This is a genomic window from Halorientalis brevis (genome assembly GCF_042678165.1).
GTDB lineage: Archaea > Halobacteriota > Halobacteria > Halobacteriales > Haloarculaceae > Halorientalis > Halorientalis brevis.
In genome coordinates this window covers 640,648-682,077 of sequence record NZ_JBHUDJ010000002.1, presented here as the reverse complement: position 1 = coordinate 682,077, position 41,430 = coordinate 640,648, and the positions used below count along the sequence as shown (strand labels likewise).

Here is a 41,430-nt window from a genome sequence, read left to right as displayed (position 1 = left end):
CGACATGTTTCGGTCGGAACCAGCTGTTGCCGAGTTCGATGGGCCTTTCACCCCTATACGTAGATCACGAGAGGGTATTGTAGGACACCAACTCTAACAGGCTTCCACGTGCCTTTCGGCACGCTTCACCTTGTCCACGCATAGATCACTCGGTTTCGGGTCGTACCCGTTTGACTCCCCGCGCTTGAACACGGCGGCCCTCGTCGTGAGACTGCGGCCATGTCGGTTTCCCTGTGCCTTCCCCGATAATCGGGTTAGACTCGCCAAACAAGTACACTCCCTGGTTCGTTTTTCAAAACGTACGACGGAACATCGGCTTCCCGTAACTCCTACTGGAAGGTCGCCCTTCGGTCGTTTGTCACGGGACCTTGTATGCCCCGTCGCTCCATCACCAACTGATTTCAAGCCCTATTGCACCTCCCTTCTGAGGGTGCTTTTCAGCGTTCGCTCACGCTACTTGTTCACTATCGGTCTCAGGTAGTATTTAGTCTTAGCAGTCGATGCCTGCCGTATTCACGAGGGATTTCCAACCCCCGATACTCTGGAACTGACGCACACCGTACTGGCCTTCATTACGGGGTTGTCACCCTGTTTCACGCTCCATTCCAGGAGACTTCATGAAGACGATCCGGTGATGAGAGTCAGCCCGAACACCACATTGCCCGAAGGCTTCGGTTTGGACTGTATCGCGTTCACTCGCGGTTACTAACGACATCACATTCGTTTTCTTTTCCTGTCCCTACTGAGATGTTTCAATTCGGGACGTTCCCCATTGCGCAAGGCAATTGCGAAGAGGATTCCTATTCGGAGATCCGTGGTTCTTAGCCTCCGTGCGGCTTCCCACGGCTTATCGCAGCTTGGCACGTCCTTCGTCGGCACCTGAGCCGAGCTATCCACCAGCTGGCATAGTAGCCAATCTGATAGGTGACCCGGACTAGGTCCGGGTCGAATAGTGACTCGGAATGATTCCGAGTCGCGTCATAAGACTCGATAAACTGCACACGAGTCCAGTGGACGCCTGGATCGCACGTACACACAGTCTCATCTGCGCCGCCCGGTGGTAGCCGGTGCGTGCATCAACCCTTCCCACCCGCGTTCACACGGGGTGGTGCATCGGTCGTCCGTACCCATTCGCAACGCCGTATCCCACTTAAGGGACACGGTTCGGAGCGGGCACGGGGTATGGACCCACTGGGATTTGAACCCAGGGCTTCCTCCTTGCAAAGGAGGTGCTCTGCCGCTGAGCTATGGGCCCGTACGGTTCCGCCGACAATGTTAGCCCTGGCAGTTCATAGGTGCTCGGTCGGCGCGAGTGCGTCGAGTAGTGAAGTCACCAGTGCCTGTCCGAAGACAGGACTTGAAAGTGGGCTGGGGCGAACCCCAGTCCCGTACGTTAGGAGGTGATCCAGCCGCAGATTCCCCTACGGCTACCTTGTTACGACTTAAGCCCCCTTGCGAAGCCCAGATTCGACCAGCGCATGCTGGCCTCATCCGGACCTCACTCGGGTGCTTTGACGGGCGGTGTGTGCAAGGAGCAGGGACGTATTCACCGCGCGCTTCTGACACGCGATTACTACCGAATCCAGCTTCATGCGGACGAGTTTCAGTCCGCAATCCGAACTACGACCAGGTTTCGGAGATTAGCGCCCCCTCTCGGGGTGGCTTCCCACTGTCCTGGCCATTGTAGCCCGCGTGTTGCCCAGCACATTCGGGGCATACTGACCTACCGTTGCCCGTTCCTTCCTCCGCTTTAGCAGCGGCAGTCTCCCTAGTGTACCCAGCCACGACAAGCGTGCTGCTGGCAACTAGGGATGCGGGTCTCGCTCGTTGCCTGACTTAACAGGACGCCTCACGGTACGAGCTGACGGCGGCCATGCACCTCCTCTCAGTAGGTCAGGTAAGGTCATCAACCTGACCGTCACTCCTACTGTCGGTGCTGGTGAGATGTCCGGCGTTGAGTCCAATTAAACCGCAGGCTCCTCCGGTTGTAGTGCTCCCCCGCCAATTCCTTTAAGTTTCATCCTTGCGGACGTACTTCCCAGGCGGCTCGCTTCTCGGCTTCCCTACGGCACAGCGCAGGCTCGTAGCCTGCGCCACACCTAGCGAGCATCGTTTACGGCTAGGACTACCCGGGTATCTAATCCGGTTCGAGACCCTAGCTTTCGTTCCTCACCGTCGGGTCCGTTTTTCCAAGGTGCTTTCGCCATCGGTGGTCCGTCCAGGATTACGGGATTTCACTCCTACCCCGGACGTACCCCTTGGATCTCCCGGCCCCAAGCCACTCAGTTTTCGCCGGACGCCTGCCCGTTAAGCGGGCAGATTTCCCGACGAACTTGAGTGGCCGGCTACGAACGCTTTAGGCCCAATAATAGCGGCCATCACTCGTGCTGCCGGTATTACCGCGGCGGCTGGCACCGGTCTTGCCCAGCACTTGTTCCTGTACCACCTTACGGTACAGAAAAGCGAGGACTGTATGCCCTCGCACTCGGAGTCCCCCTATCGCACTGTCGTGCAGTGTAAAGGTTTCGCGCCTGCTGCGCCCCGTAGGGCCCGGTATCTTGTCTCAGATACCGTCTCCGGGTTCTTGCTCTCACAACCCGTACCGATTATCGGCACGGTGGGCCATTACCCCACCGTCTACCTAATCGGCCGCAGCCACATCCTATGGCGCCGGAGCGTTTCCAGCTCCCTGCATTCCAGCATGGGAGCTGTATTCGCGATTAGCCTCAGTTTCCCGAGGTTATCACGATCCATAGGGCAGTTTGGCCACGTGTTACTGAGCTATCTGCCACGGGTCTAAACCCGTGCGACTAGCATGGCTAAATCGGACTCCGATAGCAATGGCCTCCGGCAGGATCAACCGGAATGGTCCCTGGCACAAGGCCAGGGGGGCTGGCGGGAAAACTCTCGTAAGAGAGTATTCCGCTATCGAAGGTTCACGTAGTTCGACGACACACGGACCGACCGAGTGTCACCGAACTGCCAGGGCTAACATCAGATCCCATCTATACGGCGGACCGCAGGGGTGGAATCCTCATTTACTACGGATCCAAACATAGACCACGACAGGGTATAAACCCATCGAAGTCCATCGATCCGTCGGCCGGGCGATCTCGGCCCCGACCGGGCCGCGTCTGCAATCATTCCGAGCGCCCTTAACCACTTAAGGGCGTCGGATCGGTCGTGGCCGGAAATCGACATCCGGCGGGACCGTGCGTATTCATTCGGAAGCCCACGTTAGTACATAAGGGCACCGATGCAGACTGCCGCACGGCAGGTCGCTCCCACCGCGCCGCGTTCGTATTTCTACGGATGGGGGTGATTTACTTAAGAGCGTCGAACCACGGCCACATCGTGAGGAAATTTCATGGTTGAGGCTCACGCGCGATCGCGTTACTGATAGATTTTGTATGTGAGTGTTTTCTGGTAAGTTGGCATCAGAGCGAGCTCGCGAGAGTGCAATGATATCGCGTGGGAGGAGACCGACGAGTCATTCCGCGCGTCTCACGTGCGGTCGGGTCGGGTGCTGTCCACGCACGTGACGCTTCGGGTCGACAGTGGTTATACTGTCGGTTGGCACCGAGAGAGACCAAGACGAATCCAGCGACGGAACAATGGCAGTCGCGATGTCAGCAGACCGAGCTCGCAGCTGCTACGTGGTCGTTGTGTATCTGTACACGCCCACACGCGTGAGTGCGCAAAAGAATCGCCAATCGGAGCGGCTTATATGTCTTCTAAGTGTTCGACACCTTGTTTCTCGACGTTCCCTTTGGTGATCTCGTTCGGCATCCAGTCGGGCTTGTCGTCGGGCGCTTCCTCTTCCCAGGCCCACGCTTCGTAGATGTGGACCTTGTGGGTGCCCTTCTCTCGAAGTCGGATCGTTGTTCTGTCAGCCGCGGACTCGCTGCCTGCAGGATCGAGCCGTCGGGCTGCCTTGAGTGCCGCCTGCCGGGGTGTGCCACCGGAGAAGACACTCGACTCCTCACCACTGTCGTCTCGAAGCGCAAAGTTGCGCTTATCTTCGTCACGTGCCATGGTTTTGGCCTCTCCGTGTCAAATCAGCACATGACCCACCATAAATATACCCCCCAATACTGCCGCCGTCTGGCGGTACATTTTTATACAAGAACGTAAACCGGTCGACAGTTCAGTCGAGATACAGGTATTAGAGCGTGATATTTCGCTCGCCCGCGGGCTGCGGAGTGCCTGTCACCGGTAGAATCATGCGGAAGCAACGACGTGGTGAGTATCGGGACCGGCAGTCGCACGGTAAGCTTAAGTATATCCTACGGCGAACCACGACGTACGATAACGCGATGGTGCGAAAAAAGAAGTTGAGTCCCAGTGGCGCCAAAGACGAGGATGGCGAATACCACAACGTCCACATCAACTTGCACGAGGACGAACTGGCCGTCGCGGGCATGGAAATCGGTGATGAAGTGTTCGTACGGGTCCGTGACAACAAGATCATTATTCAGAAAGCGGACCCGGAGGACGTAGAGCACGAGTTCTAACGTGCCCAGGTACACGAATTCTTTGCGGAGCCGCCCCGTTCAGGAGCTGATGCCGTGACCGTCTACGATCTCGCGAAACCGCTGTTGTTCCAACTCCCACCGGAGACGGCACACGGGCTCGGCCACGGGATGCTCGCGCTCGTCGACGGAACCCCCATAGAGCAGCTACTGGCCCACAGGTACGTCGTCGACGACGAGCGACTCCGCGTCGACGCGTTCGGGCAGTCGTTTCGCAACCCTGTCGGCGTCGCCGCCGGGTTCGACAAGAACGCCGAAGCGCCGGGAGCGCTCGCCGCCCTCGGCTTCGGTCACGTCGAGGTCGGCGGCGTCACCGCAGAGCCACAGGCCGGCAACCCGCGGCCGCGGATGTTTCGACTCCCCGAGGACGGCGGCGTCATCAACCGGATGGGATTGAACAACGACGGTGCGGCCGCGGTCGGTCGGCGACTGGCCGCCGCGGACGTGGACGTGCCGGTCGGCGTCAACATCGCCAAGACCGAACACGTCGACAGTGCGGACGCCCCGGCCGACTATCGAGAGACCTACGAGCGGGTCGCCGAGGGCGGCGACTTCTTCGTCGTCAACGTCTCCTGCCCGAACTCCGAGGGGTTCCGCGAACTCCAGAACCGCGACTCGATGGAAGCGATTCTCGGGGCGCTGGTCGACGCGGGTGCAGCGCCACTTCTGGTGAAGCTCTCGCCGGACCTGCCCGAGCCGGCGGTCGAGGACGCGCTGGAGTTGGTCGACGAACTGGATCTCGACGGCGTCGTCGCGACGAACACGACGACCGACAGACCGGCGTCGCTCCGCAGCCCGAACCGCGTCGAGAAAGGGGGCCTCTCCGGGAAGCCCGTCGAGCATCGGGCGACGAAGATGGTCCGGTTCGTCGCGGAGCGAACGGACGTCCCCGTCGTCGGCGTCGGCGGCGTCTCGACCGCCGAGGACGCCTACCGGAAGATACGGGCGGGCGCGAGCGTCGTGCAACTCTACACCGGCCTGATCTATCGTGGCCCGTCTATCGCACGCGACATCAACCGCGGCCTGCTCGAGTTGCTTGAGCGGGACGGGTTCGACTCGGTCACGGACGCCGTCGGCGTAGACCTCGACTGACGGTGCGACCACCGCCAGCCCACCAGCCGTTCACGGCTGCCGACGAAACCAGTTGTACGACACTACTAATTTAGAGTGGTTTTATTTTTCTGCCGACAGGAAGGGCAGTCGCACATGGCCCTCCACTCTCGTCGGGAGTTCGTTGCGTTGTTCGGTACGGCGGCTGCGACCGGTGTCGCGGGATGTTCCCGACAGGAAACCGATCAACACCCGGAGACCGGACAGCCGACTGAACACGCGACAACTGGGCAAACGACAGCACCGACCGAGCCTGCCGCCGACGCGATGACGACGGACTCGGCGTCGACAACCTCGGCCGAGCAGCCACCGACGGTCGCCAGCGTTCCCATCGGTGAGACGATCGAGTACAGGGACGCACGACTGACGGTAGCGAACCCTCGCGTCCGTCGCTGTGTGATGGCGCGGACCGGCCCCAGTCGCTTCCTTGGCGTACACGACGGCCAGTACGTCGTCGTCGACGTGACGGTCGACGGGACGCTCGACGCGGACCGGTGGACCTTCGGACTGCGGGGGAGTGCCGGCGGAAGTTTCGTCTCGACAGACGAGTCGCACTTCCTCGTCGAGTCCATGCTCGAAGACGACTCCCTCCGAATGGACCCGTCGACGTGGACCGAGCGGCCGGTCGCCGTGCCGTTCCCGGCGCGGTATCTCCCAGCCGCGAGCGTCCAGTGGCGACACGACGACGGTGAGACAGTCGAAACCCGTGGCGAGTGGGAACTCGACACCGAAACTCGGCGGGCGCTCACGCACGCGCCACAGTTCACGCTGAAACGGTACGAGGTACAACGGACGGACGGTGGCGTCCGCCTCGACGTCGTCGTTGAAAACGTGGGCGTCAGTGATGGTCGGTTCCTCGCACGCGCACTCCCGGGTCCGAACATCGCCGACGTGAGCGCCGTCATCGAACTCGACGTCCCCGCCGGCGAAACTGCACGGTACCGTGACGTTCCGTCTCTCTTCGAGCAGTGGCTCGACTCCGTCGAGATCGGCAACGTCACACTCGAGTATCCGGAGCGTGGCCAACGGACGCGCGTCCACCGGGAACTGCCGGAATCGACCGGAACTAGGACCAGCAAGGAGTGACAGCGGCCGTTTTCCCGAACTTTCGTCCCGTTCCGATCAAAAAGCCGCTCGCCGTTCCGAGGTCAGATCACTGCAGCGCGTCCAGTCGGAACTCGAACGCCGCCACCAGCCCACCTTTTTCGGCGTCGGGTCGCGCTCCTCGCGACCACTCCTTGAAAAAGCTGGACCAAAAAATCCACTCGGTCCCGGAGGTCACTCGCGGGTCTACGTCTACGACTGCAGCGCGTCCAGTCGGAACTCGAACGCCGCAACCGGCAGCTCCAGATCGTGTTCGACGATGATTTCGGGATGGACCTCGCCGATGACGCCCACGTCCTCGCCGTCGAGGACGACGCTCGCGGTTCGGCCGGGGATGAACGTGGGGTGTTCCGTCGACGGCGTCTCGAGGTCCTTGTCGAAGGCGTCGGCGATCGCCTGCAGGCGGGCCTTCGCGTCCTCGTAGGACGCCCCGTCGTGACACAGCGCCGCGGCGACGGTGCGGTGTTCGGCGACGTTCGTGTTCTCGGACTCGTCGACCTCGACCGCGAGGCCGATCTCCGCTAAGTCCTGCGGGTACGCGCGGTGCGTGTTGTTCTCCAGGACCATCATGATCGAGGGGAGCGCCCACGAGCGAACCATCGTGAAGTCCTCGCTGTAGGGCTCCTGAATGGTGACGGCCTCGCCGCCGCCGACGACGTCACTCCCTTGTTCGACGCCCATTCGCTCGTAGTTCTGCTCCTCGTCGATGAGGTAGAAGTTCAGCAGGTCCTCGAAGCCGAGGCCGACGAGCGTCTCGCGTGCAGCGCGTTCCAGTCGGGAGCGTTCGTGGCGACCGCCGACCGTCGACACGTCGGGATAGCGGGGTTCGAGTTCGTTGAACCCGTACGCGCGCCCGACGTCGTCGATGAGGTCGACTGGGTGGAGCACGTCCGTCCGGTAGGGCGGCACCTCGACCTCGTAGGACACCGTGTCGTCGGTCTCTTCGGTCGTCGCGTCCATCCCGGCGCGTTCGACGAGGTCGACGACGTCCGTCGGGTCGAGATCGACGCCGAGCATCGTCTCGATGTCGTCGTGGGTGACGGTCTTGGTCTTCGTCTCAAAGTCCGGGCGCACGAGATCGCGGTCCTCGTAGACGACGCGGACCTCCTCGACTTTCCCGCCGCGGGCCTCCAGCGAGTAGCAGACGATGTTCAGCATCTTGTCGATCGTCCACTGGTCGGTGCCGGTCATCTCGATGAACAGGTCCCGGGAATCCTCCGAGACCTCGGTCCGGCGACCGTTGACGACCGGTGGGAACGAGAACAGGCCGATCTCGTCGTAGATCGCCGGGAACGAGTCGTAGTCCTCGACGAGGTCGGCGTACTCCTGGCCGATGTGGTGGTCGGTCAGGACCTCCGCGAGCGTCAACTCGGCGTCGCCCTCTAGCGGGACCATCGTGTCACCCTCCGGGTCGATCCCGGTGTAGGTCACCGACTTCCGGGAGTCCTCGTCGCCGAGGTCCTCACCTTTCAGCATCGTCAGGTCGTGGACGCCGATGGCGCCCTTCGCGCGCTGACGACCCATCGTCGCGTGGAGTTTCTCCTGGACCTGGATCAGGGATTCGAGGGCCTCCTCGTCCATGTCCAGCCCGCGAACGATGGCGCCCGTCACGTAGGGGCGCTCGTCGGGCACGTCCTCGACGTGGATGGACCACTCGGCGCTGTTGGTGTTCGGGACGTAGACGCCCCGGTCGTCGCCGTACTGATACCTGAGAGAGCGGGCGACCCCCTCGACGGAGAGCCGGTCGAGTCGGTCGGGGGCGAACTCGAGCTCAAACTCGCCGTCCTCGGTCTCGCCTTCGAATTCCAGTCCGAGGCCGAACAGGTCGTCTTTCAGCTGTTCGTCGTCTTTCTCGTCGTGGCCGGTGAGCCGGCGGAGTTCGTCGGGATCTACCTCTACTGTAGGCATCAGTAAATCACCTCCTCGCTTCGCAGGTAGTCAAGGTCCAGCAACGTGCCGTGCACGTCGCGGATGTCCTCGGCGCCGGTGACGAGCATCATGAGTCGCTCCAGGGCCAGCCCCCAGGCCATCACGTCGCAGTCGACGCCGAGCGGTTCGAGCATCTCCGGCCGGAAGATCCCGGAGTTGCCGATCTCGATCATCTCGCCCGTCTCGGGGTGGCGACCGAACAGCTCGAAGCTCGGTTCCGTGTAGGGGTTGTAGTGGGGCTTGAACTCGACGTCGGTGATGCCGAACTGCTCGTAGAACTCGGTGAACGTCCCCATCAGGTCGCGCACGGAGAGGTCCTCGGCCATCACCCAGCCCTCGATCTGGAAGAACTCCAGCAGGTGCGTCGCGTCGAGCGTGTCGTTCCGGTAGGCCTTCTCGATCGAGAAGAAGCGCTGGGGCGGTTCGAGGTCGCCCATCGCCTCCCCGGAGAGGTGCCGGGCGGTGAGCGACGTGGTGTGTCCCCTGAGCGCCAGCGCCTTCGCGAAGTCCAGGTCCCACGGCGAGTGGTAGCCTTCGCCGTCGTCGCCGACGCCCTCGCGGTGGGCGGACTCGACGCGCTCGACGAGGTCTTCTGGCAGATCGTCGATCTTCGCCGGGTTGTCCAAGGCGAAGCGGTCCCAGTGATTTCGAGCAGGGTGGTCCTGGGGCATGAACAGGCAGTCGTTGATCCAGAAGTCGGCGTCGACGGTCGGCCCCTGCATCTCCTGGAAGCCCATCCCCACGAGGACGTCTTTGACGCGCTCGGACATCTGCCGGAGGACGTGGGTCTTCCCGGGCGTCAGCTCCTCGGCGTCGGCCTCGACGTTGTACTCGGCGAACTCGACGTCCTCCCACTCCCCGCTCGTGATGAGATCGGACGTGACCTGGCCGACGGTCTCTGCGACCTCGACGCCGGCCATGAGTTCGGTGACGCCCGCGTCGGTCAGAAGCACCGACCGGATCGTCGTCTCGGACCGCTCGACGAGCCCGCGCTTCTCTAAGTCTTCGAGCGCGAGGTCGCTCTGGTAGGCGACGCTCCCCTCCGCGATGGCCTCCAGGGTGGCCGCTTCCGAATCGCTCTCGGGGTCGGCGTCGGGATCGGCTGTGATCTCGCCGCTGTCGATGCTGCCGTAGCCCTTCCGGGCGTAGTTCGAGAGCGCGATGTCGACGGCCGGCCCCTCAAGCCCGGCCTCGCCGATGACCTGGCCGAGCTGGACGGCGTCCTCGTCGGCGCCGAGCGAGACGGCGGCCTCGTACAGGCGGAGTTCGGGCAGACCTTCCTCGACGTACTCCTCGGCTTCCTCGGTCATCGAGACGTCGTCGCTCGTGCGTTCGACGATTTCGACGAGGCCCTCGTCTTCGAGTTCGAAGGCCGCGCCGGTGACGGCGGCGGGATCCAGGTCCGTCTCCTCGGCGATACGCTCGATTGTCTGTTCCTCGTCTGCACTCGCGGTGTTCAACACCGCGACCTGTGCTTCGGGTAGCTTCATGCGTAGTGGTCGTTGTTCAGTAGGGCGCGGGTCGGTCAGTTAACGGTTCTCATAAGGACAGCTGTAAGCCAGTTTCGTCTGTCGCCGACATGCGTCGGCGACGAACGAGGCACCTTACAGGTGTCCGCACAACGTGCGCGGCCGGTTTCATCCCCTTCAGAAGTTATCCGTCGGGAAGTCCACTGCCCTCAGCGCGCGCCGAAAAAGAAGCCGAACCCCCCGGACTGCGGTGGCTGACGGACGGTGCGCCGGCAGTGGGGTTCGGATGCCATGTGCGACCGATTGTGATAGGCCAGTAAAAACGTACCGCTGTCGACCAACGGCCGCTGTCAGCACAAAACAGCTATCAGCACCGACACTGACGTATCGAAACGTGACAACCGAACGCGACGACGACGGCGCGGACCGCGATCGAACCAGGTGGCTCGACGCGATTCCGGGCTCAGGCTTCGAGTTGCCCGGCACGGGCGTGCTCGAGGACCTCGGTGCGGAACTCCGACGAGGAATCGAGGGAATGACGCCGAGCGCCGACGGCATCGAAGCGATCCTCGACGGCGTGTCGATTCCGGACGTTGGCGACATAGACGTCGACGCAGTCGTCCGCCCCGGCGAGACGATCGACGACGAGCAGGTCGACGGCGTCGTCGAGACCGGCGAGCACGCGGTCGAGATCGCCGTCGAACACGGCGAGGACGCCGCGACGGTGCTGGTCGATACCGGTGGCGAAGTGATCGAAATCGGCGTCGAAAACGGCGGCGAGGCGGCGGAGGCGACGGCCGAGTTGCTGGCCGCAGCGCTCGACGGGCTGTAGACGGACAGCGGCGTTCAGTTCCCGCCGGCCCGCTCGCCCGCCACGTCGAACTCGAAGTCGAGTTCGTCCAGTTTCTCGGCCCACTCCTCGCGTTTCTCCTGGTGATCTGCGAGGAATTCCTTCATGAGTTCGGCGGCCTGCTCCTTGCAGCCGCCACAGAGGCGTTCGCCACCGACGCACTCGTCGTAGACCTCCTTGGCGAACTCGTCGTCGTCACCGGAGAGGAGGTACGCGTACAGTTCGTACACGGGGCACTCGTCTGCCTTCCCGCCGAGTTCGCGCTGTTCTTCGGCTGTCTCGCGCCCGCCGGTCGTCGCCGATCGAACCTTGTCGTACCCGTCCTCGGGGTCGTCAAGCAAACTGATGTGGCTCGCCGGCACCGACGAGGACATCTTCCCGCCGGTCAGGCCGGTCATGAACCGGTGGTAGATCGACGATGGCGGAATGAAGCCGTACCCGCCGTGGTCGGCTTCGACCTCGCGAGCGAGTTCTTCGGCCGCCTCGTGGTCCATCTCGAAGGCGTCGATGTGGCTCTCGTACCGGCGCTTCTCGCCGTCGATGGCCTCGACGAGCGCGTCGAACGCCTCGTCGGTCGCGTGTCGCGCGAAGAAACGAACCCGCGGCCGGAGCGGTTCCTTCCCGGCGTTCCGTAGCTTTTCCACCGCACTCTGGCGTGCCTCCGTCGCGCTCGTCTCGTAGTCGGCCAGCCAGTCGCCGGCTTCCCCACAGCGCGGCATCGCTTCGTCCTCGGCGTACTCCTCGCGGTGGTCGTAGGCGACGGCGACGAGTTCGCGTTCGGCGTCGGTCAACTCGAAGCTCGCGAACGCGTCGGTGACCTTGAAGAATCGCATCCGCTCTGCGAGGTCCCGGGCGAACCGCATGTGCGGATCCTGGTCCGGCCCGACCGGGATCACCGTGGGCTTGGGCTCGTCCAGTTGCGGGTAGAGGATGTCCGCCATCTGGGTGGTGACGCTCTGCATGTGCGAGATGTCCGTCTCGCCGTCGAAGCCGTAGATGGCCTGGAACTCCGAGAAGTTCGCTTCGATCCCCAGTTCGAAGGCGAGATCCTGGACCTCGCGGTTGGTGGACTGGCGGTAGAGCGTCCCCTCCTCGGGGTCGAATCCCAGGGCCAGGAGGCTCAGAACGTAGCTCCGGGCGTGCTCGTCGATCTCCTCCCAGGAGAGGCCGCGCGCGCTGTGGGCCTCGAGGTCGGCGATGAGGCCGTAGGCGTCGCCGCCCTGCTGCTGGTGCCAGATGATCTCGTCGAACACCATCTTGTGGCCGATGTGGGGGTCGCCCGTGGGCATGAACCCCGACAGCACCGCCCACGGCTCGTCGTTGCGCATGGCCGCTGCGATGGGTCGGTAGTCGCGGTGGCCGAAGATGACGCCCCGGCGCATCAGGTAGTGGGGGTTGGGCACCTCGTCGAGCACCGCGTCGAACTCCTCGATGCCGAACTGCTCGAACAGTTTGCGGTAGTCCGAGACCGTCGAAGAGCCCCACGGGTCGAGGGCGACGTCGTCGGCGCCCTCGGTGTCCGTCCCGCCATCGGGCAGCGCGCGGTCGGCTCCCCGCTGCGGTGCAGACCCGTCCGCTGCCGGCGGTGTTCGGTCGTTCGAAATCGGTTCCGTCTCCGAATCAGTGTCGTGTTCGCGTGTCATCTGTAATGTCGTGAGTCGCCGTGTCCGTTCGTGCAATCATCAAAAAGCGGAGTGAGCAACGCGAGTCGCGCCCGCGGCGTCAGGGGCACGCGGTCAGGATCGCGAGACTGTCCACTTCCCATGCCGGTCGCCAGCGCCACCGCCCGAAATCGGCGGAAGTGGACATCTTACGATAGCGTAATCGTCAGCAGGCGTTTAACCGTTTCCCATCCGGCTCACGGCGTGAGCCGTCCCGCTTCGAGCCAGGAGATGTGGCCGTCCCCTCCGGTCAGCGCGAACACCATTCGTTTGCGGACGCCGCCCGACAGCCGCACGTCTAGCGCCAGGTCCCGCGGTGCGAAGGCGTGTTCGTCCGGCAGCACTCGCACCAGCAACTCGGAGTGGGTCAGGTTCGCGACCGATTCGACATCGGCGTACGTCCGGAAGTCCGCCCCGAACTTGTAGCCTGTCTTGGGCACGACGCCGCGCTCCCGGAGGGCGGCGTACACCCGGAGGCGGCGGTCGAACCGGTCGCCCTCGACCTCGCGACCGCACTGCAGGACCGCTTGTTCCCCGCCGTCGATGTCGAGGACGCCGTGCCGGACGAGGTATGCGGCCTCGACCAGCGAGAGCTGGAGCGTGTCGATGCTCCCCTCCTCGCCGTCGCCGGAGAGCGGTTGGCCGTAGAACCCGTGCTGAAAGAGATCCGCGGGCGGGTCCCAGAGGAGAACCCGGTCGTCGAGCAGATCCCCGGTGACACCGGCCGGCGGTTCGTAGTTCGTCGTCCCGCTCACGTCCGGCCGATCCGTGTCGAGGTAGGTGATCTCGCTCTCCTCGTCGACGACCGCGAGGACGACGTCGCCCAGGTCGTCGGCCGAAACGGTCGCGCGCTCGCTGACCACTCGGACTCGATACGCCACCTCGTCGTCCCACGGTCCCTTGCCGCGGGGGTACACGACGAGGTCCGCCCCCGCCGGGTCGTCGACCCAGTCCTCACGGGCGGGCGACAGGTAGAAGCCCCGGTCGCGGAGGTCCTTGTACACCAGAAAGTGCAGGTCGGGACAGGTCGCCGACGCCAGGAACGCTCGGAAGTCCATGTCGTCGACTGAGTCGAGATCGCCGCGGAAGAGGAGGTGTGCGGCCTCGACGGGTGCGAGGACGATGTCCTCGCCGTCCGTGCGGCCGTACCCGCGGGCGTCGTAGAACTGCTCGCGGGCCTGGCGGCCCGCCCGAACCACGCCCTCGGAAAGCGTCGCGTGCATGCGTCCCTGTCGCCTGCCCGGCGATAAATCCCCTGCGGTCGCGCTGCTCACGCCCGTCTCTCAGCGTCACACCCCGTGTCGAGACAGCGCTCACCACTCCCCGTCTCGAACCGGGGCAGCCCGCAGTCACACTCACCGACGACCGTCCCCGCGGGAATCCCCCAACCGGTGTCGCAGTCGGGATAGTTCTCACAGCCTGCCAGCAGGCCGCCGCGGCGAAGGATTCTGAGATCCCCGTCACAGCGCGGGCAGTCCCACTCGCGGTCGAACGCGTCCGTGACGGCCTCGTCCAGCGACTCGCACTCCCGGTCGAGGCACACCTCGAACGCGCGCCCGCGGACGACGCGCAGCCGCGGGAGTCCACACGCGCACTCGCTGTCGAGAACAGTCGCGTCCCGCGGAATCCCGTGGCGCTCGTCGCATCCCACACACCGCACGGTACCATCGGCCCGGATCAGTCGGCCGTCACAGACCGGACAGTCACCGACCGGAACGCCCGCGGCGGAGGTCGGATAGCTGGCGCTGCCGTACTCCTCGTGGGTCTCCACGCAGAGTCGCTGGTCGCCGTCGGTCGCCGTCAGCGTACCGTCGCGGAGCGACACCGAGTCGGCGCGGGTGAGCCAGGCCACGGGCTGATACCCGTCGGCGTCGTGGACCAGAACGGTGTTGTCCGGTTTGCAGACGACGAGTACCTCGCCGCGTTGCTCCCGTTCGCGCGATCCCTCGAAAGTCGTCGTGCACTCACCGGCCAGGACGCAAGTTCCGTCGTGCATAGCCTTGGCTGGGCTGGTGTTGGTATATAAACGTCAGGTCGCGGGCCAGCGAGGCAGCGACAGAGATGCACCGAAACGGAACCGACAGTGGCGCAGTCGCAGAGCGTAATGGCGGGTGGGAATCGGAGGGCTGGGGTGGACGAATGGCAAAAGGGCGTGAAGTGGTTGGATGGTTTGGGGAGGGGAGTGGTGGGGGGACCGCACGGGTGGACAGAGAACCCACCTGTCCGGGAGCAGGTGCTCAGTCGCTGTTGTAGTCGCGACCGACCACGAGGGCCACGACGTTGGCGACGACCAGCGCGGTGAAGGGGGCGAGGTGCTCGCCGGCGACGCCCGAGAACAGCATCGGGAACAGCGCCATGGGGAGCAACACGGCGCTCCAGAACCCGAGGAACTGCACGGGCGCAACGAGCCGGGTGAGGGACTGCTCGGAGACGACACTCCAGTCGCGGGCGGCGGATCGGTCCTGGTGAGGGGATTGCGTGGACATGGTGGGCCTCTCTGCACTCGTCGCTTGGACTGACAACCCCATATAAGGGGTCGAAGCTTCGGACGAATTCAGTTCGTTTCGATGGATTTGGCACCGACTTCGAACCTTTTAGCGGTAAATTGGCTGTATTTTACGTACCAGGAGACGTTTCACAACCGCCCCAGGTTCGTTTAGACGTTTCACGATCCGATCTGAGAGAGTTTGATGGATCAAAAGAACCGAGTTGCGATAGCCCAGGTTGGCCGCCCGATCTCACTCGACGCGGACGGTCCGCGAGTCCGAGACCGGCAACAGCGGCAACTCGGGGAAGAACACTTCGGCCGTGTAGGTCAACTCCTCGGCGTCGCCACCGAACACACCCACCGGCAGCGTCGCGGTGCCGACGTACGAGTCCGTCGCCGTCATCTCGTGGTCGTTGACCGTAATGCGGACGCCCGCGCGGGCACCGTCGCCGACGTTCGTGACCGTCACCTCGCACATCTCGTTGGCCCCGCGGGCGATGCGCTCGGGGAACTCGCCCCAGTCGAACTCGAGATCGGGGAGCGAGCGTGCACTCCCGACGACCTGCTTCGCGACGCCGTCGGAGAGGCCCGCCGCGACGACGCCCTCCACGCCCGCCTCGCGCACGTCGGCGACCGAACTCAGCCCTTCCTTGGCCAGCCGACTCGCTCGCCCGGAGCCGACGCCGTCGAGCGCGGTCAGTTCGACCGCGTCCGCGCTGACGCCGTGTTCGATGCGGGCCTCGACGCGACTGGCGAGGTTCGCCGCGGGCGCACCGGCCAGGTGGTCGAGAAACGACCGGAGGGCGGCCAACAAGCGAAGGGAGTTCTGGCGGATGACCCACGCGTCGCTCCGGAGTTCGGCCGGCGTCGTCGAGTTCATGCTCGACTGCAGGATGGCAAGCACCTTTCGAGGACCGGGGTCGAGGTCCTGCCCGAACTGCCCTAACACTGCTCGAACCGCGTCGCGCTCGTCCCGGCGGGCGCTGGCGCTGTCGAACTCGCCGGCGGTCGCCACTGCTTTGAGAACGTCGTCGCTGCTCAGGGAGGTCGCACTGTCGTCGTCACTGGCGCGCTCTGCCAGCGTCGCGAACTCCCGGGCGGTATCGAGTCGGAGGTAGAACTTCGAGGCGAGGCGGCCGAGGCGCGTCGGCGAGAGGCGAAGGTCGTCGTCCATGTCGACGAACCCGCGGTCGACGAGGCTCTCCAGGGTGTCGCTGACCCGTTCGCGCAACTGCCCCTCGGACTCGTACTCGTCGGGGGCGGACCGGGCGCGGACGGCGTAGAACGTCGTCTCGATCCAGTCGAGCACGTCGTCGAGATCGCGGACGGTTCCGAGGACGATCTCGGCGTTGAGGTGCGCGTCCAGGTCCTCCGCCAGGCGGGACTCGATCTCTTTGCCGTCGCGCAACAGCTGGCGGTACTTGTCGGCGTCGGCGCGGTCGCAGACGACCCAGGCGTACCCGCGGTCGTCGTAGCCGGGCCGCCCCGCTCGGCCGAGCATCTGGAGCACGTCCAGCGGACTCATGTCGACCTCGCCCTCCAGCGGGTCGTGGAGCTTGGTGTCGCGGATGACGACGCATCGCGCCGGGAGATTGACCCCCCACGCCAGCGTCGAGGTCGAGAACAGCAGGCCGAGGGTTCCCTCGCGGAACCACTTCTCGACGAGTTCCTTGTCGCCTTTCGAGAGGCCGGCGTGGTGGAAGCCGACGCCGTCCAGCACTGACTGGCGGAGCGTCTCGTTGTTGACCTCCTGGGCCTCCTGGTGGAAGTCGTAGTCGCCGCGGGCGCCCATCGGGACGTCCCGCTCGGCGATCTCGTCGCGGGCTTTCTTCGCTGCCTGGACGGTGTCCTGCCGAGACGAGACGAACACCAAGCCCTGGCCCTCCTCGCGAAGGTGTGGTTCGACGAGGTCCATCGCTCGGTAGAGTCGGCGGTACTTGTCGGCGAAGGCGTTCTCGCCGTGGGTGTAGGTCTTGACGCCGGCCTCCAGCGGCACTGGGCGGTAGTCCTCGCCGAAGGCGAACGTCGTGTCGGGCGTGGCGTCGAGCCAGTCGGCGACGTCGTCGATGTTCGGCATCGTCGCCGAGAGGGCGACGACGCGGGGGTCACACAGCCGGCGGAGCCGCGAGATAGTGACTTCCAGCACCGACCCGCGCTTGTCCGAATCCAGCAGGTGCACCTCGTCGATGATGCAGGTGTCGACGTCGGTGATGAAGCCGTAGCGGGGCGAATCGTGTTTTCTGGTCGCGGAGTCGGCCTTCTCGGGCGTCATCACGAGGATGTCGGCGCGCTCGGCGCGGCGCGGGTTGAGGTCGCGCTCGCCGGTGACGACGTACACCGAGTAGCCCAGTTCCTCGAAGCGCTCCCATTCGCTTTCCTTCTCGTTGGTGAGCGCGCGCAGCGGTGCGAGAAAGAGGGCGGTTCCGTCGTCGTCGATGGCGCGACAGATGGCGGCTTCCGCGAGCGCGGTCTTCCCGCTCGCGGTCGGCGCGCTGACGACGACGTTCTCCTCGCGCTCTACGATGGCGGGGAGCGCCTCCGACTGCATGCGGTTGAACGAATCGAAGGGGAACGCGTCCGCGTAGCCCGGAAGGACCTCCCGTACCGCGACCTGCGGCTCGTACTCCGTGCGACCTGGCACGAAGGAACCAGCGAGGGCTGGGAGTATAGGCGTTTCCGTAGCGAGCGAGGTGCGACCGCAGGGAGGCCTCGATAGCGAGCGGCGAAGCCGCGAGCAGGGCGAGGTGCGACCAACGGGAGCACCTCGGAAAGGTGAACGGTGAGCGGATGCGAGCCGTGAGTGAGGCGGACGTGAAACGCGTGCGGGGGACGGTGCTCGCGACGCGTGTCGGTCCAGTGGAACCGCACGTTTTTCACCCGACAGCCCCCACTATCCGGCAATGAGTCGCGCCCGTAAGCCCGACTGGCTGAAGATGCGACCCCCGTCGGGCGAGCGTTTCACGGACATCAAAGAGACCCTGCGGGACCACGACCTCCACACGGTCTGTGAGGAGGCCAACTGCCCGAATCTGGGGGAGTGCTGGTCGGGCAGGGACGGCCCCGGTACGGCGACGTTCATGCTCATGGGCGACCGCTGCTCGCGGGGCTGTAACTTCTGTGACGTGCAAACCGGCGGGATGGAACCCCTGGATCCAGAGGAACCCGCGAACGTCGCCGACGCCGTCGCGGAAATCGGCCTGGACTACGTCGTGCTGACCAGCGTGGACCGCGACGACCTGCCCGACCAGGGCGCGGGCCACTTCGCCGAGACGATCAGACAAATCAAGGACCGCAACCCCGGCATCCTCGTCGAGGTCCTCATCCCCGATTTCCAGGGCGATCCCGACCTCGTCCGGAAGATCGTCGACGCCGAGCCGGACGTCATCGCCCACAACGTCGAGACCGTCGAACGCCTCCAGTGGCCGGTGCGCGATCGGCGGGCGGGGTACGAGCAATCCCTCTCTGTGCTCAGGCAGGTCCACCGCGAGTCGGACATCTACACCAAGACCAGCCTGATGCTCGGCGTCGGCGAGTACGACCACGAGATCTACCAGACGTTACGGGACCTCCGGGCAGTGGGCGTCGACGTGGTGACGCTGGGCCAGTACCTCCAGCCCTCCCGGTCGCATCTGGAAGTCAGCGACTACGTCCACCCCGACGCGTTCGATACCTGGCAGCGCGTCGCCGAGGAGGAGTTAGACTTTCTCTACTGTGCGTCGGGGCCGATGGTGCGCTCGTCGTACCGCGCCGGCGAGCTGTTCGTCGAGTCGGTCCTCCGAGACGGCACGTCCGTCGAGGCAGCGCGGGAGACGGCGCGGGCAAGCGAATGAGCAGGTGCGGTCCCGTCAGTCGCTCCCCAGGAGTCTGTCGGCAGGGGCCAGCACCAGCGCCGGTCCGTTAGTCGACTCCGGACAGCGGTCGGCGCGTCGGACGGGAACAGTGCCCAGACTACGCAACTGTTCGGTCGAGAGCCCATCGACGTGTTCCAGCAGGAGAGCGACCGTGTATTCTCGGGTCTCGCCGCTCGCGAGGCGCGGGTCGTCGGCCGGACTGACCATCGACCCGCCGTCGACGATGGACGCCGACGCTCGGCCGACGGGTCCCGATCCCGACGGCCCGGTGTACAGACAGGCGTCGTACGCTGGTAACCGTGCCGTGCGACCGAACTCGAACTCGTTTCGAACCGTGACCGTGCCGACAGAGACCAGTCGCTCTTTCTCGGCGTGGTCGCTCACGGCGTACCACCGCTCGTCGGTGGTCGAGAGGTTCACGGACGACGCGGTGTCGAGCGTGACCGAAGGTCGCGGGCCACCGAGGTCGTACGCGTACGTGCCACCGCTGACCGCCAAGAGCGCCAGGACGAGCGACACCGAGACGCGGCGGTCGATGGAGCCAACGGCTTGCAACCGCCACCGCGCCGCGAGCAGTGCTGGCATCCCGACCGCGGCGGCGACGACCATGCCTTGCCAACCCAGCGGGCGCAGCAGGACGGCCGACAGGACGAACGCGTAGATGGTCGCCCCAGCAGTGGACAGCGTCGTATCGACGCCCCGAAGCGCAACTGCGTTTCCCGCGAGGACGAACGCGACAGCAGTCCCAGCGAGTACCCCGACCGGTATCACGGTCGAGAGATGGTCGGGAACGGCGAACACGAGTAACGCTCCGAGGACGGCTCCCTGAGCCGCGCCGAGAATCGACGACAGCGGGATATACTCCCACACAGAGCTCGTCGTGCTGTCACGGAACTGCGAGCGGTCCGCGGTTCGCCTCGGTGCGACCACAGCGGTGAGCGCGAGCGTTGCGAAGTACAGCAAGACCTGGACCGCGATCAGTAAATTGGCGAATCCCGTCAGAAACACGAGCGGTTCCAGCGTTCCGAGCGGGATCCCGACCGCCAGCATCAGGACCAGCGCCGTCAGCGCAGCGCCGAACTGCATGACGACCAGCACTGCGTCGGCGACCGGCGGTCGTTGCTGCGCCGTCGACATGTGCGAGCGAAGAGTCTGACCGCCGGAATAAGCCTTGTGTAGTTGTCACGATGGAGGAGCGCGCGCGAGCGACCGGCCCCTGAATCACGTTAGCCGCCAACACGCCACACGGAGAACATTCGTCCAGATTCTTCGATCATACCGGGACGTTCTTGGCCGTTCTTCGAGAATTTTTAACCCACCCATACAATCGGCGAGGCAAGATTAGCAGCGAGCGAAAGGTATTTGGGAAAACAATATTACCGAGGCAAGAGACGTTGTAGTATGCCTCGGAGGTTTTTCGTGTGAGTACCCTACAACGAGACCCGGGCGAGCGGGTCGAAATCTTGGACGAGGACGGACAGGTACGGGACGGTGCGACGGTCCCGGACCTCTCCGACGAGCAACTCGTCGAGATGTATCGAGAGATACGACTGGCGCGACACTTCGACCGACGGGCGGTGTCGCTACAGCGCCAGGGGCGGATGGGGACGTACCCGCCGCTCTCGGGACAGGAAGCCTCGCAGATCGGGAGCGCCCACGCGCTGGACGACGAGGACTGGCTGTTCCCGAGCTACCGCGAGGCCGGCGCGGCGCTCATCCGCGGGATGACGTTGAAGCGAATCCTCCTGTACTGGATGGGCCACGAGGTCGGGAATCTCGTTCCGGAGGACGTCAACATGTTCACGATGGCGGTGCCCATCGCGACGCAGATTCCCCACGCCACGGGGGCGGCCTGGGCCTCGAAACTGAAGGGCGAAGAGAAGGCCTTCCTCTGTTACTTCGGCGACGGTGCGACCAGCGAGGGCGACTTCCACGAGGGACTGAACTTCGCCGGCGTGTTCGACACGCCCACCGTCTTCTTCTGTAACAACAACCAGTGGGCGATTTCGGTCCCGCGGGAGCACCAGACGGCGAGCGACACGATCGCGCAGAAAGCCCACGCCTACGGCTTCGAGGGCGTCCAGGTCGACGGCATGGACCCGCTGGCCGTCTACAAGGTGACCAGAGAGGCCGTCGAGAAGGCCAAGAACCCCCCAGAAGACGAGCCGCGGCCGACGCTCATCGAGGCCGTCCAGTACCGCTTCGGCGCGCACACGACGGCCGACGATCCCTCGGTCTACCGGGACGACGACGAGGTCGAGGAGTGGAAGCGCAAAGACCCCATTCCGCGGCTGGAGACGTTCCTGAAAGACCGGGGTATCCTCGACGAGGAGCGGATCGACGCCATCGAACGGGAGAACAGCGACCGGGTGGCCGAGGCGATCGACGCCGCCGAGTCGGTCGAACGGCCCGACCCCGAGGAGATGTTCGCACACGTGTACGCAGACATGCCCAAACGCTTACAGCAACAGCTGGAGTACTTCGAGCGCATCAGAGACACGCATGGCGACGACGCACTGCTGGAGTGAGACCGGGAGGAGACAATGAGCCAAACGACAGACACCAGTACGCAGGATTTGACGCTCGTCCAGGCGGTTCGGGACGGGCTGTACGGCGAGATGGAACGCGACGAGGACGTGCTCGTGATGGGCGAAGACGTCGGCCGCAACGGCGGCGTCTTCCGCGCGACGCAGGGCCTCTACGAGGAGTTCGGGGAGGATCGGGTCATCGACACACCGCTGGCGGAGTCGGGCATCGTCGGCACCGCCGTGGGCATGGCCGCCTACGGTCTCCGCCCGGTCCCCGAGATCCAGTTCATGGGGTTCATCTACCCCGCGTTCGACCAGATCATCAGTCACGCCGCGCGCCTGCGCACCCGAAGCCGGGGCCGGTTCACCTGCCCGCTCGTCGTCCGGGCGCCCTACGGCGGGGGCATCCGCGCGCCGGAACACCACTCCGAGTCCAAGGAGGCCTTCTTCGTCCACGAGGCCGGCCTCAAGGTCGTCATTCCCTCGACGCCGTACGACACGAAAGGACTGCTCGCGAGTGCGATCCGTGACCCCGACCCGGTGATCTTCCTCGAACCGAAGCTCATCTACCGGGCCTTTCGCGAGCCGGTCCCCGACGAATCCTACACGGTACCGCTCGGCGAGGCCGCCGTCCGCCGCGAGGGGTCCGACGTCTCGGTGTTTACCTGGGGCGCGATGACCCGGCCGACGCTGGAAGCCGCCGAGCAGTTGGCCGAGGAGGGCATCGACGCGGAGGTCGTCGACCTCCGGACGCTCTCGCCGCTGGACGAGGACGCCATCGTCGAGTCGTTCAAGAAGACCGGCCGCGCGGCCGTCGTCCACGAGGCGCCCAAGACGGGCGGCCTCGCCGGCGAGATCATCGCCACCATCCAGGAGGACGCCCTACTCTACCAGGAGGCTCCGATCACCAGAATCACGGGCTTCGACACGCCGTACCCGCTGTACGCCCTGGAGGACTACTACCTGCCGGAGGCCGCCCGAATCAAAGACGGCATCCGCGAGGCCGTGGAGTTCTGACCATGTCGGTCGAGTTCAAGCTCCCCGACGTCGGCGAGGGCGTCGCCGAAGGGGAGATCGTCCAGTGGCTCGTCGAACCCGGCGACGCCGTCAGCGAGGACCAGGCCGTCGCCGAGGTCGAGACCGACAAGGCCGTCGTCGAGGTCCCCTCGCCGGTCGACGGGACGGTGAAAGAACTGCGAGCCGAGACGGGCGAGGTCGTCCCGGTCGGCGAGGTCATCATCGTCTTCGAGACGGAAGGCGAGGCACGGAGTGCCTCGGGACGAGCGACCGGTGAGGAGACCGAGCCGGGAGCAGCGGAAGACGTCGAGGGAGAGCCCGACGCTGCCGAGGGCGACGAAGAGACCGCGACGTCGCAGACCACCACGAACGGCCGCGTGTTCGCCGCCCCGAGCGCCCGGCGACTCGCTCGCGAACTCGGCGTCGACATCGGGGCCGTCGAGGGAACGGGACCGGGCGGGCGCGTCACCGAGCAGGACGTGCGAGCGGCCGCCGAGACCCCCGAAGAGCCGTCGGAAGACGGAACGGAGCCGGCCACCGCTGCTGGAGCGGAAACGGAGGGCGCCGGCGGCGCACCCGAAGCCGAGGGCGCACCGGGCGCAGGGGAACCAGCGGCTGCAGGCGAAGCAGTGGAAACGGCCCCCGGGGGAGGACGAGGGGGTGAGCCGGCCGGGCGCGACCGGACGCTCGCGACGCCCGCGACGCGCCGCGCCGCCGACGAGGCAGGCGTCGACATCGACGACGTGCCGGCGACCGAACAGCGTGACGGCGAGGCGTTCGTCACGGCCGAAGCGGTCCGGGAGTACGCCCAGGCCCAGCAGGCCGCCCAGGCCGCCGACGCCGAAGCGCTCGCGGCAGCAGCGCCAGCCAACACGGGTCGCGAAGGCGTCGCCGCCGGCGAGGAAGAGCGGATTCCCTACCGCGGCGTGCGCCGGACCATCGGCGAGCAGATGGAGCAGTCGGCCTACACTGCCCCGCACGTCACCCACCACGATTCGGTCGACGTGACCCCGCTGGTCGAGGCCCGCGCAGAGTTGAAAGAGCGAGCAGCGGACCGAGGCGTTTCGCTCTCGTACCTCCCGTTCGTCATCAAAGCCGTCGTCGCCGCGCTCAAGGAGTACCCCATCCTCAACTCCCAGCTCGACGAAGCAAACGAGGAGATCGTCCAGAAGGGCTACTACAACGTCGGCGTCGCCACGGCGACGGAGGCCGGTCTGATGGTCCCCGTCGTTCAGAACGCCGACCGGAAGCCGCTCCTGCAGGTCGCCTCCGAGGCGAACGAGTTGGCCCAGAAAGCCCGAGATCGCTCGATCGCTCGCGAAGAGATGCAGGGCGGAACGTTCACGATCACCAACTTCGGGGCCATCGGCGGCGAGTACGCCACGCCGATCATCAACTACCCCGAGACGGCGATCCTGGGGCTCGGCGCGATCAAAGAGCGGCCGTGGGTAGTCAATGGAGAAGTGGAAGCCAGACATGTCATGACCCTCTCGCTGTCGATCGACCACCGCGTCATCGACGGCGCCGAGGCAGCCCAGTTCACGAACACGCTCAAAGAGTACCTGGCGAATCCGACGCTCCTGTTGCTCGAGTGAGCGTCAATCCCCTTCTGATCCGTACCGGGTCGCCGAAGACGTCGGAGACTCCGAGCGCTGGGAGCGCGACCGAGACGGGAGGTGCGGAGCGACCACGTCCCGGAGCGTCTCGAACCCGATGACGGCGAAGCCGACGACGACCACGCCGAAGCCCGCGACGGTCATCGTCGAGATGGACTCGCCCAGTACCGCCCACCCGCCGAGCGTGGCGAAGACGGGGCTGACGTAGAACACCAGGCTCGACTGGATGGCTCCGACCTCGGCCAGCAGGCCGAAGTACGCGATGTAGGCGACGGCGCCCGCAAACACGCTGAGGTACCCCAGCGCGACGAGGGCGGGGAGCGACCAGACGACCGCGCCGAACGACTCACCGGCGAGCGCGCTCCCGGCGTGGAGCATGCCCGCACTCACCGGCAGCGCCCAGGCGGTCTGGACGACGCTGGACAGCGAGGCGTCGGCACGGCGGATCAGTACTGCCCCCAGCGCCGAGCTGACCGCCCCGCCAAGCATGAGCACCATTCCCTGGCTGCCGCTGCCAACCAGCATCGCCGGATCGAATCCGACGACCAGTGCGACGCCGACCAGACCCAGGACCGTCCCGGCTGCGCCGCGGCGCGAAAGCCCCTCGTCAGCCAGCAGGAGCGCGGCGAACACGGGCGTGAGGATCGGCGCGAGACCGAACAGGATCGATCCGACAGCGCTGGTCGTGGACTGCTGGCCCACGAACAGCAGCGCGTTGGTCAGCCCGATGGCGAAGACGGCCGTCGCGAGTACGCCAGCCACGTCCCGTCGGGACCTGGGGTAGCGGTCAGCGGGAGCAGTCGTCAACGCCACGAAGCCCAAAAGCAGGACCGCCGCCACGTCGTAGCGAATGGCGACGAACAGGAGCGGCGGGAAGTACGCCCCGCCAGCCTTGACAGCGACGTACGTGCCGCCGAAAAACACACTCGCCAGGAGGAAGAAGGCGAGCGTCCGCAGTCGCGTCACGATCGGGGAGCCACCCCCGCAGTCGGCTCGAACCGAGTGCCGTCCGAGAGCCCGAACGGCGACGAAATATCAGTGAACATTGCGTATCAGGAACTCCGCCGTCGTCCCTGATAAGATAATTTAGAAAACATTTCATGGGGGACAACACCGGTACGGCGTGGCCGACTTTTGTGACGTGAAACAAATTCACGACGCGAAACGCCTTTGATGAGCGGGGGACGAATCGGGAGACATGGACGCCGCGCTCGAAGAGATCGAGTTCCTCGCGCTGTCGGAAAACCGGATCGAGGTGCTGGCAGCGGTGAGCCAGGAGCCGCTGACGCGGGGCGAGCTGGCGGCCGTGACCGACGCGTCACAGCCGACGCTGAGTCGGATTCTCGGGGACTTCGAGGAGCGCAACTGGATCGAGCAGACCGGGAACCGCTACGAGGCGACGGCGACGGGCCGTCTGGTCGCGTCCGGCATCACGGACCTCTGGGAGACGATGGAGACCGAGCGGAAGTTACGGGACGTGGTCGAGTGGCTGCCGACCGACGAGATCACGTTCGACCTCGACCACCTCCACGACGCGGAGATCACCGCCCCCACGCGAACGAAGCCGAACGCGCCGGCGCAGCGATCCGCGGAGTTGCTCGCGGCGGACGACCACGTCAGGATCGTCTCCCACACCCTGAACGAGCAGAACCTCTCGGCCGTCCACGAAGCTACAGTCGACGGCAACCAGCGGTTCGAGGGCGTCCTCTCGCAGGAGGGCATCGACGCCATCACCGCGGACCCGACGCTTCGGCGGCAGCTCCGCGACGTCCTCGTCGCCCCCGAGGCGTCCGTTCGCGTCGCGGCCGACGACGTGCCGCTCGCCGTTTCGATCACCGACGACGCCGTGCACCTGTTCGTCCGCAACGACGACAACGTGCTCCAGGCGGTGCTGGTCTCGGAGGACCAGACGGTCCACGACTGGGCCACCGAGATCTACGAGCAGTACCGGAGCGACGCGACGCCGCTGGGCGTTGCCGATCTGAGCGAGTGAGAAGCGACCGCGTCGGCGCTTACCTGACCGGACAGGTGTCGATGCCCAGCAGCGAGTTGAGCGGGCACTTCTGGGTGAGCGCCGTGCCGAGGAACACGACGCCGATCAGCGCGGCGATCGCCGCCAGCGCCGTGCCCGTCGTGCCCTCAGCCAGCGTCACCATCCCGGCCAGAGCCGCGATTCCCAGCGCCAGGAGTATCGGTCCGGCGACGAGCCGTGCGATGCGATCGTAACCACCCACGTTCTTGTCCATAATTGTCCCTCGTGAACATGATAGCGTGCCCGAAAGGTAAAGCTGTCTGCCGTTCTCACCTCGTGAGAGTGCGAGGTTACGACGAGTGGCCACTGGTCAGAGCCGACTGTGTCCCACGTGAGGCACAAACGCAGCGTGCGTTCGAATGGGACCGGTACTGTTTACACCATTGTCATGAAAGTATCTGGCATGCCCTCCCCACTGGACGCGCGTCGACTCGTCGAGGAGAGCGTTCCCGCCGCAGTCGTGCTGCTGTTCTGGAGTGTCCTGGCTGCGATCGCCCAGAGCGGCGTCGCGCTGGGGCTCAGAATCGCCGGCGTCGTCATGGCGCTGCTGTACGTCGTCGTTCGCGCGCTCACGCTCGCCGATTCGCTCGCCGATGACGGGCAACCGATCGAATCCGAACCCATCCTGCGGGAGAACGCGACCGTCGCGGTGGCGTCCGGCGTGTGGTTCCTGGCTGCACTGCTGTTCAGCGCCCCGCTCCCAATACCGAGATCCATTGACTATCTATTTGGGCTCTTCAGCGCCATCTCGTTCGCACTCGCTGCGACCGGCGTCCTGACAGTCGTCCTCTACGCCGTCGCTGTGGGGATCGTCCGGATGCGTGCCCGGTCGGACGCGGCGAATCCGACGGGGCAGCCGGCGGCAGAGTGACCAACCCGCACACTCAAACCCCCGGCGGTCGATTGGCTCGCGTATGGTCGTCGGCGACATCGCAACTGGAACGGACGTACTCGTCGTCGGCGCGGGGCCGGGCGGGTACGTCGCCGCCATCCGCGCCGCACAGCTCGATCTGGACGTCACGCTCGTCGAAAAGGACGCCTTCGGGGGCACCTGTCTGAATCACGGCTGCATCCCCTCGAAGGCGCTCATCTCCGCGACCGATCTCGCCCAGCGCGTCCGCGAGGGCGAGCACATGGGCATCCACGCGGACCCCGCCATCGACATGGCCGGGATGGTCGCCTGGAAGGACCAGGTCGTCGACCAGCTCACCAGCGGCGTCGAGAAACTCTGCAAGGGCAACGGCGTCACTCTCATGGAGGGACGGGCGGAGTTCGCCGACGAGCACACGGCGCGCATCGCCCACGGCGGCGAGGGCCAGGGCTCTGAATCCGTCGAGTTCGAGCACGCCATCGTCGCCACGGGGAGCCGCCCGATCGAACTCCCCGGCTTCGAGTTCGACGGCGAGCACGTCCTCTCCTCGAAGGAGGCCCTGGCGATGGACCGGGTCCCGTCGAGTCTGGTCGTCGTCGGCGCGGGCTACATCGGGATGGAACTCGCGACGGTGTTCGCCAAGGCCGGGAGCGACGTCACCGTCGTCGAGGCGCTCGACCAGGCCCTGCCGGGCTACGAGGCCGACGTCACGCGCGTCGTCCGCAAGCGCGCCGAGGAACTGGGGATCGACTTCCACTTCGGCCAGGCCGCCGCCGAGTGGACCGAGTCCGACGACGGCATCACGGTCGTCACCGAGACCGAGGAGGGGAGCCGCTCGGAGTTCGACGCCGAGAAGGCGCTCGTCGCCGTCGGTCGCCAGCCCGTCACCGACGCGCTCGGCCTCGACGCCGCGGGCGTCGAGACCGACGGAAACGGCTTCGTCCCGACCGACGACCGCGCGCGGACCGACCAGGAGCACATTTTCGCCATCGGCGACGTGGCCGGCGAGCCGATGCTCGCTCACACCGCCATGGCCGAGGGACACGTCGCCGCCGAGGTCATCGCCGGCGAACCCGCCGCGCTGGACCACCAGGCGATCCCCGCCGCGGTGTTCACCGACCCCGAGATCGGCACCGTCGGCATGACCGAAGCCGAGGCCGAGGACGCCGGGTTCGAGCCGCTCGTCGGGACGTTCCCGTTGCGCGCCAGCGGCCGCGCGCTCACGATGGACGAGACCGACGGGTTCGTCAGAATCGTCGCCGACGCCGACAGCGAGTTCGTCCTCGGGGCCCAGATCGTCGCCCCCGAGGCCTCCGAACTCGTCGCCGAGGTGGGCCTGGCCATCGAGATGGGCGCGACCCTCGAAGACGTGGTCGGGACGATCCACACGCACCCCACGCTCTCGGAAGCCGTCATGGAAGCCGCCGCGAACGCCCGTGGCGAGGCGGTCCACACGCTGAACCGCTAACCCCAGCAGGTCCGTCACCCACGAGCCCCAGCGGACGACCCAGCACTTCTCGCCAGTGTGACGACATCCAGGGAGAGACGTTTTCAGCTAAACGCAACTGGTACGTAAAAATTACAATCAGAACCCGGGATCTGCCCCAGGAATCAAAAGAAATATAGCCTTAATTTGGAAAGGTCGGAATACGCACCGCGAGGGTGTACCAGCATGGCCCAGGACACGACCACGGACGACGACCGGATCACGGACGCAATCCTCTCAGGCTCGGCTTACGAGCGACTTCGGCTCCAGCGGCCGACGTATTTCGCCCAGCCGGTGCCGACGAAGTTGACCTGGCAGAGCGTGCTTCTGGCGGGACTCGCACTGCTCGCCCCGCTGTACGTCCTCTTTCCCGAGACCGTGGCGTCGTATCTGCCGGCGACCAATCCGACGCTGGCCTCGCCGAAGGTCATCGTGCTGGGACTGGTCGGGGCCGGCGTCGAACTGTTCGCGGCGGCGCTCCTGATCGGGGCCGCCCTCTTTCGCATCCGGCACTACCCGCTGTCGGAACCGCAGGCCCGGACCGTCCTCAACGTCGAGGACTTCGCCTCCTATCTCGGCTTCGGCACCGGCGGCATGGCAATCGCCATCACGCTGTGTTACTTCGCCCTCGGCCTGGCGGGCGGCGAGGCGATCGCGAGCTACGTCGCGGCGATGAACGGCATCAACCCGTTCGTCGACTCGGGGCTGGGGCTGTCCGTCGCCGAACTCGCCGGGCTGTCCTTCGTCGGCTGTCTCGGGCTCTTGCTCGTCGGGCAGTACCTGCGACGGCGGCTCGTCGCGCTGTCGGCGTAGCGGCGACACCGCGGCGTTTTTCAGTCACTGGAGAGTTACCGGAACGCATGGAGACACTCACGCTCGGCCCGGCGGGGACCTACTCCCACCGGGCGGCCACGGCCGTGTCCGACGACGTGGCGTTCACCGAATCGGTGACGGCCATCGTCGAAGCAGTCGCCGACGGGGAGTACGACCGCGGCGTCGTTCCCGTCGAGAACAGCATCGAAGGGAGCGTCACGGAGTCGCTCGACGCCTTCGCCGAGTACGACGTGGCCGTCGTCAAGGAACTCATCACGCCGATCCGCCACGCGCTGCTGGCCCAGAACGAGGGGTTCGAGCTGGTCGCCAGCCACGCCCAGGCGCTGGCGCAGTGTCGCGGCTACCTCGAAGCGGAGTATCCCGACGTGGACCTGGAGGCGGTCGCCTCGACCGCTCGCGGCGTCGAGCGCGCGCGAGACGATCCCGCCGTCGCCGCGATCGGCCACCCCGACACGGCGGGCGAGGACCTCCAGATCCTCGCCGAGGACATCCAGGACCAGGCCTCGAACGCGACGCGGTTCGTCGTCGTCGCGCCCGCCGACGAGCGCTCGGACGCCGGCGGGAAGACCTCGCTCATCGTCTACCCGAACGCGGACTATCCGGGGCTCCTGCTCGAAATGCTCGAGCCGTTCGCCGACCGCGACATCAACATGACGCGCGTCGAGTCCCGTCCCAGCGGCGAGCGCCTCGGCGACTACGTCTTCCACATCGACATCGCGGCCGGCCTCTACGAAGCGCGCACGAAAGAGGCGCTCGCCGACGTCGAGTCCATCGCCGAGAACGGGTGGGTCCGCCGCCTCGGGTCGTACGACACGGAGCACGTCCTGAACTGATCGCGCGGAGACCTGTCGAGAACGCCACCTACGGACAGCATTTTAGCGTTCCCGTGGTACACTGTGACGGGACGGTATCCCGTGAGGCTCCATGAACAGACAGAACCCCTTTACCGAGATCGAGCGGATGTTCGACCAACTCAGCAACCAGTTCGGTGAGTTCGAGCCCGGGACGGAGATGGGGGGCTCGATCGCGATCGACGTTGCGGACACCGGCGACGCCTTCGAGGTCACTGCGGACGTGCCGAGCTTCGAGAGCGACGACATCCAGGTGACCCTGCCCGACGCACAGACGGTCCGCATCGACGCCAGCCGAACCTCCGAAACGGAAACCGAAACGGACGAGCAAGACCGTCACTACATCCGTCGCGAGCGCCAGGAGCAATCGCTCAGCCGAACGATCCCGCTGCCCGACGACGTCGCCGAGGCCGACGCCACAGCCGACTTCGACAACGGGATGCTCACGATCCACCTGCCGAAAGTCGAACGCAGCGACAGCACCAACATCCCGTTGAGCTGATCGGCCGGCACGCCCGCGAGACCGTGCTGGCCGTCCCCGACGATCGTCCGGTGAGCGCGGGCCCCCGGAGCGCCGTCGGACGAGAACGAGACACCGGACGTGTTGCCGCGCCATACTATGGCATTCATTGACAGATATTTATTGTCGGAGCCACAAGAGGTGGAATAAGATGACGAGAGAGGTGGAGATGGGGTCGCCAGAGAAGTCAACTCAGGCCAGCGTCGAGACAGGAATCACGGGGAGGCGTCCTGCTGGGAGCGAGCGGGCGCGCTACCAACTCGATTCGAGCGGACGGTTCGTCGACGTCAACGACGCGTTCACCGATCTCGCAGGGAGGGACCGCGAGGCGTTGCTGGGGGAGCACGTCTCGACAGTGATCGACGAGAGCGACGCCGATCGGTACCGGGTCGCGGTCGGCAAGCTGAGACAGAGCGGCCCGCTGACCGACACGGACCTCGCAGTGACGCTCGGTCGACCCGACGCGGACCCGCTGGCGTGTACCGTCCACCTCACGGCGCTGGCCGGCGACGAGAGCGGCTGGAACAGCCTCGGCGTAGTCCACCCGCGCACGGGCGACCCGCAACCTGCGACGAACGACTACGCGGCCGTGCTCGACGACGTGCTGGGGAGCAACGGAGACGTCGGGGTGTTCCTGTTCGACGAGTCGGACGCACTTCGCTGGGCGAACGAGTCTGCCGCCGCCTACTTCGACGTCGCTCGCGAGCGCCTCCTCGGCGCGGACAGGCGCCGACTCGTCGAGGAGGAGTTCCGTGACGCGGTGGCCGAGCCGACGGCGTTCACCGACGCGATGCTGACGGCGGACGAGGACGCCGCGACGTTCGAGTGTCGGGTCGAGCCCGGGACGGGCCGCCGGGAGCGAGTCCTCGAACGCCGGCGCCGACCGATCACGGGCGGGCAGTTCGCCGGCGGCCACGTCGAACTGTTCTACGACGTGACGGAGCGCCGCCGGCACGAGCGCGAGCGCAAGCGATACAGAGCGATCGTCGAGAACGCGCGCGACATCGCGTACACGATCGATTCCAACGGGCGGTTTTCCTACATCAGTCACCGGATCAAGGACGCACTCGACGTCGCCCACGAGGAGTTCGTCGGCACCTCGGTCGAGACGATCACTCGCCGGATGGTCGACGACGACGACGACCAACGGGCGTTCCTCGAACTCGTCGACGACCTGCTGGCGGGCGAGAGACGCGACGGGCGGCTGCAGGTGACGATGACCGACTCCGCTGGCGAGGAGATGATCGTCGACGTTCGGCTCTCGACGGTCGAACTCGACGGAGCCGTGGAACTGCTGGTCGGCACGACGCGAGACGTTACCGACGAGGTGCATCGGCGAACCGAACTCCGACGCGAGCGCGACCTGAACGAACACCTGCTGCGGACGGCGCCCATCGGAATCGTCGTCCACTCCCCGGACGGGGAGATACTGCGCACGAACGACCGCGCCGAGACGATTCTCGGCGTGGGGCAGGCCGAACTGACCGGCCGGGACTGCGACGACCTCTCGAGTACGCTGGTCGACGCCGACGGTGAGCCGATCCCGACGGATCACCTCCCGTCCAGACGGGTCGTCGACACCGGCGAGCCGGTGTTCGACTACGAGTGCGGCGTCGTCCAGCCCAGCGGGGAGACGCGCTGGGCCCTCGGCAACGCCGCACCGGTCCACGGCCCCGACGGCGAGTTAGACCGCGTGGTCGGCGTGTTCAGCGACATCACCGAACACCGCGAGCGCGAGCGCGAACTCGAAACCGAGCGGGCGTTCACGGACGCGGTCCACAACTCGATTCCCGACCTCGTGTACGCGTTCGACGATCACGGTCGGTTCATCCGCTGGAACGACCGCGGCGCCGAGGTCAGCGGCTACGACGACGGGGAACTCGCGGGGAAACACGTGCTCGATTTCATTCCCGAGGAGGACCACGAGATGATCTGGAACGCCATCGAGGACGTCACCGAGGGGTCCGTCGAGCGGCGGGAGACGCGCATGGTGACCAAGGACGGCACGGAGATTCCCTACGAGTTCAGCGCTGCGCCGATCGTCGACGAGGACGGCGACCTGTTCGGGTTCGCCGGCGTCGGGCGCGACATCTCCGAGCAGAAAGAACGCGAGCGGACGCTCAAAGAACAGAACGAGCGGTTAGAGCGGCTCAACCGCATCAACGCGGTCATCCGCGACATCGACCAGGCGCTGGTGAGTGCCTCCAGCAGGGACGAGATCGAGGCGGCCGTCTGCGAACGGCTGGCAGCGGCCGACACGTACCGGTTCGCCTGGATCGGGCGCGAACAGCAGACCGACCGGACGATCACGCCGACGGCGACGGCCGGCCGGGACGACGGCTACTTAGAGGAGATCACCGTCCGGACCGACGAGTCGCCGGCCGGGCAGGGGCCGGCCGGCCGTGCCTACCGGACGCGCGAGATACAGGTCTGCCAGAACGTCCGGGCAGATCCAGTGTTCGAGCAGGTTCGCGACGCAGTCGACAGTTACGACTTCCAGTCGATCGCGTCGATCCCGATCGTCTACGAGGACACGCTGTACGGCGTGCTCTCGGTGTACGCCGACGAGCCGTTCAGTTTCGGCGAGATGGAACAGGCCGTCCTCGCGGAGCTGGGCGAGACGATCGGCCACGCGATCAGCGGGCTCCAGGCCAAGCGGGCGCTGTTGACCGAGCGGACGACGGCGGTCACCGTCGAGTTCCGCGACGACGACACGTTCCTCTTCGCGCTCTCCGAGCGGATCGACTGCACCCTCACGTTCGAGGGCGGCGTGTACCGGTCCGACGACGCGCTCCTGTACTACGTCACCGTCGACGGGGCCACCGCCGAGGAGATCCGGGCCGTCGCCGCCGAGTTCTCGTACGTCGAGAACCTGCGGATCGTCAGCGAGTACGACGACGTCTGCGTCATCGAACTGGAACCGCCGTCGCCCCCGATGCTCGAGATGGTGTCGGACCACGGCGGCACCATCACGGAGGCGTCGGCCAGTGACGGGACTGCGACGATCACCTTCGAGTTCCCGAGCGGGAGTGACGTCCACGAGCTGCTGGCGCGGTTCCGAGAGCGGTTCGACCACGTCACGCTCGTCTCCCAGCGCGAGACGGAACAGTCGGTCCAGACCCACCACCAGTTCCGCGAGGCACTGACCGAGCGACTCACGGACCGACAGCAGGCGGCCCTCGAGATCGCCTACTACGCGGAGTACTTCGACTGGCCGCGCGGAAGCACGGGCGAAGAGCTCGCGGACACCCTGAGCGTCTCTCCACCGACGTTCCACAAACACCTCCGCCTCGCAGAGCGGAAACTGGTCGGCGCGATCCTCGACGACGTCGGCAGGGAGAACCAGGGTTAATTCTTTAGCCAACTAAACTATGGGAGTAGCCGACAAATCTGTACTTGTAATGTCTGAGAATGGGGGGATTCGGAGTTGCAGCGATGCAGTCGGAGGAACGGCACGGTTACAGCGTGACGGCGCGTCGCGGGACGACCTGTTCGAGGCGCTGGCACACGCCCGCCGGCGCCGGAGTCTCGCGTACCTGCGAGCCACCGAGGAGGACGTGGCAGTCGACGAACTGGCGAAACACGTCGCGACCGCCGAGCGGAGCGGCGGCGAAACGGTCACCGCCGCGGACCGGCAGCGCGTCGCAACGTCGCTGTATCACGCCCACCTGCCGAAACTGGTCGACGCCGGCCTCGTCGCCTGGCAGGACCCGGACGAGCGAGATCGGGTGACGACCACCAGGGCCGGCCAGTCACTGCCGACGGAACTGTCCTGGATGCCGTCGAGTTCGGACACGGGCGGCGAGTGAGCGATTCAGGGGCGCCCGCCACGAGCTCCGGCGTGGGGAGATCGGTGCGACCACGGGTCGCTCGCGTGGGGGCGAGCGATCGGTGAGCGCCGCACGACGCAGCACGGCGGGCGTGCCGGGATGGGAGATATTTTAGGCAGTCAGGCCAGAACCGGTACGTATGGATTACGAGCCTCACGAGATAGAGGCAGCGTGGCGCCAGCGGTGGGCCGACGAGGGGCGATACGAGGCCGACCCCTCCGACGAGGATGCGACCTTCATCACCGTGCCGTATCCGTATCCCAGCGGCGGGATGCACATCGGCCACTGCCGGACGTACACCGTTCCCGACGTCTACGCTCGCTACCGGCGACTGCAGGGCGACAACGTTCTCTTTCCGATCGCCTGGCACGTCACCGGCACGCCGATCATCGGCGCCGTCGAGCGCCTGAAGAAAGGCGAAGAAGACCAGCTCTCTGTCCTCCAGGACACCTACAACGTCCCCAAGGACACGCTCGAAGACCTGGAGACGCCGATGGGCTACGCCCGCTACTTCATCGAGAACCACTACAAGAGCGGGATGAAACAGCTCGGGCTCTCGGTCGACTGGCGCCGGGAGTTCACGACCAACGACGAGCGCTACTCGAAGTTCATCACCTGGCAGTACGAGACGCTCAAAGAGCGGGGGCTTCTCGAACGCGGGCTCCACCCCGTCAAGTTCTGTACCGAAGAGGAGAACCCGGTCACCACACACGACCTCCTGGAGGGCGAGGAAGCCGAGTTTCAGGAGTACACCCTCGTCAAGTTCCAGGCCGAACTCGACGGCGAAGCGGTCATCGCGCCCATGGCGACGCTCCGTCCCGAAACCGTTCGGGGCGTCACGAACGCCTACGTCCACCCCGAGGGCGAGTACGTCCGCGCGCAGGTGGACGAGGAAGAATGGGTCGTCTCCGAGGCGGCCGTCGAGAAGCTCCGCCTGCAGGACCGCGAGGTCGAGGTCACCGACACGCTCACGGGCGACGAACTCGTCGGGAAGACGGTCACGAACCCGATCACCGGCGACGAAGTCATCGTTCTGCCGGCAACCTTCGTCGACACCGAGAACGCCACGGGCGTCGTCATGTCCGTGCCGGCCCACTCGCCGGACGACTACATGGCGCTCCAGGAAGCGAAAGCCGACGACGAGCGCATGGAGCAGTACGGCGTCGACCCGGCCGACGTCGAGGCCATCGAGCCGATTCCGATCCTCGACATCGAAGGCTACGGAGACGTTCCGGCGAAGTCCGCGGTCGAGGAGGCCGGCATCGAATCTTCCGACGACCCCGAACTGGAGGACGTGACGGCGGACCTCTACCAGGACGAGTTCCACAGCGGCGTGATGCACGACGACTACGGCGAGTTCGCGGGCATGACCGTCGAGAACGTTCGCGACGAGTTCCGCGCCCACTACCAGGGCTCGGGCGAGTTCGACGAGATGCACGAGTTCACCGAGGAAGTCGTCTGTCGCTGCGGCGGCGACGTCGAGGTCGCCAAACAGGACACGTGGTTCCTCCGTTACAACGACGAAGACTGGAAGGCGAAGGCCCACGAGGCCGTCGCGAACCTTGAGGCCATCCCGGAGAACACGCGCGAGCAGTACGACCACACCATCGACTGGCTCAACGAGTGGCCCTGCATCCGCAACTACGGGCTGGGCACCCGACTGCCGTGGGACGAGGACTTCGTCATCGAGCCTCTCAGCGACTCGACGATCTACATGGCGTACTACACCATCGCCCACCGGCTGCAGGACATTCCCGCCGAGGACCTCACGCCAGCGTTCTTCGACGCGCTGTTCTACGGCGAAGACGCCGTCGAGGACGCCGACGAGCGGGCGCTCGAACTCCGCGAGGAGTGGGACCACTGGTACCCGGTCGACTTCCGCTGTTCGGCCAACGACCTCATCCAGAACCACCTGACCTTCTTCCTGTTCCACCACGCCGAACTGTTCGATCCCGACAACTGGCCGGAGGGGATCACCATCATGGGCATGGGCCTGCTGGAGGGCCAGAAGATGTCCTCCTCGAAGGGCCACGTGGTGCTCCCCGGCGAGGCCATCGAGCGCTTCGGCGCGGACACCGTGCGCTTTTTCCTGCTCAACTCCGCCGAGCCGTGGCAGGACTACGACTGGCGGGCCGACGCGGTCTCCTCGACGCGCGACCAGCTCGAACGGTTCTGGTCGCGCTCACAGGAGGTCATCGACTACGACGTCGAGGAGATGGTCGAGATCACGCTGGAAGTCGAAGGAGAGGAAACGACCGACGTGGCGATCGACGAAGAGGCGCGGCCGGACCTCGAACACATCGACCGCTGGCTGCTCTCGAAGCTCCAGGGCACGATCCGGGACGCCACCGAGGCCATGGAAGGGTTCGAGACCCGCACGGCGAGCCAGACGATCTACTACAACTTCGAGGAACACCTCAAGTGGTACCGCCGCCGTGCCGACCTCTCCCGGCCCGGTGCGAAGTGGACGCTCCGGGAAGTCCTGCAGACGCGGCTACGGCTGCTCTCCCCGTTCGTGCCGTTCATGGCAAACGAACTCCACGAGCAGCTGACCGGCGAACCCGCCGAGGAGGCCGCGTGGCCCGAGGTCGATCCCGAGTTCGAGAGCGAGCGCACCGAACGCGAAGAACAGCTCATCGAGCGGCTGACCGACGACGTCCACGACATCATCGACGTGACGGGGACTGACCCCGAGACCATCCGGGTGTACACCGCCGCCGACTGGAAGCACGACGTGTTCGACACCGTCCGCGAGACCGGCACCAACGTCGGCCAGGTCATGGGCGAGGTCATGCAGGACGAAGAACTTCGCGAGAAAGGCGACGCCGTCAACGACCTCGTGCAGGATCTGGTCGAGGTCGTCCGCGAGCGGAGCGAGGCGGAACTCCAGGCGCTCGCGGACATCGACGAACAGGCAGTCTACGCCGAGGCCGAGGCGTTCCTCGAACGCGAGTTCGACGCCGACGTCGAACTGTACGCCGAGGACGCCGCCGATGTCGAAGACCCGGAGGGCAAGGCCGACAACGCCGTTCCCTTCCGGCCCGCGATCCACCTGGCGTAACGGACCGCCTGCGTGTGAGCCGTCACCACGATTTCCCCCTCGAAACGAAACAACTCGTTTGTTGTGTGCACTTCTCCCAATTTTCCACGCCGTATGAACTGGTATAAACAATACGATGGTTTATATGGATACGTCTCAACACAACGACTATTGGGAGCTAATGGCGTGCCGTTGGTAGGCAGGTAGCGTACCGAGCGGTGAGTCGGACGCGGACGGCACAGGAGCGGATCACACATGACTGCACACACAGACGGACACACGGCAGGGACAGACGACACAGAGGCAGCGTTTTCGCTCTCGTTTCGACCGATACTCAACCACCTCGACGTGGCGGTGTTCATTCTCGACACGAATCACGACATCGTCATCTGGAACACGGCGATTGAGGAGTTGACAGGGCACTCGGAAGCGGAAGCGAAATCGATGGAGATGGCGAGTCAAGCCTTCTATCACGACGGGCGACGCGGGAAGACGCTCGCCGACAAAGTGCTCGACGCGCCGGAGAGCGCCGACGAGGAGTACGACGTCCCCCAGATCGACGACGTGGACTACACGCTGTACGGGGACACGAGTACGATGCTTAGCGGCGCGGGGATCGAGCGCCACATCAGGTTCACCGCGGCGCCGCTGTACGAAGACGGTGACCTCGTGGGCGTGGTCGAGATGGTCGAAGATCGGACCGAAGAGGTCGAAGAGCACGCCCAGCTCGAAGGGCTCGTCACGGAGCTCACCGGGACGATGGAACAGATGGCTGCCGGGGACCTGAGCGCGCGCGCGTCGATCGACGAGGACTCGTACCTCGACGACGAGATCCTGCAGGTCGTCGGCGCAGTCAACGACATGGCCGAACAACTCGAGAACACCGTCGCGAACATCGGGAGCCAGAGTGAGGAACTCAAGACGTCGGCCGAGAACGTCGCGAACAGCGCACAGGAGATCAGCGACCTGGCGGCCGAACAGTCACAGGACGTCCAGACGGTCTCCGAGGAGATCGGTAGTCTGAGCGCGACCGTCGAGGAGATCGCCTCCACGTCAGAGGAAGTCGCCTCGACGAGTTCCCGCGCCTCGGAGCTGGCAGACGAGGGCCGCGAAGCCGGCAGAGAGGCCATCGAGGTGATGGACGACGTCAACGAGTCCGCGGACGCGGTCACGGCCGAAGTCGACGGTCTGCAGAACCGGATCGACGAGATCGACGCGATCGTCGAAGTGATCAACGACATCGCCGAGCAGACGAACATCCTGGCGCTGAACGCCTCCATCGAGGCCGCCCGCGCCGGGGAAGCCGGCGAAGGGTTCGCCGTCGTCGCCGACGAGGTCAAACAACTCGCGACCGAGTCACAGGACAACGCCAGCGAGATCGAGTCGATGGTCCAGGAGATCCAGGCCGATACGGACGAGACGGTCGACAGTCTCCAGGAGATGACCGAACAGGTGGCGACCGGCATCGAGCAGGTCGAGGAGACGATGGACCGCTTGGACGAGATCGTCGACACGATCACCGAGGCCGCGCGGGGGATCGAGCAGGTCGCCGACGCGACCGACGACCAGGCCGCGACGACCGAAGAGATCGCCAGCATGGCGGATCAGGCAGTGGTCAAAGCCGAGAACGTCTCCGAGGAGATCGACGAGATCGCCGCGGCGAACGAGCAACAGACGACCAACATCGCCGAGATCAATCAGGCACTCAACGACCTCCGGCAGTGATCCCGCTGCGACCCGTCGGGTTCACGGTCGGCACGCACGGTCGCTAAGTATCCCGCAACAGTGAGGGAACCACTCCTAGGCGAGTGGAACAGGCGCTTATTCGTCCGTCCGTGGACTATCCAGGTATGAGCAGCGAGGAGCCCAGCGACTCCCCCCGCGAGCGACTGCGGACAGTGACGCCCTCCTATCTCGGCCGCCCCGACCTCGAAATGGACGTCGTCGGCTGGGGAATGTTCCTGTTGCTGCTCATCGTCGTGTTGCCACTGTTACCATTCTTCGCGCTGTTCTGGCTGGTCTCGAAGGTAATCGAGTTCCTGAGCCGCCAGACCGGTTAGAGGTCCGTCCCGACGAGTTCCATCGCGGTCCCGACGTCGTTGTCCTGTGCGTACTCGTAGACGACGTGCGCGCTGGCGACGTCCTGGATCGCCAATCCGGTGCTGTCGAAGACGGTGACGCCGTCGGCGTCGGTCCGCCCCGCGATGTCGCCGACGACCACGTCGCCGAGCGCGCCGTGGATGTCGTCGTCGGTCAGCACGCCCGCGGCGTAGGGGACGTTGATCTCGCCCGAGTGCGTACACTGGGCGTGGTCGTCGATGACGAGTTTCGCGTCCAGCAGAATCTCGTCTGCGAGTTCGTGTTTGTCCTCGGCGTCGGCCCCCATCGCGTTGACGTGGGTGTGCTCGCCGACGGCGTCGCGGGGAACGATCGGGTCTTCGACCGGGGTGGTCGTCGAAACCACGTCGCAGCCGACGGCGTCGGCGATCGACCCCTCGCGAACGTCGAAGTCGTCGCCGTACTCCGCGACGAACCGGTCGACGGCGTCCGCGTCCTGGTCGGCCACGACGACGGTCTCGATGTCCCGGACCGTGGCGATGGCCTCCAGTTGCGAATGGGCCTGCACGCCGGCGCCGACGAGGCCCAGCGAGGTCGCGTCCGCGACGGCGAGGTGCTTCGTCGCGACGGCGGCGGCCGCGCCCGTCCGCTTCATCGTCAGCGTCGTCCCGTCGAGGATCGCCAGGGGCACTGCCGTCTCGGGGTCGGAGTAGATCATCGTCCCCATCACGGTCGGCAGGCCGTGCTCCTCGGGGTTGTTCGGGTGCGAGTTGACCCACTTGATTCCGGCACCGTCCCAGTCGTCGCTCTGGATGTAGGCCGGCATCGACCGGAAATCCCCGTCGTACTGGGGCAGGTCGATGTAGGATTTGGCGGGCATCTGCGCGTCGCCGCTGGCGTAGGCGGCGAAGGCGTCTTCGACGGCGGATACGACGGCCGGCAACTGCGTGGCCTCTTCGACAGCAGCCGGGTTCAACAACAGCGTCTCCATGGCGGCAAATGTCGCGCGCCGGCCTTACCACTTTTTACTCCCTCGGGTGTCCTCGGGCGCTCAAAGAGCGCCCTGCGGGCACCACTCGGTCGCAAAACCTGGACTAAAACTGCTCCAGACTCGCTACGCTCGTCTGGAGTGAACCGTGCTCGCTGCGCTCGCACGGATGCTTGCTCATTGTATTTGCATATTTCGCACGACACCGGTGTCAGAGAAAGTCGGCAGAATCGGTCAGTTCAGGGGAGAGATACCGTCGCCTGCTTTTCAGTCATCCAAACTGGTTATTTAGTTAGATCGTCACTTGCAACTATGGAGATATACCGACGGGTACTGTTCCGTGAGCCAGATGGACGAAGGAAGGGGTTCGTCTTCTTGTTTGTATCGTTCATCTCCCTTCTCGGGTGGGTGTATATTGGTAGACTACTCGCTGGTCCTCCTAACTTGCTCTTTCAGGGTATTGCGTTTGCTTTCATTGGGTTCGCCGAGTCTCTGCCTCCGGAACGTCAACGTTCAGCAGGAGTACTGCGCTTACTAGCCCTCAGTATTGCCGCCATCTTACTCATTCTCCTCGTTTCGGAATTGATACTGGACTAGACGAGAGGGATCTATTTTGACCGTTATCCGACGTACCCCGGTGATTTGCCGAGACGTCCGGTCGGTACCGAAGCACTCACACTGACCAGCTGATTCAACGGGAGGTATCAGAAAGAAACGAAGCCGCTGCGCTGACTGTACGCTCTGTACTGACCACCAGCATCCGCG

The 41,430-nt window shown here is 65.4% G+C and carries 32 protein-coding genes, 1 tRNA gene and 2 rRNA genes; 20 read left to right on the top strand and 15 right to left on the bottom strand.

Translation table 11 applies throughout. The annotated features are described in order from the left end of the window. From ACFR9U_RS07135 to ACFR9U_RS07120, 4 genes are all read right to left on the bottom strand, one after another. A 23S ribosomal RNA gene (locus ACFR9U_RS07135) occupies positions 1–921 on the bottom strand; the annotation flags it as partial. A gap of 262 nt (positions 922–1,183) precedes the next feature. Next, a tRNA-Ala gene (locus tag ACFR9U_RS07130) sits at positions 1,184–1,255 on the bottom strand. Positions 1,256–1,395: 140 nt separating this feature from the next. Further along, positions 1,396–2,867 (bottom strand): 16S ribosomal RNA (locus ACFR9U_RS07125). 856 nt (positions 2,868–3,723) lie between these two features. After that, the gene (locus tag ACFR9U_RS07120) at positions 3,724–4,035 is read right to left on the bottom strand and encodes a non-histone chromosomal MC1 family protein (protein ID WP_247379064.1); all 312 of its coding nucleotides are present in this window, start codon (positions 4,033–4,035) and stop codon (positions 3,724–3,726) included. A 281-nt stretch (positions 4,036–4,316) separates the two neighbouring features. Here ACFR9U_RS07120 and ACFR9U_RS07115 point away from each other — a divergent pair, with 281 nt between their 5' ends. From ACFR9U_RS07115 to ACFR9U_RS07105, 3 genes are all read left to right on the top strand, one after another. Then, positions 4,317–4,514, top strand: a complete 198-nt coding sequence (locus tag ACFR9U_RS07115) for a hypothetical protein (RefSeq protein WP_049995293.1) — start codon at positions 4,317–4,319, stop codon at positions 4,512–4,514. A gap of 54 nt (positions 4,515–4,568) precedes the next feature. Continuing rightward, positions 4,569–5,624: a quinone-dependent dihydroorotate dehydrogenase gene (locus tag ACFR9U_RS07110; protein ID WP_247379066.1), complete on the top strand. Its 1,056-nt coding sequence runs from the start codon at positions 4,569–4,571 to the stop codon at positions 5,622–5,624. Positions 5,625–5,738: 114 nt separating this feature from the next. Beyond that, positions 5,739–6,728, top strand: coding sequence for a hypothetical protein (locus ACFR9U_RS07105; RefSeq protein ID WP_247379068.1), 990 nt, complete (start codon positions 5,739–5,741; stop codon positions 6,726–6,728). Positions 6,729–6,938: 210 nt separating this feature from the next. Here the strand turns inward: ACFR9U_RS07105 and pheT are convergent, their stop codons facing one another. Continuing rightward, complete coding sequence (gene pheT, locus ACFR9U_RS07100; RefSeq protein ID WP_247379070.1) at positions 6,939–8,654, bottom strand: phenylalanine--tRNA ligase subunit beta; 1,716 nt, start codon at positions 8,652–8,654, stop codon at positions 6,939–6,941. Next, the gene (gene pheS, locus ACFR9U_RS07095) at positions 8,654–10,165 is read right to left on the bottom strand and encodes a phenylalanine--tRNA ligase subunit alpha (protein WP_247379072.1); all 1,512 of its coding nucleotides are present in this window, start codon (positions 10,163–10,165) and stop codon (positions 8,654–8,656) included. The genes pheT and pheS overlap by 1 nt, the downstream gene beginning before the upstream one ends. 373 nt (positions 10,166–10,538) lie before the next feature. On the opposite strand from pheS, the gene ACFR9U_RS07090 reads away from it, so the two are divergent. Further along, positions 10,539–10,976, top strand: a complete 438-nt coding sequence (locus ACFR9U_RS07090) for a hypothetical protein (protein ID WP_247379074.1) — start codon at positions 10,539–10,541, stop codon at positions 10,974–10,976. 14 nt (positions 10,977–10,990) lie between these two features. Here ACFR9U_RS07090 and ACFR9U_RS07085 read toward each other — a convergent pair whose 3' ends face one another. The 5 genes from ACFR9U_RS07085 to ACFR9U_RS07065 form a co-directional block, all read right to left on the bottom strand. Next, complete coding sequence (locus tag ACFR9U_RS07085) at positions 10,991–12,637, bottom strand: tryptophan--tRNA ligase (protein WP_247379076.1); 1,647 nt, start codon at positions 12,635–12,637, stop codon at positions 10,991–10,993. A gap of 215 nt (positions 12,638–12,852) precedes the next feature. Continuing rightward, positions 12,853–13,878 carry a tRNA-intron lyase gene (gene endA / locus ACFR9U_RS07080; RefSeq protein WP_247379078.1) on the bottom strand — a complete coding sequence of 342 codons (1,026 nt, stop codon included), beginning with the start codon at positions 13,876–13,878 and terminating at the stop codon, positions 12,853–12,855. Positions 13,879–13,925: 47 nt separating this feature from the next. Beyond that, complete coding sequence (locus ACFR9U_RS07075; RefSeq protein WP_247379081.1) at positions 13,926–14,651, bottom strand: PDDEXK family nuclease; 726 nt, start codon at positions 14,649–14,651, stop codon at positions 13,926–13,928. A gap of 241 nt (positions 14,652–14,892) precedes the next feature. Beyond that, positions 14,893–15,183: a DUF8028 family protein gene (locus tag ACFR9U_RS07070; RefSeq protein WP_465262014.1), complete on the bottom strand. Its 291-nt coding sequence runs from the start codon at positions 15,181–15,183 to the stop codon at positions 14,893–14,895. Positions 15,184–15,393: 210 nt separating this feature from the next. After that, positions 15,394–17,784: a DEAD/DEAH box helicase gene (locus ACFR9U_RS07065; protein ID WP_247379085.1), complete on the bottom strand. Its 2,391-nt coding sequence runs from the start codon at positions 17,782–17,784 to the stop codon at positions 15,394–15,396. A 259-nt stretch (positions 17,785–18,043) separates the two neighbouring features. Between ACFR9U_RS07065 and lipA the strand changes: the two genes are divergently transcribed. Further along, positions 18,044–18,973: a lipoyl synthase gene (gene lipA, locus ACFR9U_RS07060; RefSeq protein ID WP_247379087.1), complete on the top strand. Its 930-nt coding sequence runs from the start codon at positions 18,044–18,046 to the stop codon at positions 18,971–18,973. 15 nt (positions 18,974–18,988) lie between these two features. Here the strand turns inward: lipA and ACFR9U_RS07055 are convergent, their stop codons facing one another. Continuing rightward, the gene (locus ACFR9U_RS07055) at positions 18,989–20,131 is read right to left on the bottom strand and encodes a hypothetical protein (protein WP_247379089.1); all 1,143 of its coding nucleotides are present in this window, start codon (positions 20,129–20,131) and stop codon (positions 18,989–18,991) included. A gap of 284 nt (positions 20,132–20,415) precedes the next feature. Here ACFR9U_RS07055 and pdhA point away from each other — a divergent pair, with 284 nt between their 5' ends. The 3 genes from pdhA to ACFR9U_RS07040 are packed head-to-tail and all read left to right on the top strand — an operon-like array spanning position 20,416 to position 24,134. Continuing rightward, on the top strand, positions 20,416–21,522 hold the full coding sequence (pdhA, locus tag ACFR9U_RS07050) for a pyruvate dehydrogenase (acetyl-transferring) E1 component subunit alpha (protein ID WP_247379091.1): 1,107 nt from the start codon (positions 20,416–20,418) through the stop codon (positions 21,520–21,522). 15 nt (positions 21,523–21,537) lie between these two features. Beyond that, the gene (locus tag ACFR9U_RS07045) at positions 21,538–22,539 is read left to right on the top strand and encodes an alpha-ketoacid dehydrogenase subunit beta (RefSeq protein WP_282594335.1); all 1,002 of its coding nucleotides are present in this window, start codon (positions 21,538–21,540) and stop codon (positions 22,537–22,539) included. A 2-nt stretch (positions 22,540–22,541) separates the two neighbouring features. Continuing rightward, on the top strand, positions 22,542–24,134 hold the full coding sequence (locus ACFR9U_RS07040) for a 2-oxo acid dehydrogenase subunit E2 (RefSeq protein ID WP_247379093.1): 1,593 nt from the start codon (positions 22,542–22,544) through the stop codon (positions 24,132–24,134). A gap of 3 nt (positions 24,135–24,137) precedes the next feature. Here the strand turns inward: ACFR9U_RS07040 and ACFR9U_RS07035 are convergent, their stop codons facing one another. After that, on the bottom strand, positions 24,138–25,124 hold the full coding sequence (locus tag ACFR9U_RS07035) for a DMT family transporter (RefSeq protein ID WP_345893393.1): 987 nt from the start codon (positions 25,122–25,124) through the stop codon (positions 24,138–24,140). Between the two features lie 229 nt (positions 25,125–25,353). Here ACFR9U_RS07035 and ACFR9U_RS07030 point away from each other — a divergent pair, with 229 nt between their 5' ends. Next, positions 25,354–26,148: a helix-turn-helix transcriptional regulator gene (locus ACFR9U_RS07030; protein WP_247379097.1), complete on the top strand. Its 795-nt coding sequence runs from the start codon at positions 25,354–25,356 to the stop codon at positions 26,146–26,148. A gap of 19 nt (positions 26,149–26,167) precedes the next feature. On the opposite strand, the gene ACFR9U_RS07025 is transcribed toward ACFR9U_RS07030, so the two are convergent. Continuing rightward, positions 26,168–26,401, bottom strand: coding sequence for a YgaP family membrane protein (locus tag ACFR9U_RS07025; RefSeq protein ID WP_247379099.1), 234 nt, complete (start codon positions 26,399–26,401; stop codon positions 26,168–26,170). Positions 26,402–26,590: 189 nt separating this feature from the next. Between ACFR9U_RS07025 and ACFR9U_RS07020 the strand changes: the two genes are divergently transcribed. The 10 genes from ACFR9U_RS07020 (at position 26,591) to ACFR9U_RS06975 (ending at position 39,679) form a co-directional block, all read left to right on the top strand. Further along, positions 26,591–27,058: a hypothetical protein gene (locus tag ACFR9U_RS07020; RefSeq protein ID WP_247379101.1), complete on the top strand. Its 468-nt coding sequence runs from the start codon at positions 26,591–26,593 to the stop codon at positions 27,056–27,058. 43 nt (positions 27,059–27,101) lie between these two features. Further along, complete coding sequence (gene lpdA, locus ACFR9U_RS07015) at positions 27,102–28,526, top strand: dihydrolipoyl dehydrogenase (RefSeq protein ID WP_247379103.1); 1,425 nt, start codon at positions 27,102–27,104, stop codon at positions 28,524–28,526. A gap of 204 nt (positions 28,527–28,730) precedes the next feature. Then, positions 28,731–29,357, top strand: coding sequence for a hypothetical protein (locus tag ACFR9U_RS07010; RefSeq protein ID WP_247379105.1), 627 nt, complete (start codon positions 28,731–28,733; stop codon positions 29,355–29,357). A gap of 47 nt (positions 29,358–29,404) precedes the next feature. Continuing rightward, complete coding sequence (gene pheA / locus ACFR9U_RS07005; protein WP_247379107.1) at positions 29,405–30,211, top strand: prephenate dehydratase; 807 nt, start codon at positions 29,405–29,407, stop codon at positions 30,209–30,211. Positions 30,212–30,302: 91 nt separating this feature from the next. Beyond that, entirely contained in the window at positions 30,303–30,731 is a 429-nt protein-coding gene (locus ACFR9U_RS07000) for an Hsp20/alpha crystallin family protein (protein WP_247379110.1), read from the top strand. Between the two features lie 169 nt (positions 30,732–30,900). Beyond that, complete coding sequence (locus ACFR9U_RS06995; protein WP_247379112.1) at positions 30,901–34,101, top strand: PAS domain S-box protein; 3,201 nt, start codon at positions 30,901–30,903, stop codon at positions 34,099–34,101. A gap of 49 nt (positions 34,102–34,150) precedes the next feature. After that, complete coding sequence (locus tag ACFR9U_RS06990; RefSeq protein ID WP_247379114.1) at positions 34,151–34,558, top strand: DUF7344 domain-containing protein; 408 nt, start codon at positions 34,151–34,153, stop codon at positions 34,556–34,558. A gap of 160 nt (positions 34,559–34,718) precedes the next feature. Beyond that, positions 34,719–37,640 carry a leucine--tRNA ligase gene (leuS, locus tag ACFR9U_RS06985; protein ID WP_247379116.1) on the top strand — a complete coding sequence of 974 codons (2,922 nt, stop codon included), beginning with the start codon at positions 34,719–34,721 and terminating at the stop codon, positions 37,638–37,640. Positions 37,641–37,874: 234 nt separating this feature from the next. Then, the gene (locus tag ACFR9U_RS06980; RefSeq protein WP_247379118.1) at positions 37,875–39,344 is read left to right on the top strand and encodes a methyl-accepting chemotaxis protein; all 1,470 of its coding nucleotides are present in this window, start codon (positions 37,875–37,877) and stop codon (positions 39,342–39,344) included. A 125-nt stretch (positions 39,345–39,469) separates the two neighbouring features. Further along, entirely contained in the window at positions 39,470–39,679 is a 210-nt protein-coding gene (locus ACFR9U_RS06975) for a DUF7535 family protein (protein ID WP_247379120.1), read from the top strand. Here the strand turns inward: ACFR9U_RS06975 and ACFR9U_RS06970 are convergent. Continuing rightward, positions 39,676–40,668, bottom strand: a complete 993-nt coding sequence (locus tag ACFR9U_RS06970) for an ornithine cyclodeaminase family protein (RefSeq protein WP_247379122.1) — start codon at positions 40,666–40,668, stop codon at positions 39,676–39,678. The genes ACFR9U_RS06975 and ACFR9U_RS06970 overlap by 4 nt on opposite strands. A gap of 309 nt (positions 40,669–40,977) precedes the next feature. Here ACFR9U_RS06970 and ACFR9U_RS21365 point away from each other — a divergent pair, with 309 nt between their 5' ends. Beyond that, positions 40,978–41,262, top strand: coding sequence for a DUF8011 family protein (locus ACFR9U_RS21365; protein WP_465262013.1), 285 nt, complete (start codon positions 40,978–40,980; stop codon positions 41,260–41,262). Positions 41,263–41,430 lie beyond the last annotated feature (168 nt).

Excerpts from the sequence above, each read along its gene's own strand:
- lipA (WP_247379087.1), top strand. The coding sequence starts at position 18,044 with ATGAGTCGCGCCCGTAAGCCCGACTGGCTGAAGATGCGACCCCCGTCG.
- ACFR9U_RS07020 (WP_247379101.1), top strand. The coding sequence starts at position 26,591 with ATGCCCTCCCCACTGGACGCGCGTCGACTCGTCGAGGAGAGCGTTCCC.
- ACFR9U_RS07120 (WP_247379064.1), bottom strand. The coding sequence starts at position 4,035 with ATGGCACGTGACGAAGATAAGCGCAACTTTGCGCTTCGAGACGACAGT.
- ACFR9U_RS07070 (WP_465262014.1), bottom strand. The coding sequence starts at position 15,183 with ATGGGGTTGTCAGTCCAAGCGACGAGTGCAGAGAGGCCCACCATGTCC.
- lpdA (WP_247379103.1), top strand. The coding sequence starts at position 27,102 with ATGGTCGTCGGCGACATCGCAACTGGAACGGACGTACTCGTCGTCGGC.
- ACFR9U_RS06970 (WP_247379122.1), bottom strand. The coding sequence starts at position 40,668 with ATGGAGACGCTGTTGTTGAACCCGGCTGCTGTCGAAGAGGCCACGCAG.
- ACFR9U_RS07045 (WP_282594335.1), top strand. The coding sequence starts at position 21,538 with ATGAGCCAAACGACAGACACCAGTACGCAGGATTTGACGCTCGTCCAG.
- ACFR9U_RS07040 (WP_247379093.1), top strand. The coding sequence starts at position 22,542 with ATGTCGGTCGAGTTCAAGCTCCCCGACGTCGGCGAGGGCGTCGCCGAA.
- ACFR9U_RS07055 (WP_247379089.1), bottom strand. The coding sequence starts at position 20,131 with ATGTCGACGGCGCAGCAACGACCGCCGGTCGCCGACGCAGTGCTGGTC.
- ACFR9U_RS07025 (WP_247379099.1), bottom strand. The coding sequence starts at position 26,401 with ATGGACAAGAACGTGGGTGGTTACGATCGCATCGCACGGCTCGTCGCC.
- ACFR9U_RS07000 (WP_247379110.1), top strand. The coding sequence starts at position 30,303 with ATGAACAGACAGAACCCCTTTACCGAGATCGAGCGGATGTTCGACCAA.
- ACFR9U_RS06980 (WP_247379118.1), top strand. The coding sequence starts at position 37,875 with ATGACTGCACACACAGACGGACACACGGCAGGGACAGACGACACAGAG.
- pheA (WP_247379107.1), top strand. The coding sequence starts at position 29,405 with ATGGAGACACTCACGCTCGGCCCGGCGGGGACCTACTCCCACCGGGCG.
- pheT (WP_247379070.1), bottom strand. The coding sequence starts at position 8,654 with ATGCCTACAGTAGAGGTAGATCCCGACGAACTCCGCCGGCTCACCGGC.
- ACFR9U_RS06990 (WP_247379114.1), top strand. The coding sequence starts at position 34,151 with ATGTCTGAGAATGGGGGGATTCGGAGTTGCAGCGATGCAGTCGGAGGA.
- ACFR9U_RS07010 (WP_247379105.1), top strand. The coding sequence starts at position 28,731 with ATGGCCCAGGACACGACCACGGACGACGACCGGATCACGGACGCAATC.
- ACFR9U_RS21365 (WP_465262013.1), top strand. The coding sequence starts at position 40,978 with ATGGAGATATACCGACGGGTACTGTTCCGTGAGCCAGATGGACGAAGG.
- ACFR9U_RS06975 (WP_247379120.1), top strand. The coding sequence starts at position 39,470 with ATGAGCAGCGAGGAGCCCAGCGACTCCCCCCGCGAGCGACTGCGGACA.
- ACFR9U_RS07105 (WP_247379068.1), top strand. The coding sequence starts at position 5,739 with ATGGCCCTCCACTCTCGTCGGGAGTTCGTTGCGTTGTTCGGTACGGCG.
- ACFR9U_RS06995 (WP_247379112.1), top strand. The coding sequence starts at position 30,901 with ATGACGAGAGAGGTGGAGATGGGGTCGCCAGAGAAGTCAACTCAGGCC.
- ACFR9U_RS07085 (WP_247379076.1), bottom strand. The coding sequence starts at position 12,637 with ATGACACGCGAACACGACACTGATTCGGAGACGGAACCGATTTCGAAC.
- leuS (WP_247379116.1), top strand. The coding sequence starts at position 34,719 with ATGGATTACGAGCCTCACGAGATAGAGGCAGCGTGGCGCCAGCGGTGG.
- ACFR9U_RS07075 (WP_247379081.1), bottom strand. The coding sequence starts at position 14,651 with ATGCACGACGGAACTTGCGTCCTGGCCGGTGAGTGCACGACGACTTTC.
- ACFR9U_RS07030 (WP_247379097.1), top strand. The coding sequence starts at position 25,354 with ATGGACGCCGCGCTCGAAGAGATCGAGTTCCTCGCGCTGTCGGAAAAC.
- ACFR9U_RS07115 (WP_049995293.1), top strand. The coding sequence starts at position 4,317 with ATGGTGCGAAAAAAGAAGTTGAGTCCCAGTGGCGCCAAAGACGAGGAT.
- pheS (WP_247379072.1), bottom strand. The coding sequence starts at position 10,165 with ATGAAGCTACCCGAAGCACAGGTCGCGGTGTTGAACACCGCGAGTGCA.
- endA (WP_247379078.1), bottom strand. The coding sequence starts at position 13,878 with ATGCACGCGACGCTTTCCGAGGGCGTGGTTCGGGCGGGCCGCCAGGCC.